The organism is Pseudochrobactrum saccharolyticum (genome assembly GCF_008801715.1).
GTDB lineage: Bacteria > Pseudomonadota > Alphaproteobacteria > Rhizobiales > Rhizobiaceae > Pseudochrobactrum > Pseudochrobactrum saccharolyticum.
Window position 1 is genome coordinate 920,462 of record NZ_VZPG01000001.1, and the last position, 57,671, is coordinate 978,132.

Genomic DNA, 57,671 nt, shown 5'->3' on the forward strand with positions numbered 1-57,671 from the left:
GTCGCTCGATGATTTCCGTGGCCGCGCAACCCCGCAGGTTACCGACTGGCAATATCTCAACCTCAATTACACCACCAAAGCGCGGATTGATCAGGATGCCTGCATCAAATGCGGCCGCTGTCACATTGCCTGCGAGGATACCTCCCATCAGGCAATTACTTCCATGATGGACGGCGTGCGCCATTTCGAGGTGATTGATGAGGAATGTGTCGGCTGTAATCTCTGCGTGAGCGTCTGTCCTGTGCAGGATTGTATCACCATGGAGCAGGTTTCCGGCATTGATCCGCGCAACAAAGAACCGATCAGCCCTGATTATGCCAACTGGACAACCCATCCGAACAATCCGATGGCAAAACACAAACAGGCGGCAGAATAGGAGCGGTAAACGGTGACAGGACAGGCAGTCATCACAACCCGTAAAACAGAGAGCGGCAGAGAATTTTCTGCCGTGTCTCTTCCCTGCTTAACGGGGCCGGATACCATTAAGCAGAATGGCGCTGACCGCCTGTACCGTTTTCTCACAGCAATCCGGCGCATCAAATTTTTCACCGAGCACTGCGCGCAACTGCGTTTCAAAATCGGAATAATGCTGGGTCGTCGCCCAGATCGTGAAAATCAGATGATGCGGGTCGGTCTTTGCCAGCCTGCCCTCTTCCATCCATTGCCCGATCATGGCCGCTTTTTCATCCACCAGTTCGCGCATATCCTCTTGCAGGAAAGTGCCGATTGCCGGTGCACCATGCATAATCTCATTGGCGAACAGGCGCGAAGCCGCAGGATTGCGGAACGCCATTTCAATCTTATTGCGGATGTAAGAGCCAAGCTCTTCCAGCGGTTCGCCCTGCGGATCAATAGACTGCAGCGAGGCCAGCCATTCTTCCATCGTCTGCTGCAAAACGGTGTTGTAAATATCTTCCTTACGGCGGAAATAATACAGAAGATTAGGCTTCGACATACCGGATTTCAGTGCGATCTGGTCGATGGTGGAACCACGAAAACCATAGGTCGAGAACACATCCAGCGCGGCTTCGAGAATGAGCTTGCGGTTCATTTCCTGAATACGCGACAGGCTTTCAGGTTGTTCCTGCTGCATCACGGAAATGTCTTTAGCCGATTTAGATTTCCGTACCATGCTGCTCTTCCCCGCATTTTCATACTGCCTGCAAATATAATGCGTTACAGGCAAATTCGGCCACCGATATTCTCTTGTCCTGAACGGATTTTAGTGGATGATACAGCAGCCGGTTTCCAGCAACGGAAGCAAGCCGGTTTCATAAAATACTCCGCAACAGAACGGAGCAGTAATCAACGTGTTTTTGGGGAAACAATCAAGGCTCTTTTTATGCGGCCTCTGACAAGGCTGCGCATATTACGCCAAAACGCATCATCTTTCACGATGCGCTGAATGAGGAGGAAATCCACATGCCGTCTCCCCGCGCCTTTATGAACTTATCATGATTAATACAGACCGCATACGGAAACAGACATGAACACGCATCTGAACAGCAATCTCAAAACCAATGCTGACCGCCTCTGGGACAGCCTGATGGATATGGCCAAAATCGGCCCTGGCATTTCAACGGGGAATAACCGTCAGACCCTGACCGATGAAGACCGCGAAGGCCGGCTGCTTTTTCAGAAATGGTGCGAAGATGCCGGTATGACCATGGGCGTCGATACAATGGGCAATATGTTCGCCCGCCGCGAAGGCAGTGATCCGTCGCTGCCACCGGTGATGCTCGGCAGCCATCTCGACACCCAGCCGACCGGTGGTAAATTCGACGGCGTGCTCGGTGTGCTCGGCGGACTGGAAGTGGTGCGCACCCTCAATGATCTCGGCATCAAAACCCGTCATCCGATTGAAGTGGTCAACTGGACCAATGAAGAAGGCGCCCGTTTTGCTCCCGCCATGCTGGCTTCCGGTGTTTTCGCCGGTCTCTTTGATGAAGCATGGGCGAAATCCCGCACGGATGCGGACGGTAAAACCGTTGGCGACGAGCTGAAACGCATCGGCTTTGAAGGTTCAATCCCGACCGCCAAGCGCCCGATCAAAGCCTATTACGAGCTGCATATTGAACAAGGGCCTATTCTGGAAGATGAAGGTCTGGATATCGGTATTGTCACCCATGGTCAGGGGCTGAAATGGTTGCAGATCACCCTCACCGGCAAAGAAGCCCATACCGGTTCAACACCGATGCGCAAACGCGTGAATGCAGGGCTTGGTATGGCACGTATCACCGAGCGGGTGGATGAGATTGCATGGGAGCACGCACCGAATGGCGTGGGTGCCGTGGGCTATGCCCATATCAGCCCGAATTCCCGCAATATCATTCCGGGTACTGCTGTTTTTGTCGCCGACTTCCGTCATCCGGATAAAGCAGAACTCGCCAAAATGGTGCAGAAACTGGAGAAATCCGTAGCGGAAATCTGTGAGAAAATCGGCCTGACCTATCAGATTGAAGAAGTCGGCGCGTTTGATCCGGTTTCCTTTGACGAGACCTGCCTCTCGACCATCCGTCAGGCAACCGAGCGTCTCGGTCTGTCACACCGCAATATTATATCCGGTGCCGGCCATGATGCCTGCTGGATCAATCAGGTTGCACCGTCAGCCATGATTATGTGCCCTTGCGTTGATGGTCTGAGCCATAATGAGGCCGAGGACATCACCAAAGAATGGGCTGGCAACGGCGCTGATGTGCTGTTGCATGCAGCATTGGAGACCGCTGAAATCGTATAAATACCTGCTCCGGCATGAGATATTTGTGCCGGAGCTCTTAACCTTTTCGATCAATCAGCATCTGTTCGCAAAAAACCATAAGGGGAAACGAACAATGTCATATTCCGGATCGCATACCAAGTCACAGGCAGATAGTAAAACAACACTGATTAAAGGCGGTAAAATCGTTACCGCAGACCGCTCTTACGATGCGGATATTCTGATTGCAGACGGCAAAATTGCCGCTATCGGCCATGATTTGCAGGGCGATACCACAATTGATGCGCATGGCTGCCTGATTATGCCGGGGGGCATTGATCCCCACACCCATCTGGAAATGCCGTTTATGGGCACCCACAGTTCCGATGATTTTGACAGCGGCACCGCTGCGGCACTGGCAGGCGGAACCACAATGGTGGTCGATTTTGTGCTACCCTCACCGGAAGGCAATTTGCTGGAAGCCTTGCAGGACTGGTTTCAGAAAGCAGGCAAAGCGCGCACCGACTATTCCTTCCACATGGCTGTCACCGGCTGGAGCGAGCGCTGCTATAATGAAATGCCGGAAGTGGTGGCACGCGGCGTCAATACATTCAAACATTTCATGGCCTATAAAGGCGCATTGATGGTCAATGATGACGAGATGTTTGCCTCTTTCCGCCGCTGTGCTGAAATCGGCGCCATGCCGCTGGTGCATGCCGAAAACGGCGATATTGTCGCGCAATTACAGCAAAATCTGCTGGCAGCAGGCAATACAGGGCCAGAAGCGCACAGCTATTCCCGCCCGCCGGAAGTGGAAGGCGAAGCCACCAACCGCGCCATCATGATTGCCGATCAGGCAGGCGTGCCGCTCTATGTCGTGCATGTTTCCTGCGAACAGGCGCATGAAGCCATCCGCCGTGCGCGCCAGAAAGGCATGCGCGTTTATGGCGAACCGCTGATCCAGCATCTGACACTGGATGAGAGCGAGTATCAGAATAAAAACTGGGACTATGCGGCACGGCGGGTGATGTCACCGCCATTTCGCGACAAGATCAATCAGGACAGTCTATGGGCGGGTTTAAGCGCAGGTAGCCTGCAATGTGTAGCCACTGACCATTGCGCTTTCACCACCGAACAAAAGCGCCACGGCGTTGGTAATTTCACCAAAATCCCGAACGGTACCGCAGGGCTGGAAGAACGTCTGCCGGTGCTATGGACAACAGGTGTGCGCACCGGTCGTCTGACCGAGAATGAATTTGTCGCTGTTACCTCAACCAATGCAGCGAAAATTCTCAATATCTATCCGCGCAAAGGTGCGGTGCTGGAAGGATCAGATGCAGATCTCATCATCTGGGATCCGAATGCAACCAAGACAATCTCGGCGAAGCATCAGCATTCGGCGATTGATTACAATGTGTTTGAAGGCATGAAAGTGACCGGCCTGCCACGCATGACTATCAGCGGCGGGCGTGTTGCCTATGCGCAGGGTAAAATTCTGGCAGAGCCCGGTGACGGACGCTTTATTGAGCGTGCGCCGAATACACCGCAACAGCAGGCTTTGTCGGTTTGGAAAGAAGTCGTCGCACCACGCAAAGTAGAACGTGATCCGGCTCTGATGCCGATTGGTGTGTGAAATAAAGTATCCATCAACTAAAAAACGGCGGGAGCACCCGCCGTTTTTTTATATCCAGATGAGGTTCTGACCGGCTTTATTCCGGTTTCATCTCCAGCGTGGCCGCATGAGCCAGCTCGCGATCCAGACGTTTTTCTTCATCGCTTTTCGGCTTGGTGAAACGGCCAAGCAGCAGATAGGCAACCGGTGTCACATAGAGCGTGGCAATGGTTGCCAGTCCAAGACCGCCGACGATAATCCAGCCCAGCGCAATACGGGCTTCCGCACCGGCACCGGAAGCGATGACCAGCGGAATACCGCCAAGCACCGCACAGATCATCGTCATACAAACCGGACGCAGGCGGATATTCGATGCTTCTTCCACCGCCTCCCGCAAAGACAGGCCACGGTCGCGCAACTGATCGGCAAACTCCACGATCAGAATACCGTTCTTCGCCATAATCCCGACCAGCAGCACCAGCCCGATCTGGCTATACACATTAAGACTCGTGCCGGTGAGGATCAGCGCCACAATAGCACAGCCGAGCCCCAGCGGCACGGTCGCCATTACGATCAGCGCACTGACAAAGCTCTCAAATTGTGCGGCCAGAACCAGCAGAATGATCACCACCGCAAAGCCAAATACCAGAAACAGACCGGTCGAGGTTTCGCCCAGCGTTGCCGCTTCTGCCAGCGGCACCATTTGCACACCGGCAGGCAGCAATGGCGCGGCCAGTTCCTGTACGGTTTTATAAGCATCGCCCAGAGCAAAATCACTGCTCAGACCTGAAGTAATCGCAATGGAGCGCAGGCGCTGTTCACGCGCCAGCTGCGGCGGCACTGCAATTTCCCGCACCGTGGCAATGGTTGCCATCGAGACATAACGACCGTCACCGGTACGCATGAAGACATTTTCCAGATCCGTCGGATCATTGATCGGATTGGACGTCGCCATCATCTTCACATCATAAGAACGGTCACCGATATAGACAGCGCCGATCCTGCGGCCATCGAGCACCGACTGCACCGCATTGGCGAGACCGGTAATATCGATACCGAGATCCGATGCCCGCTCGCGGTCAATCTGTACCGAGAGCTGCGGCTGCGTTGCGTCCACCGACAGGCGTGGCTGCTGGAAGCGCGGATCTTTCTCCATCTCAGCCAGCAAAGCACGGGTGACCGGCTGGATCGTTGCATAATCATTGCCAACCAGCGTGAATTGCAGACCATTGCCGGCACCGCGAATACCGAGACTGTTTGGCTGCAGAGTAAATGCACGCACGCCGGTAATCGGACGCAGACGCTTGTTAATATCGGCAACAATATCCTGCTGCTTACGGTCGCGCTCTGCCCAGTCGGCCAGTGTCAGCACCATAAAACCGTTATTGGACGCACCACCGGAACCGGCAATAGCATAGGAGTTTACAATCTCGCCATTATCGCGCAGCGGTTTGAGCGCCACGTCAATCTGCTCAAGCTGTGAGCGCAGGAAATCAATACTGATGCCCTGCGGGCCGGAAATACGCAGCATAACCGCAGAACGATCCTCATTCGGTGTCAGTTCCTGACGCAAAGTCGTATAGGCACTTAATGAGAAGAAGGCGAAAACCAGAGCTGCGGCAACCACAATCCACGGCGCATTAAGGCACCAATGCAGACTGCGGCGATAGAATTGTGCCAGACCGGTACTGACACGATAGACAAGCCCGCGCGGCTTATCTGCACCGGTTTCATGGGCGATGCTTTCGGCGGTCAGAAACCGCGAAGCCAGCATCGGACACAGTGTGAGCGCCACCACGGAGGACAGCAGAACAGCAATTGCCAGCACAAAACCGAATTCGCGGAACAAGCCGCCGGCCTGTCCGGGCAAGAAGGAAATCGGCACGAACACCGCAACCAGTGTCAGTGTTGTGGCGATAACCGCGAAGAACACTTCTTTCGTGCCAAGCACCGCAGCCGCACGCGGCCCCAGCCCCATCGACCGGCGCCGGACAATATTTTCCAGCACCACAATCGCGTCATCCACCACCAGACCGGTTGCCAGAACCAGCGCCAGAAGGGTCAGAATATTGATCGAAAATCCTGCCAGATAAATCGCCGCCACAGTACCGACCAGCGCCACCGGAATGGAAACAGTCGGGATCAGTGTCGCGCGGATATCGCGCAGGAACATATAGATGACAGCAATAACAATGAGGATCGCTGCAGTCAGCGCGATTTCCACCTCATGCATCGCACCACGGATGAAGTTCGCATCATCACTGGTCACCCGCATTGTCATGCCTTCCGGCAATGTCTTATTCAGGCGCTCGACTTCCGCACGAATACCGTCCGAAATATCCAAAGTGTTGGACTGAGCCTGACGGATAATGCCAAGGCCGATACTGTTACGGCCATTATTGAGCACTGCCGAGCTTTCAATATCCGGCCCCAGCGTGACATTGGCGACATCGCGGATACGGGTCTGCCCTTTGATAATGATATTCTCGAAATCCTGCGGCGAGGAAACCGATGCTGTGGCGCGCACCACAATCGCCTGAGAAGCACTGCGCAGCGATCCGGCAGGTTGATCCAAAGCCATAGAAGCCAGTGCTGAACTGACATCAGCAAAAGTCAGGCCATAACTGGCCAGACGTTTATGGTCGATATCAATACGGAAAATCTTGTCACGGTCACCATAGGTTTCCACATCGGCCACACCGGGCACGGCGGAAAGCACATCGACAATCTGATCCTCGACAATCACCGTCATATCATCAACGCTGAGCGTTTCAGACGCAATTGCCAGACGCATGACCGCATCAGCATTGGAATCCGCCTTGATGATACGCGATGCATCGGCTTCTTCCGGCATCTGGTTGGCCACGCGCGAGATCGAGTCACGCATATCAGCGGCGGCGACATTGATGTCCACGCCGTCATTGAATTCAACCGTCACACGGCTGCGGCCGAATGATGAGGTTGAAGAAATATTCTTCACACCGGAAACACGGGCAACTTCATTTTCCAGAACCTGCGTGACCTCACGGTCAACCGTTTCTGCAGATGCACCGTCAAAAGTTGTACTGATCGAAATAACCGGACGGTCAACATCCGGCAATTCGCGGATATCCACGCCACTCAGAGCCGCAAGGCCTGCCACAACAATCAGCACATTGAGCACGAAAGCAAAAACCGGACGGCGAATAAACAATGCCGTAAAACCGCCGGTCTGCGGATTATGCCCGCCGCCTTTTTCTTCAGCGCCGGTTACATCCTCAGTTATTGTGTTTGTTTCAGCGGATGATTTGTCAGAATTCATCATCATCCTGCCTGTTTACTGTTTGCCTGCGCTGTGGCCGGTTCTTTCGGGCTGGCGGTGTTGCCCGCGCCCTTAATCGTCACATTGCCGCCTTCACGCACATTCTGCACGCCTTCGGTGACAATCGTATCACCCTCAGCCAGTGCACCATCAACCAGCACTGCATTGGCATTGCGCTGGATAATCCGTGCAGCAACACGCTCGGCCTTGCCATCTTTGGTAATGCGCCAGACATAAGAACCATCGCCGTCCCACTGCACAGACAGCGGGTCAACCGCCAGATATTGATCGCCGGGGAAAAGGATAGTCACGGTAAAAGACATACCGGCACGCAGCACATCGCTCGGATTGGTAATTTCCGCACGCACCCGCAAAGTCCGGCTGGCCGCGTCAATCATATTATCCATAGCACTGACCTGCCCCTGAAAGCTTTTGCCTGGCAGAGCCGTCGGCATTGCTGTCACGGCCTGCCCCAACCGCAATTGCGGTGCAAACCGCTCCGGTACCCAGATATCAATCAGCAGCTTTGAGCGGTCATCAATCGTAGCAATCGTGGTGGAGGATGTGACATAATTCCCTGCGTCCACCGGCAGAATACCGACAATACCGGCAATCGGTGCTGTAACCGAACGGCGGCTGAGCGCCAGTTCCGCATCCTTCACAGCCAGTTTTGCATTGGCCAGAGCAAGCTCTGCCGCAACAACCTGTACCTGTGTCGCCGTGTTGGAAGCCCGCAAAGTTGCCATACGCTGTTGTGTGATTTCCGCGTCTTTCAGCAGCACCTGTGCTTTCTCAACGGCAATCTGTTCTGTTTCCGCATCCAGTTCGGCAATGACCTGATCTTTATGGACGGTGGTGCCTGCACTCACCAGAAACCGGCGAATAGTTCCGCTTGAATAAGGCGAAACCGCAACCGTATTGAGCGCAACACCGCTGCCGATAGCACTCAGCTTGTCATTGACGACCTGTTTCTGGGCTGGCTTTACAACCACCAAAGGCGCGTTGCGCGCGCCACTCTGCCCTGCTGCCGGTGCGCCGCCGGTGGCCTGTGTCGCGGAACGTTCAGTATTATACCAGCTCCAGCCCCCGAAGGCGGCGGCAGCCACGACCAAACAAACCGTAATTTGTTTCCAGTTTTTCATTATCTTCCGATCTTGCCGCAACCTGAGTTAATTGCCTGCACAGACAGGCTCGCTGCATTCTGCTCTTAAAATGCGTAATCTGCGGTCTCAGGTCTAATTAAATTTCTGTAATCCTGTTGCGGCAAAGTGCCGGAAAGCCCGTAAAACCGGTATCCGGCCCTGTTTAAACCACGTCTCATGCCCTGAGATGAGCCGATATGATTAATAAGACCTTACCATGAGATGGGTCTGACAAAACAAAACGGGCGGAAACACGCTGTTTCCGCCCGCTGAACTCAATAGGATACTGTCTTTTATACGATGGCTTTATAAGCAACGGCCATACGGGCTGCCAGTTTGGCATTGTTCAGCACCAGCGCAATATTGGCTTTCAGGCTGCGGCCTTCCGACAATTCATTGATGCGCGCCAGCAGGAACGGTGTCACATCTTTACCGCCAACGCCCTGATCAGCAGCTTCCTTAACAGCGGCTTCAATCGTGCCGTTAATGAATTCCGGTGTCAGTGCATCTTCTTCAGGGATCGGATTGGCAATCAGAATACCGGTGCCGGAACCAAGCGCATGATGCAGAGCCATCGCTTTCGCAATTTCTTCCGCGCTGTTCAGACGGTGGTCGGCTTTACAACCGCTTGAACGGGTGAAGAATGCCGGAAAATCATCGCTGCCATGCGCAATAATCGGCACGCGCTGGGTTTCCAGATATTCAAGCGTTTTCGGAATATCGAGAATGGATTTCACACCCGCGCAAACCACAGTGGTGTTGGTCATGCCCAGTTCGTTCAGGTCGGCGGAAATATCGAAACTGTCTTCCGCACCGCGATGCACGCCGCCAACACCGCCGGTGGCGAAAATTTCAATACCGGCCAGCGCAGCAATACGCATGGTTGCCGAAACAGTAGTACCGGCAGTCAGTCCCTGCACCATATCTGCGGCCAGATCACGGCTCGATGTTTTCACCGCATCGGTGGTCTGTGCAAGCTGTTCCAGCTGGGCATCACCGAGGCCGACATGGATTTCACCTTTGAGCACAGCAATAGTTGCCGGTGTCGCACCGTTTTCACGGATAACAGCTTCAACCTTACGCGCCATTTCCAAATTCTGCGGGAAAGGCATGCCATGGGTGATGATCGTGGATTCAAGAGCAACAACAGGCGCGCCTTTATCGAGAGCGGCGCGGACTTCATCGCTGAAATGCATAGTCAAACGGGTCATAGCTGGAGCAGTCTTTCTGAGGGAGTTTAATGGAGATAAATCAGTCGCGAATACGATGAAGGTTCGCTTCGAGAAAATGTGCAGACAAGTCCGGATGGACACTTGCGTCGCTTTCGGTTGTCAGCGTGGCCAGCAAAGTACCGGTGCGCACTGCATCGGGCAGTTCCTTCCGGTCAAGCAGACAATAAAGCGTACCGGAAATCAGCGCATCGCCCGCGCCGGTAATATCCACCGGCTGCGCAGGCACACTGGCAATATGCCGGATGCCGCTTTCATCGCCGATATGAACACCGCCAGCACCCATGGTCATGACGATTTTGGCAACGCCACGCGCATGTAAGGCATTGATGGCCTGCTCTGCTGTCAGGCGCGGTGTGCCCGCAGGGTGACGCAACAGGCTATGCGCCTCATCCAGATTGAGGAACAGCAGATCAACACCACTAAGATCCTGAGGCAAACGCAGTGCTTTCGGTGCGGAAACCGTATCAACAGCCAAACGGAAACGGCTGCCGGTTTTCTTCGCCAGCAAGGTTTCCAATGTTGCCTGCGGCAGATTGCAATCGGCAAAAACCCAGTCAGCCGAAGCCAGATGCGGCCACACGGTTTCCAGCGTTTCAGGCTTGAACAGGTCGAAAATGCCCATATCGGCAATGCCGAGTGCCAGCTCATTATCCGGCCCCAGAATGGCAGCATATTCAGCAGTCGGCGCTTCATTGGTCACAATCGCACGGCTGACATCGACACCAAGCAAGCGCAGATGATCAAGAATAGCGCGCCCGGTTTCATCATCGCCAAGAATAGAAACAAAGCCGATATTCACGCCGAGCCGCGCCAGATTTTCCGTGACATTACGGGCAACACCGCCATGGCTGCGATAACCGCTGACCGGATTGGAGGTCTCGCTGATAAGAGGAGCATGGGCATGATATTTACGATCAAAGACCGCGCCGCCAATACAGACGATGCGCTTGTTCTCCGGCAGATAATAGCCACGCCCGAGAACAAAACCCTTCTGGGTCAGCTGCACAATATGAGCAGCAACAGTAGAACGCGCCAGTTTCAGCGCATCAGCAATCTGCTGCTGACCGACAAACGGATTAGCGACAATCATCTCCAGAACAGCACGTTCCTGCGCGGAGAGATCCTGCAGATTTTGCGCACCGGCTTTTGCTGACTGGTTCACATCCTGATCGCCCTGCACCATTGCCATTCTCCGTTTCAATCGTCCTGATGGGAGCCATATAGCAGAGCAATTTCAGATAATCAAACAAATGTTAAAATAAAAACTTTTGTTTTAAATTTTTCTAAGGCAAAACTCCTCATCACCGCACGATAAATAAACAGCACACGAAAATTTGAAATTTTGGCTTAAAGCGCCTATATTACAAACTTGCAGGATTTTAGCCTTGGTGGGGACAGGCTTGCGGTCAGGCATATTTATGCAACTGTACAATCCGTGACCCGGGCGATCGCCTGTTTTGGTCCGTGGGTGGAGACGGGGGACAGGAACAACCTGTCAGCCTGACGGATGGGTGAAATGACCTTTATGAAAAGCAAGGATTTTCAAAGGCCTGCTGACAAAGCCTCTGCAGAATCAGAAAAGAAGCGCGCCGAGGAATTACAGGCGCGCAGCCGTGAGCAAGCTGATCTGACTGAGGAAGGTAACGACGCGACATCTGGCGCCCAAACATCCCTCTCCGCGATTGCCGCCAATGCACCTTTAAGTACAAGTATCCCGCCGGTCTTCACCAATACCGGATCGGATTTTACTGCGAATGATCCCGATGACCTGCATATTCCGCTGCGTCACCGCCTTTCCAGTAAATTGCTTTTGATGACAATTCTGGCCGTGCTGATTGCCGAAGTTATCATTCTTGCGCCGTCACTGGCGAATATGCGCAATCAATGGCTGAATGCCAAACATACCATGATTGCCACTTCCAGCCTGTTATTGCTCGATGCGAATCCGGACACGACGCTGGAATTGCAGATTCAGGATCAGTTACTGCGCTCCACAGGCGCACAATCCATTACAGTCACCCGTAATGGCAGCAGCCGCGTTCTGGCTGCCTCACCGGAGGCCGTACAGGTCGATGAATATATTGATCTGACAACAGCAACACCGCTGAGTGATTTCTGGGGAGCCCTGCTCACTCTGACCAGCGGCGGCAATAAGACAATGCAGGTGTCAGGCCCGCCCGATTACAGCGGCACCACGGTTGAATTTGTGATGAGCGATAATGCCCTGCATAACAGGCTGATCAAAAACTCCCGTATTATTGCTGCGATATCGCTGCTGATTTCGCTGATCGCGGCCGCGCTGATTTATTTCATCATTCACCGTCTGCTGCTGCGCCCTGTCGGCCATATGTATGAGAATATGTTTGCTTTCGGCCAGAAACCGGATGATCCAACGCTGATTATTGACGGCTCCTGCCGTAAAGACGAACTTGGTTATGCCCAGAACAGACTGGCGCAGATGCAGACACATCTGCAGCATTTGTTTCAGGAACGTAAACATCTGGCCGATCTCGGTCTGGCCGTCTCCAAGATCAATCACGACATGCGTAATATTCTGGCCTCAGCACAGCTGATGTCGGACAGTCTTGCCGATACCAATGATCCGGTTGTGCAACGCTTCTCACCGAAACTCATCCGGACGCTGAACCGCGCCATCACCTATTCCGAGACTGTGATCGCTTACGGCCGCACACAGGAAGCTGTGCCGGTTCGCCAGCAACGCCTGCTGCGTCCGCTGATCCATGAAGTGGAAGACATGTTAGTGCTTCCATCGGATGTGCAGATTGCTTTCCGCAATATGGTTCCCGTCGATTTTGAAGCCTATATCGACAAAGAACAAATGCTGCGGGTGCTGAATAATCTCTGCCGCAATGCGGTACAGGCAATGGGCACCTATCACCGGCAGCCGGAAACTGAAAAATGCCTGACCATCAGCGCATGGCGCATAGGCAATACCTGTTATATTGCCGTGGCGGATACCGGCCCCGGCCTGCCCAAGAAAGCGCGGGACAATCTGTTCACCGCTTTTCGCGGGTCAACACGCAGTGACGGCACCGGATTGGGGCTGGTTATTGCTCAGGAACTGGTTCGCGCCCATGGCGGCACCATAGAATTACGTGACGATTACAAAGACGGTGCATTATTTGAGATTCGTATCCCTGATATGCCTGTCTATCCGCCACCGTTTCAGCGCTCACAACGCAATATGGTGTAATTATTTCAACGCTCTGCGCGAAAAGCGCCTTCAGGAAAGCCACGCAATCGCGTGGTTTTCTTATATTTATCCCCAGCCTTCAAAAAAAATACAAATTTCTGAAAGTTTTTCATCATAAGCCCTTGCAATGCCAAACAGAACCCTTTAGAGAGCGCTTACCGCACCGAAACGGAGCGGTTCTAGGGCAAGCACCCGTAGCTCAGCTGGATAGAGCACCAGACTACGAATCTGGGGGTCAGAGGTTCGAATCCTTTCGGGTGCGCCACTCCTTCTCAAAATTGAGAAGTTGACTTTCTGAAGATCAGAAAAACTCCTGTCACATTTGATAGTTTCATGCGTTATATACTGTGCTTATTACAAGCGCATAGAGTTCAGATACGCATCTCCGGACAACTCACTCGAATCACCTTGACGCATGTTGTTTCCTCTGTTGAATATCAAAAATATTTCTCCGCCCTGCTCGCATTCGCAACAATAAATATTCGTTACAATGTGATTCTCAGGAGATGCGTTTTTGTTTATTTTGAAAAATACGAAATCAGCGATCTCAAATCATAAATATGTGGCTGCAGGTCTGCTCTTCGCTTTTTCAGCGACAATCGCCCTGCAAAATGCATCGGCAGCCACTGCCGGCACTTCACCGGACTGCAAGCCGATGCAAGCACTGCAAAAACAGCAGTTTCAGGCAGCAGACACGTCGGCATCTGAGAATAACACCATCTGGATGGTTGACGGAGTAAAAGGCGGCGCGCCCGCAATCGGAACCATAACAAATTCCGGCCTATATACCGCTCCTGCCAATATGGACGAATCTGTCAATGTCACCATTTCCGCCGTCTCCGTGGCAGATGAAACGGAAATTGCTAATTTCCGGATCTGTAATGCTGCCTATAGCCGTACCGGAACAATTCATTATGTTGCGACCACAGGCGCTGACAGCAATTCAGGCAGCTATTCTGCCCCATGGCGCAGCATTCAGCATGCTGTCGATCAGGCACAGGCCGGTGATACAATCACGGTCCGCGGCGGTATCTATAATGAGACAGTGACATTCAACAAATCAGGTTCTGCGGAGAGTGGTTTTATCACACTCACCCGATATGCCGGTGAAAAGCCAATTATCGACGGCAGCGGGTTGATCACAGAGCCCTATGGCATGCGCGGCCTCATCAGCCTCAACAGCGCCAGCTATATACGCATCAAAGGGTTTGAAATCCGCAACTACAAATCCGGCACGGAATTCATTGCCATTGGCGTTCTTGCTCAGGGCACCGGAAAATATATTGAGATCAGAGACAATGTTATTCACGGCATTGAGGCGAATAATCTGCCTACAAACGGCAATGCAAATGCTTTGGGCATAGCTATTTACGGACAACAGCCAGTACCGATACAGAATGTCATCGTGGACGGTAATGAGTTGTATAATCTGAAAACCGGAACCAGTGAATCCCTGACCATTGGCGGCAATGTCGACGGCTGGCAGGTCACCAATAATCTGGTACACGACAATAATTTTATAGGCATTGATGCGACCGGCTATTACGGCAACAACCGTGCGGACTATAACCGTGCCAGAAACGGCTGGATTGCACAGAACAAAGTTACCAATCTGTCAGTTCAAGGCAATCAGGCTTTGACATTTATGGCTTCTGCGATTGGCATCTATGTTGATGGCGGGCAGAATATTACCGTTGAACGCAATGTCACCGATGCGAATGACGGCGGAATATGGTTGCTCAGCGAAAATCCGGGCAAACTGACTGACTATGTGACGGTACGCAATAATCTTATCCGCTTTAACCGAAATGCCGGAATTCTTGCTGGCGGCTATGATGCAACCCAATCGGGCGGTGCCGCTCACATCTCGATCACTAACAATACTCTGTATCAGAATAATAACCGTGACATTGCCGGCATCAATTCCGGTGAGTTTCAGCTCGGTCACAATGTCAGCAATATAAATTTCAGCAATAATATTCTCTTTGCCGGAGCAAAGGGTTATGCGATCACCAGCTTTATTCCTTCAGTGCCGGACACAGTGAAGCTTGCCAGTAATTTATATTACACAACATCCGGCAGCAGCTATACACGCTGGTTCTGGAACAATACAAATTACTATAATGACAGCACATCTCCCAATAATTTCAACACATTCACAGCCATCAGCGGTGATACAGGCAGCATTATAGGTAATCCTGCCTTCATCAATGCCAGTGCTTCAGATTTCCGCCTCGCTGCAGGTTCTCCGGGCAGAAACAATGGCCAATTTACTGCGACAACAGGATTTCCTGCCACAGGCATCAAGGATTTTGCGATGAACCCGCGCATCACCGGCACATTGATTGACAGAGGTGCCTATGAGCATGTTGAATAAAACAACGCAAAAAACATAGTCCGGCTAATAATCCTTATCCCCGTCATCGGCAGCAACATAGCGCCAGCGTACCGATGTCACCAATGGCTCAAGACTCAACCGCCCGATAATCTGCTCCAGCAGCGGATCCTGATTATTATCGGCACGAAACAACGCATTGACCTCAACGCGATTGCTGTCTTCAATATTGGTGCTTTCCAGATCCTGAATATGTAAAACAGTACCTAGATCACGCAGCAACAGCCCCCGCACATGCGCTTCAGCATCGCCCATACAGACAATACTGACAGCATAGCGGGTGCCGAACTCACCACCGCTGGCGGGTTGCCGGTCAATCAGATGCACCAGCGGCCGCAAAAATAAATTGACGCTGATGATAAATAAGGCGGCAATCGCTGCATGGAGATAAAAACCCGCGCCGCACATAACACCGACTGCCGCCGAGCACCATAAAGTCGCGGCGGTATTCAGCCCGCGAACATTAAAACCTTCTTTGAAAATGATACCTGCGCCCAGAAAGCCGATACCGGAAACGATCTGTGCCGCCACACGCGTCGGGCTGGTATCACCGTCAACCAGCGAGGCAAAAAGCACGAAAGCAGCGGCGCCAAGCGCCACAAGTGTATTGGTGCGCAGCCCTGCAAGCCTTTGCCGCCATTGCCGCTCAAAACCAATCATACCGCCGAGTATAAACGCGGCCGTGAGACTGGCGAATGTATGCAGAAGGCTTTCAACAGAACTCATAATCTCTCTCGTTTTTCCTTCTGATAACAGCGGCGTATCTCAGCTATATGAAGGGAATATTCCAGATATAAACGAGATAAAATGACAGTTGCTCATAATAAAAACAAAGCCCGGCATCTGGACAAAAAAGCACCGAACCACATTTGTTGATCCGGTGCTTTAAACCAACACAAAATGAATTATAAATTCTTCATACCAATCTTCAGATATTTATTTGAGCCATCCATCAAATCCTGAAAATACAAAACATCTCTCAAATACTGCTCAGTTGTCACGCCATCAACGCTCAACAAACCATATGAAAGAAGCAGATTCAATCCGGCTCCGCTATCTAACCCGTAAAATTTGTAATACCCGTCTACCAGTCCGGGTGATGTACTGAAAGAAAAGAGTTTCTGTGGATATGACGCTGCAATACTACCCGTAAAAGTAAATGCTTTTTTGCTTGTGCCCTCCAGACTGATAACACCCTTATCAGTCAAAGTGAAACGACCACCATCATTAACTACAAGATTATCTGTTTTTATAGTGAGGTAAGAATCACGATGCGCATAAACTTTAGCGTGATTTAGCTTGAAGTTTGCGGACTGAATGTGAGCTTTTGCATTTTTAAGAAGTTTAATTCCACGCGTGCCCTCGCTATCGTAATTAGTAAACTCTATCGATCCGTTCAAAGATTTTATAAACAAGCTACGATCAGAATTACTTGATGCAATAAAATGATAGTTATGAACGAATACACTTGTTTTTGCTTCAGCAACAAAGCTGGCATCATCGTCAATAAAAGCGGCAGCATTTATATCATATATATCTTCTGATCCGCGAATGGATATATATTCACTATTAATAAACTTAAGTATTCCACTATTTCTTACATGCGCGTTAACACCTTCAAGAACATTATTATTATAAGAGATGAAATATAAACTTCCGTCAACATTTAATGATAAGCAATTATTTGAGAGACCATTTAATAATAAATTTGCAGTACCAGTAACATTACTTTCCTGCGGTGTCCCCAAACATGTTAGCGTACCTTTAACAACATTAATAGCCTTACCATAAACTTCGGAAGACCAATTAATATGATTTGGAATTTCTGGAATATTAGGATCAACAGCCAGAGTTACATTTGTATTATCATCCACTACCAATGTAAAATCGGAATCTTTCTTATAAAAACCATTGACTGGAAACAATCCGTTATTCGTATTTTCAGTAGTCAATGTATTATTGGTAAAATCAGCATCATACGTCTGATCAAGCGTTGGATTCCACTCAAATATATTCGTCAATTTTAATCTCCTAAACAAATTTAAATATATTAATTATTATTCATAGAAATTTTTAAACCACTATTAGCATCCTCAAAATTCAGAACACTTCTTAAATAAGTTTCATCAGTATTTCCGTTCACACTTATCAACTCGTACATAAAAAGATCACTAAGTTCTTTTCCAGTCGTCCAACCGTCAAAAGTAAAGAAGCCATTAATCGCACCGTTTGGTGCATTAAACGAGAACAATCCCTTAGGATAAGATGAGAGATCAGAACCAGAAAACCCTAGCGAATTATTCACCAGACCACTCGCATTCATTTGCCCATTAGAGCTAATTGTGAAGCGCCCTCCACTTGTCACAACAAGATTGTCTGTACTAAACCTCAAAATTGCATTGTCATTTATATAAATTTTTGCATCGTTCAGAGAAATTCGAGGCGAGTAAATATTACCGTAAGAAATATTATTTAATTTAATTCCACGATTTCCGTCTTTATCGTATGAAAAAAATTCTATTATACTCGCATTTAGTTCAAATCCAATATGAGAATCACCTTTAATATTTATATTAAAATTTACATTTTCAATGTGTATTCTATTACTATAGTTTATCTGATATGAAAAATTATCATAAATATTTATATCTCCACCATCACCTGAAAACACAACATTATTATTACCGGTTATTAGTAGAGAACCACTAGAATTGGCATTCATATAAACATTTTGAAATAAAATATTATTATAATTACGCATTAAAAATATAGAACTAATATTAAAAGAAAGGTAATTAGGCCTATAACTTTCTATAACAGCATTATATTTTTTTCCACCATAAGACCCATTGCACCATAACCTTCCAGTTATAATATTTATTACCTTTCCATATACATTAGAACTCCAATAAATATGATTTTTAACATTAACTGCGTCTTTATTCACATTCAAATTTAACGTTGTATTACCAAGAGCACTCATCGAGAAATTAGAATTTACTTTATTAAAAGTATAAATTGAATAATCATCAACTCTATCTTCTGTTGTTAGAGTTTGATCATTATACTCACCATCAAAAATTTGATCATGGACCGGATTCCAAGAAAAATACTTCGTCATAAAACACCTCAATAAAAAACTACAATATAGAATAAACTATACATTAAATTACATTAATTAAAACAAAAAACATTACTATAAAAATCATTAAAAGCACAAAACAATTCGATATATATTGAAACAAAAAAGCGGAGAGGTTTCCCTCTCCGCTTTTTATTTCTCGCCCGTTACATCAGCCTGCCAGCGTATAGGCGGTTTTGACGGTGGTATAGAATTCCGCCGCGTAGCGTCCCTGCTCACGCGAACCATAGCTGGAGCCTTTGCGACCACCGAAAGGCACGTGGAAATCCACGCCTGCAGTTGGCAGATTGACCATCACCATGCCTGCATCGGAATTGCGTTTGAAATGCGTGGCATATTTCAGGCTGGTTGTTGCAATACCGCAAGACAGGCCGAAAGCTGTGTCATTGGCGGTTGCAAGCGCTTCTTCATAGGATTTAACGCGGATGACGCTGGCCACAGGGCCGAAGATTTCCTCGCGGGAAATACGCATCTGGTTTGTCGCTTCTGTGAACAAGGCCGGACGCAGATAGAAACCCGGTGTGCTGCGCTCCAGCTGCTCACCGCCAAAGGCCAGCTTGGCCCCTTCCTGCGCACCCAGTGCAATATAATCCAAGTCTTGCTTCAGCTGACTGTCGTCTACCACAGGACCAATATGCGTGCCGGATTTCAGCGCATCATCAATCACCAGCGTCTTCATGCGGGCAACCAGTGCATCCACGAAGCGGTCGTGAATACCTTCCTGCACGATCAGGCGGGACGATGCTGTGCAACGCTGACCGGTTGAGAAGAAAGAGGAATTGAGCGCGGCATCCACGGCCACATCCAGATCGGCATCATCCAGAATAACAAACGGATTTTTACCGCCCATTTCCAGCTGGAACTTACGGTTATGAACGATCGAAGCCGCTGCAACACGCTGGCCGGTGCCGGTGGAGCCTGTGAATGTCAGGGCATGCACATCCGCGCTGTCAAGAATGGCCTGACCAACAACCGAACCCTTGCCCATCACCAGATTGAGAACGCCTTTTGGCAGACCTGCGCGGTGCAGAATATCAACAATCGCATGGGCACAGCCCGGTACAAGATCAGCCGGTTTAAACACCACGGTATTCCCGTAGCAAAGGGCCGGTGCAATCTTCCATGCCGGAATAGCAATCGGGAAATTCCATGGTGTGATAATACCGACCACACCAACCGGTTCACGGGTGATTTCCACGCCGATATTCGGGCGCACGGATGGCAGGACTTCACCGGCAAGGCGCAGCGCTTCATTGGCAAAAAAGTCGAAAATCTGTGCGGCACGCATGGTTTCGCCAATAGCTTCCGGCAGGGTTTTACCCTCTTCGCGTGCCAGCAAGCGGCCGAGCTCTTCTTTGCGCGCCAGAATTTCATCCGAGGTTTTGCGCAGGATTGCATGGCGCTCCATAATGCCGGAACGAGACCAGGCCGGAAATGCGGCTTTGGCCGCGGCAATCGCATTCAGCGCATCAGCCTGTGAAGCGCGGGCATATTCCCCCACCACATCATTGGTATCGGACGGGCTGATATTCGGAATCGCCTCGCCGCCAACCCATTCGCCGTCAATCAAATTCTTATGCAATGTCATATTCTGCAAACTCCCCTTTGCGAATAGCCGGTCACTCGTTCCGCCAGCACCATGTCATATATGATGCATCAAACTAATATCATTTAAAGCATTGTGACTATGGTTCAGGCCTCATAAAGCGATGCTCATTCGGAATGATCCTGATATATCAGTATCTACAGGAAAAACGTGCACCTGTCATCACCTAATATTTTTATCTCCGCACAGCATCTTTGATAAAGCTCTGCGCACCCTATATAAATGGCAAGACAAGAAACGGAGCGGAGCAGTCATGATTATCGGCGAAGCAGAAAAAGCATCCGGCATTTCAGCCAAGATGATCCGCTATTATGAATCCATCGGCCTGATTGATGCGGCTGACCGCACGGCCTCCGGCTATCGTGTCTATTCCGACCGTGATGTGCAAAATCTGCGCTTCATCCGCCAGTGCCGCGATCTCGGTCTGTCGCTGGAACGGATTAAATTATTGCTCAATCTCTGGCGAAACGATCAACGCGCATCTTCCGAAGTGAAGCAGATTGCGCTGGCGCATGTGGCTGAACTGGAAACCAAAATCGCTGATATGCGCTCTATGGCCGATACATTGCAGAAGCTGGCTGACCGCTGCCATGGCGATAATGATCCGGATTGCGCAATCATCAATGCTTTGTCGCTGCAAAATCAGATGACGCTCAATAAGAAAACCGGCAGTTCAAAAAGCAGCGCCAAGAAACAGCACCCGCATTGATCTTTTCCTGACCATTCTGCGCTTTTGTTTTATGCGCTCTTTTCTGAAGGCATATCAGGCAATGGCAGTTCAATAACAAAAACAAGGCCGTTTTTATCCCATATTTCCTTAAACGAGCCGCGCATCTGCACATCAATACTGAGCTGTTTGAGACGGGAGCCAAAACCACGCTGTGACGGCTCCTGCATAATTTGCGGCCCGCCGGTCTCCCGCCACTCAATCCGCATAAAATCCTCATATGCGGATAGTTCGATGCGAACATGTCCCTGCGGCACTGACAGCGCTCCGTGTTTGACAGAATTCGTCATCAATTCGTGAAATACCAGACTCATCGGCGTGACATGGGCAACGGGGCATAAAAGTGCATCGCCTTCTATGGAAATGCGCTCCAAATCGGAAAAGACATAAGGCTGCGTAAGGCGGGTCAGCAATTCATTCAGTGAGATCGTGCTATGCTGCCCCGTAACAGCGGGTGTTTTCTGATAGGTCAGCTCAAATGCACCGGCCAGCGCTGTCATGCGCTCCCGCATCTGGCCGACATAATCCTGTACATCCGTTTTGCCCCGTGCGGACAAGCTCATCAGGCTGATAATCACCGCGAACATATTTTTCAGCCGGTGGTTCAGCTCCTGCGCCACCACTTCCCGCTGCTCCAGCGCCAGCTGTTCAGCGGTCACATTCACAATCAACCCGAGAACCGAAGGTTTTCCGATATCCGTATAGATACGCCTGCCGATACCCGTCACCCAGACCGGATGCGGTTGTTCTGTATCACGGATACGAAAAGTCTCACGGACAATATCGCCTGATGTCAACGCGTTGCTCAAAGCAGTTTCGACGCGCAGCTTATCTTCTTCATGGACGAGAGGCATAAAATCCGTAACAAAATTGATTTTACGCCTGTCCTTAAATGCCAGCATGTGGCTGGCACGGCCATCAAGGCTGACTTCGGCATCTTCTGGGTTATACTCCCAGACACCGATATTACCGGCATCCAGCGCCATTTGCAGGCGCAATTGCGCTTCCAGAAGTTTCAGCTCTTTCGCACGGTTGCGCTTATCAGCCTGTATCAATGCCTCACTGACAACGTCCAGCTCGCGAATACCCGAGCCCAGCGGCTTAATCGCCTGCACATCTCCCACAGCCATAGCCTGTGCGGCCAATTTTCTGACCGGCTTCGAAATCCGGCGTCCGAAGAACCCTGCCAGTAAGGCACTCAGTAATAATGTGCCCAGTAACAGGATGATAAAATAGGCAAAAGCCACCCAAACCGGCCAGTTCAGCTCCGAGCGGTTAACACCGATCGCAATGCGCCAGTCGCTCAGCGGCGAACGGATATAATAACCGGCCACCTGATTGCCATCGAGAATCTGCCCGCGCCAGCGCCCCTGCTTATCCGTGGCTTCCGTGCGCAATTTATCCGGTATCAGCTGTCCCGTATAATCATTGCTGTTATTATTACGCGCCAGAACCTGATCGTTCTGATCCACCACAACCGCAATCCAGTTTTTGGATATACCGCTCAAATTCAAAAGATCAGTAATGCGCTGTGCTTCCATGCTCAGCGCCAGAAAATAATTGATTTTCCCGTCAACAAAAACCGGACGAACCACCGTAAAACAAAAAGGTGTATTCTCATGAGCACGCCGCACACCGGTGACATAGGGTTTGCCTGCAGCTTTGGCAGCCGCAAGATCTGTTTTTGTCAGCAGCGGCAGATCACCGACCCGTGCAGGATCCGAAGCAACCAGCAATTTCGCCTCAGGATCATAGACCGTAATATTGATGTTTAATTCCTGCGCCATATCATGCAGGGTCGTTTGGAGAATATCAAAACGGCCATTCTTCAGAATATTGGAATAGCTGATAATTTCAGCGGCGCGCTGAAGGCCGTAGACCTCACGGTCAATTGTAACGGCGAGGGATTGGGTAACATCAAAAGCCTGATTTTCAATATGGCTTCTTTCCTGCAAAACCAGAAGCCATAGAAAAAATCCGACCAATATAATCAGAGGAAGCAACAGAGCGAGCGCAAATAGCGTGAGATGTCGCTTCAAATCTGCCTCTCCCTGATCGGTTCAGTGCAGATGCCGGTCATTTTACGGGACAACCCGTTCTGATGACGGTCAAACAAAGAACGATAGTCGCAATCTTTGACCAAACATAAAAAAATTATTTCATCATAGCAAGTCAGTAAAAAAGCAGGCGCTCAATCCGCTAATATTGCGATGTAACCTGTTTTTTATTGTCCTCACCGGTCGTGGCATAAATACCGGCACTGATAAAGGGAAACATCTTTTCTTTGGAATAGCTGTTTCCGAACATCATATCATACTGAACCTGACGGTAATCCTGCAAAATCTGCGGCATTACCGGTTGCTGCATCCATCCGGCATGGGGCGTGTAATCTTTATCCAGCAGCAGATGGCCATCAATCACGCTATATTCCTGATGCACTTTGCCCAGAAAACCGGTGTAATAAGGATGCTGGAGACCGGCCATTTCCAGAACATAAAGCGGCAGGAAAGACGGGCTGATTGTGCCGACACCGCGCAAACTGTCTGTACGGCTTGACCACAATACCAGCGGGGTTTCATGCTGCGCCAGCATATGATCGGCCGTATCCACGCGGCTGGCCGTACGGTTCTTCATATAACCGCTCTCAACATAGACATCGCCGAGCGGCGGCAGATGATCGCCGAAGAAAACAATAATTGTTTCCCGCTCGCGCTTCTTCGCCCAGGCCATCAATCGTCCGAGATTGATATCCGCATCCTGCGCGCCCTGCGCAAAAGACCGCACAGACCCTTTGGATGCCTCACTCACAGCGCTGTCAGCATTGGTAACAACTTTGATCTGACTGTCCGGATAGCGGCTTGGCGCATAAGGACCATGCCCCTGCAGAGATACACCGAACAGGAAGAGCGGCTTTTCCGCCTCTTCAGCCGAGCGGATAATCTCGCTGGTGAATTCTTCATCGGAAGCCAGATGGCCTTTTTTCATCAGCTCCGGCAGATTTTCTTCGGACAGGAATTTATCAAAGCCGAAATTTTCATAGACAGAGCCACGGTTCCAGAACCACTGGCGATAGGGATGCAGCGCACGGGTTTCATAACCCTGCTCGCTGAAGAATGAGGCCAGCGAAGGCACAGGTCTGCGCACATATTGCTGATAGGGAATGCTGCCATAAGGCAAAAAGGCATTCGAAAAACCGGTCAGCGCTTCAAATTCAACATTTGCGGTCATACCGCCGAATTCCGGCGAAAACACATGGCCAGACTGGTTGGCACGCACATTTTTGATCGGATCTTCATCAAAGGCCACACCCGGAAGACGGGATGGATCCCAGAAAGATTCGCTCATAATCACAATAACATCCGGTTTTTCATCATTGCGTGCAGCAACCGGAACAATGGTATTGCCGTGGGCAGAAGATGAGCCGCCCAGCAGACCGCTGTCATCATCCGCAGGGAATAAATATTCCGCAATGCTTGCAATCCGCTCCTGCGAATAGCCGTTCGGCGCAGAGACATTGGCCATGGGAATATTGAAAATAAACGCCACAACCAAACCGTTATGGGCGTAATTTTCCTTCTGATCCCACATCATCGGCACGATGCCCATGCGGTCGCGGATATAGGAGAAGCTGGAATAATCGGAAATACTGCCGAACCAGATCAAAGCCGGCATGGCCACAGCAAGACGCGCTGCACGCGCAGTCCAGTTCAGACGCGGCACAGAGCGACGGAAAAAGCGCCAGCAAAAATACAAAGCCGCAAGAGCCGCCATCGAGGCGAGCACGATCAGCACCGCATCCAGTGGCCTGTCACGCACCAGCAATGGCATCAGATCAACAACCTGACGGGTATAAAGCAGATCGCTCGGATAGAGCGGATCGCCGAGATACATGCCCTTTTGCCGGCTGAACCATGCAAGACCGAGCAAAACCGGCGCAACAATTAAAATACCCTGCCACAAGCGCCCCAGCAGGCTGTCCAGCAAAAACAGTGTGAGGAAAACAAGACCCAATGTTGTCCAGAGCGGGCGGTGTGTCAGCGTAAAATACTGTTTCCATGATGCAGCGGAACCGCGCATCAGCCACTCGGTCAGCATCACGACAGACAGGGTGAAGAACAGCGTTCCGGCTGTGGCAATCAATGCACGCCAGAACCAGTGCCTGCGGGCAAAATATGCACAGAACCGGCCATCGCGCCGCACCGCCTTCCGCTTATCCCCGTGATTCAGCGCGCTGTCAGAATAAGGGACAGTATGCGGTGCATTATGAGGGACCGGCGTTGCAAGATTGCTCAATGGGCAGCTTCCAAAATAACAGGAACTTTCCGGTTCCTGCAGCGTTACACGATGCGTCTGCCTGTTTGTCTCTGCCGGTAATTTTACCGGTCATTGCTGATAAAAAAGCAGTCACAAAGACTTCACAAAAACTTCACACAGGCGTTAGCTTTTAGGTAAACAGGCAGTCCGAAGCAAGAGATGACAAAGAGCAAAGACGACAAATTCCACCGCCGGATATGCTCCGGCACTGTTCTGCATTCAAAAAAACAAAATTGTAAAAAAACGTCACAAATAATGAAACATCGCCAGAACGATAATTCTCTATATTTTTCAAATAGATGTGATTTTATTCACTATTTTTCCTCAGAAATATCTGGAAAAAAATTATCGCAGGCTTGTAATGTAGTTTTAAGATTTGTGATGTGTCGTGTAGGCTTATCATGCGGTGTAAACAGCCGCACGGCACTGCCGGGCATGATGTTTGCCAACTAAAAGACACGGAGCCTTTATGACAACTGCCCCGCTGAACAGTCAGATCGACTCCCCGCTGTATTTTCAGCCTGCTTTATCAGAGAATGATTTTCGTTTGCTCTTCACACAGCACCCTATTCCGATGTGGCTGTATGATCCGATTTCGCTCAAATTTTTATTGCTGAATGACGCTGCTTTTGAATTTTACGGCTATACGCCGGAGCAGATGAGCCGGATGACTGTGCTGGATATCCGCCCTGAATCCGAGCACGAACGCATGATCGCTGCTATCCACGCAGAAACTGACTTCGGGAAGCCGCAAATCTGGAAACATCTGAAAGCCAATGGCGAGACAATTGAAGTCATCACCTATGGGCGACGCACAAATTTCAATGATCAGCCTGCTATTCTCGCGATCATTCAGGATCAGACCGAAATCCGCAAAGCGCGCAATGAAATCAGCCAGACCCGCTCATTGCTCGACAGTCTGATCAAAAACCTGCCGATCGGGGTTTTCATTAAAGATATGCAGGATAGCGGGCGCTATGTTCTGTTTAATGAAACAGCCAGCGCCATTACCGGCAAAGAATCTGCGCATGTCATCGGCAAAGCCGATCATCAGGTTTTCAGTGAAGAAGATGCCCGCAATTTTATCACGCAGGATCAATATGTGATGGAGAGTGACAGTGTTTTTACTGTCGAAAATGAAATTCCGTTGCGCAGTCACAGCCGCCATGTACGGGTAATGAAACGCACAATTCCGTCGCAAAACGGAGAAAAGCCGCGTTATCTGATCGGCCTGATGGAAGATATCACGGAAGAACAGGCTCTGCAGGCGCATCTGACCTATACGGCCATGCATGACTCGCTGACAAATCTGCCGAACCGTGTCTATTTTTCGCGCCATACGACGGATTTATTTTCCATAAAGGAAGCAATCCAGAGCCATGCCCTGCTGTTTCTTGATGTCGATCACTTCAAACATATCAATGACAGTATCGGCCATGCGGCAGGCGATGCCCTGCTCTGTCAGGTTGCGCGCCGTCTCAGCGCCTTTCTGAAACCGCAGGATTTTATTGCCCGTCTTGGTGGCGATGAATTTGCGATAATCCATCCTTTTGATCCGGAAAACCCTGATCACCGGCAGGAAATCGGTCATTTTGCAGAGGAAATCACCAATCTGTTCAGCAAGCCGTTTCATCTGGACGGCAGTCCTGAATATGTCGGCTGTACCATCGGTGTTGTCATTGCCCCCGAAGATGGTGAGGATATTGATACGCTGTTGCGCAATGCTGATCTGGCGCTTTATGCTGCCAAGGCAGACCGGCGTGGTGTCTACCGTTTTTATGAAAGATCCATGCGTGAGGCCGTCGAAAAACGCCACCGCACGGCTTTGGAATTGCATACCGCTCTGCAAAACAACGAATTTGTGCTGTTTTATCAGCCGATTTTCTCGCTGACGACAGATCTGATTACCGGTTGTGAAGCTTTGTTGCGCTGGCAGCATCCGACACGCGGACTGGTCGCACCGGATGATTTCATTCCGATTGCCGAAGATACCGGCATCATTTCTGCAATCGGTGCCTGGGTTCTGCGGCAGGCCTGTCAGGATGCCATTTCATGGCCGGAGAAAATCAAAGTTTCTGTCAATCTGTCGCCGGTACAGTTTAACAGCCGCAACATGCTGGACATGGTAAAATCCGCGCTTGAAGAAAGCGGCTTGCAGGCCAACCGTCTGGAACTGGAAATCACCGAAACAGTGCTGCTGTCCAATACCGAGCATAATACCGAATTGTTATTCGAATTGCGCAATCTGGGCGTGAGTATTGCCATGGATGATTTTGGCACCGGCTATTCGTCCCTCAATTATTTGCGCACTTTCCCTTTTGACAAAATCAAGATTGATCGCAGTTTTGTGTCCAATATTGATAATGACAAACGCAATCTGGCGATCATTCAGGCTGTGGTTTCTCTGGGCAGCGCGTTCAATATTGTGACGACGGCAGAAGGCGTGGAAACACAGGAACAGCTCACGCGCCTGAAAGACGAACAATTCGGTGAGGTACAGGGATTTTTTACCGGAAAACCGATGTCACAGCGCGATGTTTGTGACTTCATCGCAGGATATGACGGATAAAGATACATAAAATCAAATAGTTAATCTAAATACATTTCTTTCGGAAAAAGCTCTTGACCTTCCCATCATGGGAAGCCCTATCTTCTTGTCAACATCAACAAAAGCGCTGACATGCGCCTGAAACTGACAAGAAAGGCAGGGCTTCCGCAAGCGGGACTTTCCGCATAATCAGCCCTGAAGATCATCATGACACAATCCGTTTCCTCCACTGTTCTGCTCTCTGTTGACGGTATGGGCTGCGGTTCCTGCGTGGCAAAAATTGAGAAAACCGCCAATGCCGTTGAAGGTGTCAGCACCGTCAGCGTTGATCTGGCGAAAAAACAAGCCAGCATCGGTTTTTCGGCTCCGGCAGATGCCGCAGCAATTGCCAAAGCCATTGATGCGGCAGGTTACGAAACAAAAATCCTCGGCTAAAGGCAGGAGTTTCTGTCATGACCAAACATAGTCACCCTGAGCAGACACGCTCGGGTCAGCCTGTTGTTACGCTTGATATTGACGGCATGACCTGCGCCTCCTGCGTCGGCCGTGTGGAAAAAGCCTTGCTCGCTTTACCGGGCGTCAACAGTGCGACAGTCAATCTGGCGACACAACAAGCAACCGTGCGTTTTGCAGATAAGCCGGATGCAGGCCTTGCTGCCGAAGCTATCAAGAAAGCCGGTTACACCGCGCATATTCCGCAACCACCGGCACAAGTGGTGCTGGAAGTAGATGGCATGACCTGTGCATCCTGTGTCGGACGCGTGGAAAAGACCCTGCAATCCTCTGCCGGCGTTGCTGCAGCCTCCGTTAATCTGGTGACCAAACGCGCCAATATCACGCTCAGTGATCCGTCAGTCACGCCGCAAATGCTGGCAGATATTGTCACCAAAAGCGGTTATCCGGCACAGCCTATGGCAGCGGCCGCTCCTGCAAGCGGTGCGGAACGCCGTGCAGAGAAAAATGATGCCGAGATTAAAACCCTCAAGCGCGATGTACTGATTGCCGGTGCTTTGGCGCTGCCGGTTTTCATCACGGAAATGGGTTCGCATCTGTTCCCGCCGCTGCATCATTTTATTGCCGGCACAATCGGCACGCAGAACAGCTGGTATCTCCAGTTCATTCTCACAACACTCGTATTGTTTGGTCCGGGTTTGCGTTTCTTCCGTATCGGTATTCCGGCGCTGTTGCGCGGCGGGCCGGATATGAACTCGCTCGTGGCTGTCGGCACATTGGCAGCATGGGGCTTCTCGGTTGTTGCAACCTTCATGCCCTCTGTCCTGCCAGCGCAAACCGTCAATGTCTATTATGAGGCAGCAGCGGTTATCGTTACGCTGATCCTGATCGGCCGCTGGATGGAAGCCCGCGCCAAAGGCCGCACATCCCATGCCATCGCCCATCTGCTCGGACTTCAGGCCAAAACCGCGCGTGTGGTGCGTGACGGTGTGGCACAGGATATTCCGCTGGAGGATGTGCGTGCAGGTGATCTGGTTCTGGTGCGTCCGGGTGAGAAAGTGCCGGTCGACGGCGAGATCACTGAGGGTACGTCTTATATTGATGAATCCATGATTACCGGTGAGCCAATTCCCGCCACGAAAAATGTCGGTGATACGGTTGTCGGTGGTACGGTCAACAAGACCGGCGCCTTCACCTATCGCGCCACCAAGGTTGGTGCGGATATGGTGATCTCGCAGATCATCCGCATGGTGGAAGATGCACAGGCCGACAAGCTGCCGATACAGAACCTGATTGATAAGGTCACGACATGGTTTGTGCCTGCGGTTATGCTCGCAGCCTTTGTTACCTTCCTGATCTGGTTTATCTTCGGCCCTGAACCGGCCTTCACCTTCGCGCTGGCTAATGCCATTGCCGTGCTGATTATCGCCTGTCCTTGTGCCATGGGTCTGGCAACGCCGACCTCGATCATGGTCGGTACCGGTCGCGGTGCGGAAATGGGTGTGCTGTTCCGCCGTGGTGATGCTCTGCAAAGCCTGCGCGATGCCGATATTATCGCTTTCGACAAAACCGGCACGCTGACCATCGGCAAACCTGTGCTGGCGCAGTTCCATACATTCGGCAATCAGAGTGCTGATGACATGCTGGCTTTGGCAGCCGCGTTGGAATCCCGCTCAGAACATCCGATTGCGACTGCTGTGGTGCAGGCTGCAGAAGACAAAGGTCTGAAACAGCCGGAAGTCAAAGAGTTTGAAGCTGTACCGGGCTTTGGTGTCAGCGGTATGGTTGACGGTCAGCCCGTGCATGTCGGTGCAGAACGTTTCATGAAAAAGCTCGGCATTGATGTCAGCACCGGTGCAGAGGCCGCAGCAGCAATGACTGCCAAAGCGCAATCCGTGCTCTATATGGCACGGGATGGTGCACTTGTCGCCGCCTTCTCCGTGGCCGATGAGCTGAAACCGACAACCAAAGCCACAATTGATGCCCTGCATAAGCTTGGCCTGAAAGTGGCGATGATTACCGGAGACAGCAAAGTCGTGGCCAATGCCATTGCCAAAGAACTCGGCATTGATGAGGTGTCAGCGGAAGTTCTGCCGGATGGTAAAGTGGAAGCACTGAAGCGTCTTGCAGGCTCTGACCGCAAGATCATCTTTGTCGGCGATGGCATCAATGATGCACCGGCACTGGCTGCGGCTGACGTGGGTGTGGCTGTGGGCACCGGCACGGATATCGCTATTGAAAGCGCCGATGTGGTGCTGATGAGCGGCGATCTGACTGCTGTTGTGGATGCGATTGCCCTGTCCAAAGCGACAATCCGCAATATTCGTCAGAACCTGTTCTGGGCGTTTTCCTACAATACCGCACTCATTCCGGTTGCAGCAGGCCTGCTCTACCCGTTTTACGGCATCCTGCTCTCGCCGGTACTGGCTGCGGCAGCCATGGCATTGTCGAGCATCTTCGTGCTGACCAATGCGCTGCGCCTGCGCAGTTTCACCAGCACACGTTTATAAAAGCACCACCCTCCCAAGGCTAATGCTTTTAAACAAAACGCCGCCCGTAACAGGGCGGCGTTTTCATTGATTAGAGAATTGATTTACTTATTGTTTTACAGAATTTCCTGCGCTTTTTCCTGTCAGAATTAACTGTATCTGCGCCGATTCATTTGTTCTATTTTCAAATAAATGTTTCGAAGCACTTCCCGCTGTGCTTTACTGATCTATATTCTTCCCCATTCAATAAATAAGGGGTAGCATTGTGTTAGTTTCATTAACAGCCATCCTCTTTGCGTTCATAGGCATCGCGCTTGGTTATGGTGGCATAAAACTCGCCCTGCTGGGCGGCAGCCTTTATTACATTATTACAGCGGCCGGTTTCTTACTGACCGCCATACTGCTTTTCACCCGCCGTGCTGCGGCACTCTGGGTCTATGCCCTGATCATTCTTGGCACACTCGGCTGGGCATTTTATGAAGTCGGCTTTGACTGGTGGCCGCTCGGCTCACGCGGCGGCATTATTGTGCTGCTGGGTCTGTGGCTGTTGCTGCCACCGATCCGCAAAGCGCTCAGCCCTGCCAGCAGAGAAGTGGCACCAACGATTGAACAGGCTCGCGCAGGCAGTGCCAGTCCTCTGCCGCTGCTGGGAGCAATCGCGGCCGCACTGATTGTTGCCGGTATCTCAATCACCAAAGACCCGCATAATCTCGATGGTTCCCTACCCACAGAAGCGGTCGCGGCAACACCGGATATGGGCAATACGGTACCGGATGGCGAATGGCATCAATATGGCCGCACGCAATATGGTCAGCGTTATTCACCGCTCACACAAATCACACCGGAAAATGTGGCTAGCCTGCAGCTTGCATGGCAATACCAAACCGGCGATGTGCGCCAGCCGCAGGATGTGACGGAAACCACTTATCAGGTGACACCGCTCAAGATTGAAGACACGCTTTATCTCTGCACGCCGCATAATATTGCCATTGCGCTGGATGCGGATACGGGCAAGGAAAAATGGCGTTATAACCCTGAGGTCAGCGCCAATACCCAGCGCCAGCACCAGACTTGCCGTGGTGTAACCTATTGGAAAGACCAGAGCGTTGCCGCAGATCAGGCCTGTTATGAGCGGGTTTATCTGCCGACATCGGATGCGCATCTGATTGCACTGGATGCCAAGACCGGCCAGATTTGCGAGAGTTTTGCTGATAAAGGCGTGCTCGATCTGACCCGTGGCATGAAATATAATCCGTCCGGCTATTATTACTCCACCTCCCCGCCAACTGCGATGGACGGAAAAATCATCGTCGGCGGCGCGGTGAATGATAATTTCTCGACGCAGGAACAGTCGGGCGTTATCCGCGCCTTTGATATTCTCACCGGCCAGCTGTTGTGGAACTGGGATTCCGGTAATCCTGATGTCACCACACCGATTGCGGACGGTGAGCATTACACCACCAATTCCCCGAATAGCTGGTCGGTATTCAGCGCTGATGAAAATCTCGGCCTCATCTATATACCTCTCGGTAATCAGGTGCCGGATCAGCTCGGCATGGGGCGCAGTGAGGCGGTAGAGAAATATTCTTCCTCCATCACAGCGCTGGATGTAAAAACCGGTCAGGTTCGCTGGGTACGCCAGACGGTGCATCATGATCTCTGGGATATGGACGTGCCTGCTCAGCCCGTGCTGCTCGACATTACCAATAAGAGCGGACAAGTTGTGCCCGCACTGGTAGGTCCAACCAAGCAGGGCGATATTTATGTGCTCGACCGGCGTACCGGTGAAGCGATTATTCCGGTTACCGAAGTTGCAGCCCCAACAGGTGCAATACCGGAAGATTTCTCCGCACCGACACAGCCGCTTTCCGGTCTCAGCTTCAATCCTCCGCCGCTGACGGAAGCCAATATGTGGGGGGCAACGATGTTCGATCAGCTTGCCTGCCGCATCCAGTTCCGCTCGCTGCGCTATGAAGGTCGTTACACCCCGCCTTCCCTACAGGGTACAATTGTCTATCCCGGCAATTTCGGCGTCTTTAACTGGGGCAGTGTGGCGGTAGATCCGAAACGTCAGGTGATGTTCGGTATGCCGACCTATCTGGCCTTCACCTCTCGCCTTGTGCCTGCGGATCAGATTCCGCCGAAAGGTGAGGATGAAAAAGCCAGTGAACAAGGGTTGAACCGTAATGACGGCGCGCCTTACGGCGTATTTATGGGGCCGCTCCTGTCACCGCTTGGCATTCCGTGCCAGTCGCCGCCATGGGGCTATGTGGCCGGTGTTGACCTGCGCACAGGCAAGATCGCCTATAAACATAAAAACGGCACGGTAGAAGACATGGCACCGGTGCCAATTCCGCTGAAACTTGGCGTGCCGGGTATCGGCGGGCCGATGATTACCGCAGGCGGGGTTGCCTTCCTCGGTGCAGCGGTTGACGATTATCTGCGCGCCTATGATCTCACAACCGGTAAGCAACTCTGGCAGACACGTCTGCCTGCGGGTGGCCAGTCCACACCGATGAGCTATACCGGCAAAGACGGCAAACAATATGTGCTGATCGTTGCCGGTGGCCATGGTTCAGTCGGCACTAAAGCCGGTGATTATGTGATGTCTTACAAGCTGCCATAAGCCACACAGACACATAAAAAAGGGCGGAATTTCCGCCCTTTTTTACGTCACGCCTTGGGAGCAATTAAATCGTACAAATGGTCGATCGGGTCAGAAAACGCACTTCACGGCCATTATCGAGCGAGAACATACCGCCCCGCCCCGGCACCACATCAATAATCAAATCGGTATGTTTCCATGCTTCATATTGCGAGTGGCTGATATAAAACGGCGCACCGCCAATCTCACCCAATTGCACATCCTGATCGCCGATCAGAAAATCACCTTGTGCATAGCACATCGGCGATGAACCATCACAGCAACCGCCGGACTGATGAAACATCACAGGGCCGTATTCTGCCTGCAATTCGGCAATCAGTTTGAGGGCGTCAGGCGTCGCAGTCACTTTGTTCAGCGGTGCTGTATTCGTGTTCATTTCTGCTTCAGTCATGACACCCTCCTGTTCGTAAGTTACTTCGTCATATCCATCACGATACGGCCTTCGATTTCACCTTTGCGCATCTTGTCGAAAATCGCGTTGATATTCTCCAGCCGGTCAGTGCTGATCGTCGCCTTCACTTTACCATCTGCAGCAAAATCAAGCGACTCCTGTAAATCCAGCCTTGTGCCGACAATGGAACCGCGCAATGTCACGCCATTCAGCACCATGTTGAAAATCGACACCGGAAACTCACCGGCAGGCAGACCGTTGAAAGCAATCGTACCGCCACGCGACATCATCCCCAGCGCCTGCTGAAACGCTTTTGGCGAAACCGCTGTCACCAGTGCGCCCTGCGCACCGCCATCGGTCAGCTTTTTCACTTCGGCTGCCGGATCATTACTGGTTTTGGCATTGACGGTTGCAACTGCACCCAGCCGTCGCGCCAGATCAAGTTTGGCGTCATCAATATCGACAGCCACAACATTGAGCCCCATGGCCTTGGCATATTGCACCGCCATATGGCCAAGCCCGCCGATACCGGAAATCACCATCCAGTCACCGGGTTTGGTATCCGTGACTTTCAGCCCTTTATAAACGGTCACACCAGCGCAGAGTACCGGCGCGATTTCGTTAAACTCGATATTCTTCGGTAAATGACCGACAAAATTCGGATCAGCCACCACATAATCGGCAAAGCCGCCATTCACAGAATAGCCGGTATTTTCCTGAGATTCACACAAGGTCTCCCAACCGCCGAGACAATGGTTGCAATAGCCGCAAGCCGTATAAAGCCACGGAATACCAACGCGATCACCTTCCTTGACATGTTTGACACCGGCACCAACGCCGGAAACATAGCCCACACCTTCATGTCCCGGAATAAATGGCGGATTTGGTTTCACCGGCCAGTCGCCTTCAGCCGCATGAAGATCGGTGTGACAGACACCGGATGCCTGAATAGCAACCTGAATTTGCCCCGGCCCCGGCACAGGGATCGGCACTTCATCAATTGTCAGGGGTTTTCCGAATTCACGTACAACAGCGGCTTTCATAGTTTTTGCCATAACAATCTCCTTTGGCAGAAAGAGAGGCACTCCTTCTGCTCCATTCATGACACCAACATTACGGAAAGTCGGCGAGCCGGATTGACCGGATCACCGTGGCTGAAGCATTTCACAATCAGGCCGGATCAGCCTGACAGCCGTGGAATGCAACCACATTCAGAGCGTTTGCAACGCATCCTACTCACTGCGTTCGCTCTCATTTTTTGTTATGCATATCTCCCCCGAAACCGGTCATGACTTCGGGGGAGATCATTTCGTCAGATCAGAAGAAGCCCAATTTTTTAGGGCTGTAGCTTACCAGCATATTTTTGGTCTGCTGGTAATGATCGAGCATTTTCAGGTGATTTTCGCGCCCTATTCCGGATTGTTTGTAACCACCGAAAGCCGCGTGTGCCGGATAAGCATGGTAGCAATTTGTCCAGACGCGCCCTGCCTGAATACCACGGCCAAAGCGGTAAGCACGGTTGCCGTTACGCGTCCACACACCGGAACCAAGGCCATAAAGCGTGTCATTGGCAATCGACAGCGCTTCCTCATCCGTTTTAAAGGTCGTGACAGAAACCACAGGACCGAAGATTTCTTCCTGAAAAATCCGCATCTTATTGTGGCCTTTGAAGACCGTCGGCTTCACATAGAAACCGCCGGCCAGATCACCACCAAGCTGGTTACGTTCGCCACCGGTCAGCACTTCCGCACCTTCCTGACGACCAATATCCATATAGCTGAGGATTTTTTCCAGCTGTTCCTGCGAGGCCTGCGCGCCGATCATGGTTGCCGGATTGAGCGGGTCGCCCTGCACAATCGCTTCTACCCGTTTCAGGGCTTTTTCCATGAATTTATCGTAGATTTTTTCATGGATCAGCGCACGGCTCGGGCAGGTACAGACCTCACCCTGATTGAGCGCAAACATCACAAAGCCTTCAATGGCTTTGTCGAGATAATCATCATCTTCTGCGGTCACATCTTCAAAGAAGATATTGGGTGATTTACCGCCCAGCTCCAGCGTGACCGGAATGAGGTTCTGACTGGCATATTGCATAATCAGACGGCCGGTGGTGGTTTCACCGGTAAAGGCAATTTTGGCTATGCGCGGGCTGGAAGCCAAAGGTTTACCGGCCTCAAGACCAAAACCATTAACAATATTCAGCACACCGGCAGGCAGCAGATCGCCGATCAGTTCAGCCAGCACCAGAATAGAAGCCGGTGTCTGCTCAGCCGGTTTCAGCACCACACAGTTACCTGCAGCCAGTGCCGGTGCCAGTTTCCACACCGCCATCAGGATCGGGAAGTTCCACGGAATGATCTGCCCGACCACACCCAAAGGTTCATGGAAGTGATAGGCGACTGTATCGTGATCGATTTCAGAAATGCCGCCTTCCTGCGCACGGATAGCACCGGCAAAATAGCGGAAATGGTCAATCGCCAGCGGCATATCGGCATTGGTGGTTTCACGGATCGGCTTGCCGTTGTCCCAGGTTTCAGCCTCGGCCAGCAGTGCCAGATTATCCTGCATCCGGTCAGCGATTTTATTGAGGATCAGCGCACGTTCTGCGGCACTGGTGCGCCCCCATGCTTCTTTCGCGGCGTGGGCGGCATCGAGCGCCAGCTCCACATCTGCCGCATCGGAACGGGCAATCTCGCAGAGAACCTGCCCGTTGACCGGTGAAATATTCTCAAAATAACGTCCGGATTTCGGTTCGACCCATTTGCCGCCGATGAAATTGCCATAGCGTTTGGCAAATTTAGGATGAACTGTCCGGTTTACTTCAACCTTGTTCATTGTCTCTCTCCCTGTTTTTCGCTCATTATCAGCACGCTATCTCTCCTCAGATAGACATGCCTGAACTCACAAATAATGTTGCGGGAAATACGCGGCTTGTCATGAGGCCAGCGGAGCACTCATCACAAACTCTTGCCCGCAATGTCGCAAGAATGAGACAGTTTGAGAGATGGCTTTAAATTCGTGCATCCCGTCCAAAAAACATTTCACATTTTCCGGAATGCCGCGCGGCTCAGCCGTTTCGTCTGATCTGTAAACGGTTGAGCTTACGATGCAGGGTTGCACGGCTCATGCCAAGAATTTTGGCTGCCGAGGAAATTTTCCCCTCAGCCCGTGCAAGGGCGCGGATAATGACACCGCGTTCAGCTTCGGCCATATCCATATCCTGCTCAGCCAGCGTTCCGAAGAAATCGGCCGCAGGAACCGGATCTTTCAACCCGTCTTCGCCCAACCCCAGTGCCAGACGTGCGGTACGGCTGGCACCAATCACCATATCATCACGATCAATTGCCAGCAGTGCGCCGCTATTATGCTCAGTGACAGGTGCCAGAACAATGCGGGCTTTCTGGAAATGATAGCGGAAATAATCTGTCTCAATCTTGCGTGCCGCGTCATTCACCGCAGCAAAAATCAACCCTGCATAGGCCTCAGTCAGGTCAGACCGGCAGGAGGATACATCAAGCACCGCAACAAGTTGCCCTGTATGGTCGTGGATCGGGGCAACAGAGCAGGAAAGACCAGCATTTCTTGCATGAAAATGCTGGTCACGGTGAATTGTCACTGCGCGTTGCTCGACAATACAGGTGCCAATGCCATTGGTGCCCTCACAGGCTTCACTCCAGACGGCACCCGTCCATAGACCCCATTTATGAAATATCTTATCGTCCGCAACAGCCCCGCGCCGCTCCACCGGCACACCAGTACCGTCAGCCAGCAATACACAACAACCGATACCGCCAACCGACAGAAACAGACGATCCAGCACCGGTTGTGCCAGATGGGTCAGCGGCTCGACATATTCCTGCACTTCGCGCAATTTTTGAGCGGTGATAGTTTGGGGTTTGCCGGGATCCTGCGGTTTCAACCCGTGCAGACGGGCAGACCGCTGCCATGAGGCAACGAGAGCCGAGCGTGCTGCACCGCTGCCACGAATGGCAGAGTGAACCCGCTCCGCATGAGCGCTGAAGACTGACTGACCTGCCGCGGCGGATATTTCGCCTGACTGAATGCTCATTGCTGGCTCTCCTCCAGAGCTTCACTCAGTGTCTGCACAGAGAATGGTAGTCCAGATTTATGCTGCTGTGAAGAGCATGAGGATGAGACCCAAAGGAGGAGAAACTATGGCTGTAAAAACAAACACCGCAGCTTGATAAATCAGGCTGCGGTGTAAACTTAAACCAAAGCAAGAAGACCAGTCTTACGCCGCTTCCTCATGATAACCGGTTTCGGTTTTCATAAACTGATCCAGCGCCGCGATCTCGTTTGCTGTCATGACCAACCCGCGTTTGCTGCGTCGCCAGACAATATCTTCTGCGGTCAGTGCCCATTCCTGCACCATCATATAACGCACTTCAACTTCATAAAGATCGGCACCAAAATGCTGACCGAGATCTTTATAATCCGCTGCATTGCCCAAAATCCACTGCGCGCGCGTACCATACATGCGGAACAGTCGTGCCGCATGAGACGGTGCCAGAAAAGGATAATGCGCAGCAAATTTCGCGCTCATCCGGCCAAAATCCTGCACCGGAAAATCACCACCCGGCAATGGTGCCTTATGTGTCCATGGCGCACCTTTTTTACCGAGAAAATGCTCGATTTTCTGCATCATATGCTCGGATAAACGGCGATAGGTTGTGATTTTGCCGCCGAAAATATTAATCAGCGGCGCTTTATTCTCACCGGCATCATCCTTCAGCACATAATCGCGCGTGGCTTCCTGCGCCTTATCGGCTCCGTCATCATAGAGCGGGCGGACACCGGAATAAGCCCAGACAATATCTTCGCGCTTTACCGGCTCGCGGAAATATTCACTGGCGGCAGAGCACAGATAATCGCTCTCGGCATCAGTGATTTCCACTTTCGCCGGATCACCGTGATAGTCCTGATCTGTGGTGCCGATCAGCGTAAAATCATTTTCATAAGGAATAGCAAAAATGATGCGCCCGTCATTATTCTGGAAGAAATAAGAACGATCGCCGTCGAATTTCTTACGCACCACAATATGGCTGCCCTGCACAAGACGCACATTATGCACCTCAGCCAGACCTTCCACACCGGCAAGCACACGGTCAACCCACGGGCCTGCAGCATTCACCACGAGCTTTGATGTCACCTCACTGGTTTTGCCCGAGCGCAAATCCAGCAATGTCAGATGCCAGATATCAGCTGTGCGCCGCGCAGCAATAACTTTGGTGCGCGTACGGATTGTTGCGCCGCGTTCCTTGGCATCCATCGCATTGAGTGCCACAAAACGTGCATCATCAACCCATGCATCGGAATATTCAAAAGCCTTGGTGAACAGGTCTTTCAGCGGTGCCGCAGCCTTATCAGTTTTCATATTCAGGGTGCGGGTTGCAGGCAGCAATTTGCGCCCGCCAATATGGTCGTACAGGAACAATCCCAGACGCAACAGCCATGCCGGACGCACACCGCCGCGATGATAAGGCAGAATGAAGCGCATCGGCTTGACCACATGTGGGGCATTAGCCCAGATCACTTCGCGCTCCATCAGGGCTTCACGCACCAGCCGGAATTCATAATGTTCCAGATAGCGCAACCCGCCATGAATAAGTTTGGTTGCACGGGAGGATGTACCGCTTGCCAGATCTTTCATTTCGGCCAGACCGGTGCGGAAACCACGCCCTGCAGCATCGCGGGCAATGCCGCAGCCATTAATACCGCCGCCAATAATGAAAATATCGTAGTCCGTATTTGCAACCACGTCGCAAGCTCCGCCGAAAATCATGTCAATTCAATACGTAACTGCTTGAAGCACGGTAAATTGACACGGCTGTGACACATGAAAAACGGCGCACCGGAATCGTCTTCAATCCGGCATCATCCGCAATATGAAAGCAATATAGTAAAAAACGAAACTAAATCGAGCGAAAAAACGAAACTTCACAAAAATAAGAAGGCGCAAAAAACTTATGCAGTCGCGAGATAAAACCTGTCAGGCCTTAAAGTTTCAAAGCTTCAATCAACTGTACATCATGATCGGCGCAAATCTGACGCAAAGACGGTTCAATGCACTGATCGGTGATGAAAGTATCAATCTGCGATAAATGCCCCATCCGCACCGGCGCGCTGCGCTCCATCTTGGTGGAATCTGCTACCAGAATAATATGACGGGCATTGGCGATAATCGCCTGCGCAACCTTCACCTCACGATAGTCAAAGTCGAGCAATGCACCATCGGCATCAATCGCTGAAACGCCGATAATTGCATAATCCACTTTGAACTGACGGATGAAATCAACTGCCGCCTCACCGACAATACCACCGTCACTGGCGCGCACAACACCACCGGCAATGATAACTTCCAGCCCTGAATAGACGCGTAAGCGACTGGCGACATTGATATTATTGGTAATCACCATCAACTGGCTATGCGACAGTAAATGCTGGCTCACTGCCTCAGTAGTCGTGCCGATATTGATGAAAAGCGATGCGCCTTCCGGTATCAATGCAGCTGCGGCCTGACCGATTGCCTGTTTTTCCGAGGCTGCGATTTGCCTGCGCGCTTCATATTCCAGATTCTCCACGCCGGAGGGAAACAGTGCTCCGCCATGGGTACGGGTCAGCAATTGCGCACGGCACAAATCATTGAGATCTTTACGGATTGTCTGCGGGCTGACCTGAAATTGTTCAGCCAGATCATCAACCAGCACCTGACCTTTCAGCTTAGCCTGTTCCAGAATGGCACGATGACGCGGAGAGTGCTGCATAAAAATCTGCCTGATTTTACCCATTAAACGGACAAAACGTGCCTGATGCGGATTTATCCTCCGCGACCGCTCTGATTGTTTTTGAACGCGGCTTCAGGAAATCCGGCTTTCGCTTCTCCTGAAACAGCTTTGCATGTCAGGATAACTAATCAGTGGCTGAACACAAGCAGATCAACCTCATATTCAAATAAGTTTGTTTTGTATCAGCATAATTCCACAGACAATTCCTTTCAGACTGACATAGCTATCCTCTCAGATATGCCTGACTTACCCGCCACAGGTGTGTCAGCTGCTTTTGCTGTGACTTGCAAATATAAAGTCAGTGCACTGACCAGATGGTAGAGGATTGAAGCCGGTACATGAGCGGAACAATGACTTCCGTTCTTATCAACGCGGTCAATCCACAAACCGCGTTTTGCCGGATGCAGATGCCAACGAAACAAAGTGGCGATGCGCGCTTCAATTTCCGGCCTCATATCCTGACCATTATAGCCATCGAGCATGATTGCGGTTTTGATCGCCTCACATTGCTGCCAGCTGCGGCTGCCGCTATCCACCGGCCTGCCCTCACGCGACACCACATTATAAGCCAGACCTGTCGCCCGGTTTATCCCGCTGGAAATGGCATTGCTATACAAACGGTGCGCCATCCGCTGTGTGTTTTGGCAACCAGTGCGCTTGGCATAATCACTGAGCAACGCTGCCCATTCAAAAGCATGACCAGGCTCTGTGTGAGTGCCACGTTTATCCTCTATCCGCTGCCAGTTCGCAGTGAAATATTCTCCCAGACACCAATAATCACGGTCAAAAAAATAATAGTCACACAGAGCTACAATCTCGGCTGCGCGACGGAGAAACACAAGATCTCCGCTCACCTCATGCCATGCCAGACAGGCTTCGAGATAATGCATATGCGCATTGCTGCTGAGTATAGCCTGCGGATTAGCGTGGTCAGCAAATGTTTCGTAGAAACCGCCTTTGGGATGCGCCAATCTGGCATCCAGAAATGCAAAAGTCTCCTGCGCTAATTGCAGAGCCTGATTATGTCCCGTCTGATGAGCATAGCTCAGTGCAAGCAGCATACAGGTCTGATCGTAGAGATTTTCCTGACTTTCCGCCACACTGCCATCAGCATGAAATGACTGCACCCAGCCGCCATTGCGACTGCGCCCTTTTGCCTGCATGAAGATCAAACCATGAGCAATCAGACCAGCAGCCTCCCCGCTCCATCCCGCCTGAGAACTTTTCGCAAAAGCATAAATCTGCCGTGCCATTGTCCGTGAACGGCGAAGGCCTGCAACCGGCAACCCCTGCATAGAAAGGCTTTCATAGAAACCGCCATGGTGATGATCGGTACCACGTACAGACCAGAGAGGCAGTGCCTGTTCAAATAACCAGTCCTGCACCTTTTGCCGGTGCGTGCCCGGTAGAGAAATGGGTGCTTCATAATATAATTCTGCACGATTTTGCTGTGTCAGCTGTCTGACAATGGCCTGCACATGCTGGCTCTGTGCCAGCGGAGCCACAAAGGTTGCATCCTTAGTGGCAATAACAGCCATATCATCCAGGCCGGACACTGCGAGTAATCCGCTGTCGCTGCGAATATAACTGTTGTTGCAATCATGTGCGATCACATTACCGCTCAGCACATTGCCGCAACTATCCTGTGGTTGATGCTGGAGCAAAGAGTGCCATGAGCCGAGATCACTCCAGCGGAATGAAGCCGGTATCAGCACACGTCTGCCTGCTTTTTCCATAATCGCATGGTCGAAGGAAATCGCCGACACAGACTGATACAGATATTCCGGTAATCTTATCGCATAATCATCACGCTTTGCCTTATCGAGTGCAGCCTGCACAGCCAGCCAGATATCCGGTGCATATTGCAGAAAGGCGTCTCGCACAGTGCTTGCCCGAAATAGGAATATGCCGGAGTTCCAGAAGTAATTTCCCTGCCGGATAAAAGACAAGGCACTGTCATAATCCGGTTTCTCAGTAAATCGACTGATAATGTAGCCTGCGCCATGCGGTTCACCGGCCTGAATATAACCATAGCCGGTTTCCGGCCGTTCCGGCAAAAGCCCGAATGTAACAATCGCTCCTTGCGCAGCAGCAGGAACTCCCTGCGCTACGCTCTGCCAAAACTGCTCTGTAGTCGATATTTCATGATCTGCCGGACAAAGCAGGATCAAAGCATCATCACAGCCCGATAATGCAGACAGTGAGGCCAGTGCTGCAACCGCAGCGGTATTACGCGCCACTGGCTCTAAGATTGTCCTGATATCCCCCACATCAGACATAGCAGAAATTATTTCTGCAATTTGCTCGGAATGTGCCTGTGCACCGATCACAGAAATTCTGTTCTCGGGAGCAAATTGCAGGCGCTTTAAAGTCGCGAGCAACAGGCTCTCATCGCCGGACAGGTGATGAAATTGTTTAGGCTTATCAATTCTGGAGAGCGGCCATAAACGTGAGCCACTGCCGCCGCACATCACAAAACTCAACAACGGCAAATTCGTATGATTAATTCCGTTGAACTTTCCGTTTTCCCGATCAAAAGCCATAGCCAACGCCCCCGCCCAAGCTATTCAAAAAACTTAAAACCCGCCCTCAAAATCGGGCAATTCCCCTGCTCCGAATTGTCTCAGAACATCATTGATTGCGCGCAGCATATCATTGCGCCTCTCAAGCGAGACCGGACTCTCGGCAACCACCACCAGATCCGGCTTGTTTGATGATGCACGGATCAATCCCCATGTACCGTCAGCCACTGTGACACGCGCGCCATTGATCGTCAGAAGCTCCGTAATCTTCTGCCCTGCGAATAAACCACCCGCCTCAAACAAATTGGCAAAATAATCCTGTATCCGGCTAACCAGCCCGTATTTTTCAGTATCACAGCAAGGAATATTGAGCGTCGGCGTTGCATAGCTGGCCGGCAATTGCCGGTGGAGCGCGGCCAAGCTCTGATCCGGATGGGCAGCCAGCATTTCGCAAACCGCGATGGCGGTTGCCAGACCATCATCATAACCCAGTCCCAAAGGCTGGTTCAAAAACACATGGCCGGATTTTTCAAACGCCGCCAATGCGCGGCACTCCCCCATGCGGCGCTTGATATAGGAATGGCCGGTTTTCCAATATTCGACCGTTGCCTGATAAGCCTGCAATACCGGATCACTGCGAAACAATCCGCTCGATTTCACATCGACAATAAAATGCGAGGCTTTGTGCTTTTCTGAGAATTGCCGCGCCAATAGCAAGCCAATACGGTCAGCATAAATAATATTGCCCTCATGATCCGCCACACCGCAACGGTCACCATCACCATCAAAGCCGAAAGCCAGATCAGCTCCATAGGTTCTCACGGCCTCCGCCATTGCTTTTTGCATGGGAGCGGCTTCCGGATCAGGATTATAATGCGGAAAATTCCAGTCCGGCGCGCAGTCAACTTCCACAACATCACAACCAATCCGGCGCAGAATTTGCGGAGCGAACAGTCCCGCAGTGCCATTTCCGCAAGCAACAACAACTTTCAGATGGCGTTTAAAAAAACGGCCTTTTGTTAAAGCTGCGGAATAAAGCTTTTCGATATTATTGACGGAATTATAGCTTCCGCCTTTAGCCGGCTCAGCCTGATGCTCCAGAATAATTGATTTCAGCTCAGCCATTTCTGCCGGTCCGAATGTGTAAGGGCGTTCACAGCCCATTTTCACCCCTGTCCATCCATTTTCATTATGTGAGGCGGTCACCATCGCAACAGAGGGTACATTCAGTGCAAATTGCGCGTAATAAGCCATAGGTGACAGCGCAAGCCCGATATCAAAGACCTGCATCCCGCCGGATATCAGGCCTTTGATAAGCGCTGTCTTAATCTCAAACGAATAGCTGCGCAGATCATGGCCGACCACAATTGCCGGTTCGATACCGCGCTGCCGTACCATATGCGCCAAACCTGCTCCGACAGCTGTTATACCTGCCAGATTAATTTCAGCGGGTTGTTCAGCACCCGCAAAGCCATACCACCAACGCGCGTCATATTCGCGAAAACCTTCCGGACAGATCAAGATTGCCTCATCCGCCGGAGACTCACTCGTAAAATATTGAATGGACTGCTCTGTATTGATCGCGGTTGATTGCATTATTTGCCCCTGAAAAGAATCAAAGAACATGCATGACCTGAACGGATGTCATTCCGGACGGCTAAAACTCACTCAAAACTGTTTTGTATTCCTTCTTTGACCATAGGATCGGAAAATCATTTTTGCCAAGCGATATTTTGCAAAAACCGGACAAATCCAATAAATTTTAATCTGAAAATTTAGCTATTAAATAATTGATTATATTGATTTATTTATAAATTCATAATCAAGATCAATGCACATATTGCGTTGAAAAACCGGCTGTTTCCGTACAAAAATCAATTCTGACAACAGTGAAAATCAGACGCAAAAAGCTCATAAATTTCAATAATAAACAGTTGTTTTGATTTTTTTGCATAATTCGCTTGCAGGGAGCAAAATGCGGCGCTATAAGCCGCCTCACGGTCAACGGAGCGTAGCGCAGCCTGGTAGCGCACCTGATTTGGGATCAGGGGGTCGGAGGTTCGAATCCTCTCGCTCCGACCATCACACCTCAAGCGGTGTTTATAAATTTCCCTATAGATTTCAGTATTTTGAACGTGGATGATTTAATCATCGCACGTTATTTTTATATTTTAGCACCGGTACCGGCGGCTACGTTTTTAACCCAAGGTTAACTACGCCAGCAAACATAGTCATTCAAAACCTGTTTGCACCACATTTTGCCGAAGTTTTTCACGTTATGATTTTCAGCATTATCACTTTGCTGTTTTGCGGATCGTCTTTTTCGCAAGACGGAATGTTTCATTTCGCCCCAGAGATTGCCTGCCTGAAAGATCGCCTAAATGAAAAAATTCCTTCTTATTTTTGCCGTTTTTCTGGCTGGTTGCGCCTCTGCACCCAAATCAGTCAATAATGCCTGTGCGATTTTCGATCAGCGCGATGGCTGGGTGAATAACTGGCATAAAGATGCCAAAAAAGCCGAGCGCGATTTTGGCGTGCCGATCCCGATCATGATGGCGACGATTTACACAGAATCAAGCTTCCAGCCCTATGCGCGCCCGCCACGTACCAAGCTGCTCGGTTTCATTCCGTGGAAGCGACAGTCTTCCGCCTATGGCTATTCACAGGCACTGGACGGCACATGGGCACGTTATACGCGTGAAACCGGCCGTTATGGTGCGAGCCGCACCAATTTCGGCGATGCGATCCATTTTGTCGGCTGGTATCACAAGCAGAGCAATATCAGTAACGGTATCTCTCTGAGCGATCCGTATAATCTGTATCTGGCTTATTATTCCGGTCATGGCGGCTATGCAAAAGGCAGCTGGCGCGGCAATGCCATGGTGCAGCGCGCCGCCAAAAAAGCCACCAATATTTCGCAGCGTTATGCAGCCCAGCTTCGCAATTGCGGACGTATGTAACTAGAGTGCATCCAAGATAAACTGGAAATACTCTGACATTTAAGCCGGTTCAAACCGGCCCGGCACCGCCATAAGCAATAAAGAACGGATTGGCATAATCACTGTCTGACGGCTGGTTGCGCTTGCCATAGGTCAGCGGCTGATCATCCAATGTCAGGGTCTTACCGCCTGCCGCACGCAATACCGCATCACCTGCTGCTGTATCCCATTCCATTGTCCGGCTGAAACGCGGATAGACATCAGCCTGACCGGCGGCCAGCAGACAGAATTTCAAAGATGAACCGACGCTCACACAGGATGCGATTGCCTGTTCCTGCAAATAAGCATCTGTTTCCGGTGTATTATGGGAGCGACTTGCGACAGCCGTTTTCTGCTCGCCGCATTCACGCACCTGCAGACGTATTGCACCAGTCAGAGCATGTGGCTGCACATCATATTGCCATGCACCGGACGCCGACCCGCAATAGAGCCTGCGGCTGACCGGTGCATAGACCACACCGCTCACAGGTATCCCGTTTTCGATCAGCGCAATATTGACTGTGAAATCACCATTGCGCAGCACAAATTCTTTTGTGCCATCCAGCGGATCAACGAGGAAAAAACGATTACGAATCTCGAGAGGCCCGTCACCGGCAGCCATTTCTTCTTCAGCAACCACAGGCACATCAGGCAGATAAGCGCGCAAGGCTTTGAGAATAACCTCTTCGGCAACGTGATCGGCTTCGCTCACAGGAGATGCATCCGGTTTCAGACTGATCTCACAACCAGTCTCATAAAACCGCATAATCTCGTGACCGGCCTCAAGCGCTGCCTGCTGCATCACCGCCATGAGATCATCATTAGCCAGTGACGTCTTTTCAATGCTCATGCTAAATTCCTCACGCCCGTTCAGGGCGATATATAACATTTTCCCCATCGAAGAAACATGGATCTCTGAGCGTTAAATCGACCAGCCTTCATCGACCAGACTATGCATGAGACCACGCTGATTGAGATATTTCTCGATCTCATCAGCCAGATCATCCACACTGCCTGTCTGCCCGCGCAGGTGCAGTTCCGGCGCTTCCGGTCGTTCATAAGGTGCATCAATGCCGGTAAAGTCACGAATTTCACCGGCACGGGCTTTGGCATAAAGCCCTTTCACATCTCTGGCCTCACAGAGTTCCAGCGGCGTATCGACAAAGATTTCGACAAAATCATGCTCACCGGCAAGGTGGCGCCCCAAAGCACGATCCTGCGCCAGCGGTGCAATCACCGACACCAGCACAATCAGCCCTGCATCCAGCATCAGACGCGATGTTTCAGCAATGCGCCGGATATTCTCACTACGCTCCTCCGCTGAAAAGCCGAGATCGCTATTGAGGCCATGACGCAGATTATCGCCATCGAGAATGAATGTATGTTTGCCCGCCAGATGCAGACGTTGTTCCAGCACTGTTGCCAGCGCTGATTTGCCGGAGCCGGACAGACCCGTGAACCACAACAGCGTCGGCTTTTGATATTTCTGTTCCGCCCGCTCTGCCGGTGTAACCTTTGCCGCCTGTACATGAATATGCGAAGCCTTGCGCAGTGAATGATCGATCAAGCCAGCGGCAACGGTAGCATTGGTCAGCCGGTCAATCAGAATGAAAGAACCGGTCGCGCGGTTTTGCCCGTAAGGATCAAAGGCCAGCGGCGCGGAAAGCTGCAACGCAACCTGTCCGATTTCATTCATCTGCAACTGATCGGCAGGTTCCTGTGCGAATTGTTTTTCCGTGTTTTCAATATCAATCCGGTAATTCAGCGTATTGACGGTCACACTGACCTGATCGGTCTGACTGCGCAGCCAATATTGCCGCCCTGCCCGCAATGGTTCCGGTGCAAACCAGACCAGCTTCGCCGCCAGACGATCACTCACCTGCGGTCGCGATTGCGGATGCGTCAGCATATCGCCGCGGGAAATATCGCGCTCGTCTTCCAGCACCAATGTCACTGCCTGTCCGGCATGAGCAGTTTCAAGCTCACCATCTGCCGTCACAATATAACGGATTGCTGAACTCACACCGGAACGGGCAACGGTAATTTCATCGCCGACACTGACCTGCCCCGAGGCAATTGTACCTGCAAATCCGCGAAAATCCGCATGGGGGCGGCTGACATATTGCACCGGAAAACGAAAATCCTGTTCGGTATCCGCTTTACTGTCCATTGCCACAGTCTCCAGCCATTCCAGCAGGGAAGGCCCCTGATACCAAGGCATATTCTCTGAAAATGTGCGAATATTATCGCCAAAGCGTGCTGATACCGGAATGGCCTGAACAGTGCTGAAGCCCAACCCTTGCGCAAAGACCTGATAATCCTGCACAATCCGGTTGAACACAGTCTCATCATAACCGGTCAGATCAATCTTGTTTACCGCCAGCACAATATGACGGATGCCTAGCAGCGAGGCAATAAAACTGTGACGGCGTGTCTGCTCCAGCAGTCCTTTGCGGGCATCGACCAGCACAATTGCAAGGTCGGCGGTGGAAGCCCCCGTCACCATATTACGTGTATATTGCAGATGCCCCGGCGTATCGGCAACGATAAAACGCCGCTTCGGCGTAGCGAAAAACCGGTAGGCCACATCGATGGTGATACCCTGCTCACGCTCCGCCTCAAGCCCGTCCACCAGCAATGCAAAATCAATATCATCGCCTGCCGTGCCATGATTGCGGCTGTCCTGATGCAGTTGCGATATCTGATCTTCAAACAGGGTTTTGGCATCATAGAGCAGCCGCCCGATCAGGGTGGATTTACCGTCATCAACAGAGCCACAGGTCAGAAACCTCAAATGCGATTTGTGCTCCTGCGCCTCCAGATAATCCGTAATCACTGCATCTGAATGATCTGCACGGGTGATACTATCCGTCATCAGAAATATCCTTCCCGCTTTTTCTTTTCCATAGAACCGGCCTCATCGCGGTCGATCAGCCGCCCCTGCCGCTCCGATGTGCGCGTCAGCAGCATTTCTTCCAAAATTTGCGGCAGTGTTTGCGCCTGCGATTCAATCGCGGCAGTCAGCGGATAGCAGCCCAATGTGCGAAACCGCACCATACGGGTTTCAATCTTTTCACCGGCGCGTAATTGCAACCGGTCATCATCGGCGAGAATGAGCATATTATCGCGCTCGACAACCGGACGGGGTGCCGCAAAATACAGCGGCACAATCGGGATATTTTCCTGATAAATATAATGCCAGATATCGGCTTCCGTCCAGTTGGACAGCGGAAACACGCGGATCGACTCGCCTGTCTGGATGCGTGTATTGTAAATATTCCACATTTCAGGACGCTGATTTTTCGGGTCCCAGCTATGGGTCGCATTGCGGAATGAAAATACCCGTTCCTTGGCTCGGGACTTTTCCTCATCGCGCCGCGCACCGCCAAAGGCAGCATCAAATCCATATTTATCCAGCGCCTGACGCAGGGCTTGTGTCTTCATCACATCCGTATGGACATTGGATCCGTGAACAAACGGATTGATACCGGCTTCCACGCCCTGCGCATTAATATGCACCAGAAGATCAAGCCTGTGCGCCTTGGCCTGCGCATCACGAAAGGCAATCATCTCTTTGAATTTCCATGTCGTATCAACATGGAGAAACGGAAATGGCGGCGGCGCCGGATAAAAAGCCTTGCGTGCCAGATGCAACATTACGGATGAATCTTTGCCGACAGAATAAAGCATCACCGGCTTTGTAAAATTTGCCGCGACTTCGCGGAAAATATGGATAGCCTCGGCCTCCAGTCTTTGCAGATGGGTCAGCGGCGCGACAGACCGGCCGGACTGTCGACCAATCTGACGATCCGAAGTAAGCGGTACAAGATCCGCTACATGCAGTGCAAGGCTCATACTCAATTCCGTATTTTGTCCGGCCTTCATTTCACTCAGAGAAACGCTGTTCCGGCGATGAAACATGCGCATCATCATGCCGAAAGACCGCACAAGTGAGAAAGGATGATATCTTTAAGTTTGCCGGCGAATGTCATTTTCATTGCGCGGGAGAAGCCAGACATGGAATGCCTTTCTCCGATGACCGCAAACGTGATTTTCCGCAGCTTTCGCCGAGCTTTTGTCTTGCGTACCATCTGCCGCTCGGCATAACCTGCCCGCCGGAGAGCAGACGGGGATGATTTATGGAAAAGACAGCTTGTGTGATTGCAGGAGCCGGTGTGGTTGGTCTGGCCATTGCCCGCAAAATGGCAATGCGCGGTTTTGAAACACTGGTGCTTGAAGCCGAACATATGATCGGCACGCAAACCTCGTCGCGTAATTCCGAAGTCATCCATGCAGGCATTTATTACGAACCGGATAGTCTGAAAGCCCGCTTTTGCGTTGAAGGTAAAGAACGGCTCTATGCCTATGTGCAAGCACAGGGCATTCCGCATAAACGCTGCGGCAAGCTGATTGTCGCCACGTCTGAAGCCCAACATAGCGCGCTGGACAAAATCGTAGCGCGTGCAGAAGCCTGCGGCGTGCATGATCTGCAAAGACTAAGCGCGGCAGAAGCACAGGCGCTGGAATCCTCCATCCGCTGTACTGCCGCTTTATTCTCCCCCTCCACCGGCATTATCGACAGTCATGCTCTGATGCTGAGCCTGCAGGGCGATGCAGAAAATCATGGAGCAACTATTGCCTTCAACACCGAAATCCTGCGTGTTGAGCAGATTGACGGCGGCTTTTCGATTACCACCCGCGACCGCGAGAGCGGTGAAGAATTCACGCTGGAAGCCGAGCGTTTTATTAATGCTGCCGGTCTTGGTGCGCAGGCTATTGCCGCAAGTATTGACGGGCTGGCGCCGGAACATATTCCGGCATTGCATCTTGCCAAAGGCAATTATTTCTCAGCATCCGGCAAAAATCCGTTCTCGCATTTGATTTATCCGGTGCCGGTAGACGGGGGCTTAGGTGTGCATCTGACACTAGATCTCAACGGGCAAATGCGCTTCGGCCCTGATGTGGAATGGCTGGAGCAGGTCGCCCCGCAGACAGGTCTTGATTATTCGGTTGATCCGCAACGCGGTGACAGTTTCTATGCTGCGATCCGCCAATATTGGCCGGAACTGCCGGACGGTGTTTTACAGGCGACCTATAGCGGCATCCGCCCGAAACTGAGCGGCAGCGGCGAAACGGCAGCGGATTTCCGCATTTCCGGCAGTGACGACCACGGTATAACAGGACTTATCAACCTGTTCGGCATTGAAAGTCCGGGGCTGACCTCCAGCCTTGCCATTGCCGCTCATATCAGCACATTGGTAAAATAAAAGGCACAAATACCGGAACGATATTTGTGCCTGAAGTCGCAATTTTCAGCGTGAATATTACTCAGGAATATAATTCAATATCGGCCCGAGCCAGCGTTCCACATCCGCAACCGGCATATTTTTACGATTTGCGTAATCTTCCACCTGATCGCGTTCAACCTTGGCTACACCGAAATAATAACTGTCCGGATGCGAGAGATAGAGACCGGAAACCGAAGAACCCGGCCACATCGCATAGCTTTCCGTCAGCTCTACACCCGTGGTTGCCGTGGCATCGAGCAAGCGGAACAGAGTGGTCTTTTCCGTGTGATCCGGCTGTGCCGGATAGCCCGGAGCCGGACGGATACCCGCATAAGGCTCACCCACCAGCTGATCCGGTGTAAAAGTCTCATCCTTCGCATAGCCCCAGAATTCTTTACGCACCCGCTCATGCATGGCTTCCGCAAAGGCTTCTGCAAATCGGTCGGCCAATGCTTTAACGAGAATGGAGGAGTAATCATCATTGGCGCGTTCAAAACGCTCGGCGATTGCCACTTCCTCAATACCGGCAGTAACGACGAAACCGCCAATATAATCCGCCTTGCCGCTATCCTTTGGTGCCATGAAATCGGACAGTGCCACATTCGGTCGGCCATCGCGCTTCGATAGCTGCTGACGCAGCGTGTAGAATGTATCCATATGCTCGTGACGACTGTCATCCTTATAAAGATGAATATCATCGCCCACCACATTGGCCGGCCAGAAGCCGATCACGGCTCGCGGTGCAAACCATTTCTCGTCGATGATCTTCTTCAGCATAGCCTGCGCATCTTCATAAAGCTGACGTGCGGCAGGGCCTTGTTTTTCATCATCAAGAATTGCGGGGAAGCGGCCTTTCAGCTCCCATGTCTGGAAAAACGGCGTCCAGTCAATATAGCGTGCCAGCTCAGCAAGATCATAGGTTTCAAAGACTTTGGTGCCGAGGAAAGACGGCTTCGGCGGGGTATAGTTTTCCCAACCCAGCTTTTCGCTATTCTCACGGGCGCGCGCCAGCGGCAGGCGCTTCTTCTCCGCTTCACTACGCTCATGAGCGGCAGTGACCTTGGCATATTCCGCGCGGATGTCAGCGACATAGCCGCCTTTCTGCTCCGGCGACAAAAGCTGAGACACAACACCGACAGCACGGCTGGCATCCAGCACATAAACGGTCTGGCCGCGCTGATATTTCGGGTGGATTTTCACCGCCGTATGCACACGGCTGGTCGTCGCGCCACCAATCAGCAATGGCAGGTCAAAGCCCTCGCGCTCCATCTCCGCTGCCACATGCACCATTTCATCCAGCGACGGCGTAATGAGACCGGACAGGCCGATAATGTCCACCTTCTCGTCTTTTGCCACCTGCAGGATTTTCGCGGCTGGCACCATCACACCGAGATCGATGATTTCATAATTGTTACAGGCCAGCACAACGCCGACAATATTTTTGCCAATATCATGCACGTCGCCCTTCACAGTGGCCATCAGGATTTTACCGGCACTCTGGCGCTCGTCGCCACCGTTCTGTGCCTTTTCTTCTTCCATATAAGGCAGCAGAACCGCCACGGCCTGTTTCATCACACGGGCGGATTTCACCACCTGCGGCAGGAACATTTTGCCTGAGCCGAACAGATCACCCACCACATTCATACCGGCCATCAACGGGCCTTCAATCACATGCAGCGGCCGCTCGGCGCTCTGGCGAGCTTCTTCCGTATCAGCCTCAATATATTCGGTAATACCGTTGACCAGCGCATGTTCAATACGCTTCTCAACGCTCCATTCGCGCCAGCTTAAGTCTTTCTCTTTGGCTTCTTTGCCCGCGGCACCACGGAAGCGCTCGGCAATTTCCAGCAAGCGCTCGGTCGCGTCCTCACGACGGTTCAGCACCACATCTTCGCAGGCCTCACGCAGTTCCGGATCAATAGATTCATAAACCGCCAGCTGACCGGCATTAACGATCCCCATATCCATGCCGACCTGAATGGCATGATAGAGAAACACCGCATGCATCGCTTCACGCACCGGCTCATTGCCGCGAAACGAAAAGGACAGGTTGGAAACACCGCCGGAAATATGCACATGCGGCAGGGTTTCGATGATTTCCTTGGTCGCATCAATGAAATCATTACCGTAATTATTATGCTCTTCGATCCCTGTCGCCACGGCAAACACGTTCGGATCGAAGATGATATCTTCCGGCGGGAAACCGACCTCTTCGGTCAGAATTTTATAGGCGCGGGTACAAATCTCGACCTTACGCTGCTTAGTATCCGCCTGACCGGTCTCGTCAAAAGCCATCACCACCACGGCGGCACCATAGGCACGCACCAGTTTAGCGTGATGGATAAAGGCTTCTTCACCTTCTTTCAGGGAGATCGAATTGACCAGCGGTTTGCCCTGAACGCATTTCAGACCGGCCTCGATGACGTCCCATTTGGAACTGTCAATCATTACCGGTACACGGGCAATATCCGGCTCGGCAGCAACCAGATTGAGATAGTCGACCATCACCTTCTGGCTGTCGATCAGGCCTTCATCCATATTGATGTCGATGATCTGCGCACCATTATTCACCTGATCGCGGGCAACATCGAGCGCCGTCGTATAATCACCGGCGGTAATCAGTTTTTTGAAACGCGCAGAACCCGTGACATTGGTACGCTCGCCGACATTCACAAACGGAATATCCTTGGTCAGTGTAAACGGCTCAAGGCCGCTCAGACGCATCAGTGGTGCCAGTTTCACCGGCTTGCGCGGTTCGTATTTGCCTGTGGCTTCAGCAATCGCGGTAATATGCTCCGGCGTAGAACCGCAACAGCCGCCTACCACATTAACCAGACCTTCACTCGCAAAATCTTCCATCTGCGCGGCCATCACTTCCGGTGTCTCATCATAACGGCCGAACTCATTCGGCAGACCGGCATTCGGATAGGCGCAAACAAAAGTATCGGCCACACCTGAAAGCTCTGCCAAGTGCGCACGCATCGCATTGGCACCCAGCGCACAGTTCAGACCGATTGTGAACGGACGCGCATGGCGCAGCGAATACCAGAAAGCTGTCGGCGTCTGGCCGGACAATGTGCGGCCGGAAAGATCGGTAATTGTACCGGAAATCATCAGCGGCAAGCGGATGCCTTTTTCGGCAAAAACCTGCTCACAGGCAAAGACCGCAGCCTTAGCATTAAGCGTATCAAAAATGGTTTCGATCAGAATGATGTCCGAACCACCATCGACCAGACCATTGATCTGCTCGGCATAGGCAATGCGCAAATCATCAAATGTCACAGCGCGGAAGCCCGGATTATTCACATCCGGCGACAGGGAAGCCGTACGGTTTGTCGGCCCCAAAGCGCCGGCGACAAAACGGCGACGGCCATCCTTGGCTTGCGCACGCAGAGCGGCACGGCGGGCAAGTCGTGCACCATCGCGGTTCAGATCATAAACCGCCTCTTCCATGCTGTAATCAGCCTGTGCGATAGAGGTGGAAGAGAATGTATTAGTTTCGAGAATATCCGCACCGGCCATCGCATAGGCATAATGAATTTCTTCAATTGCCTGTGGCTGGGTCAGTGTCAGCAGGTCGTTATTACCCTGCAAATGGCACTCACAACCGGCGAAGCGCTCACCACGGAAATGCTCTTCATGGAAACCCAGCCCCTGAATCTGTGTGCCCATCGCGCCATCAAGAATGAGGATGCGTTCACGGGCAGCTTTCTGTAAAGCGGCAAGCACTTCCGAACCATCCGGCTTTGCAGCGACGGGGCCAAACAGATCATCCAGTGAAGTGCTCATTATATTTCCTGCCTGTTACTCAAATAGTTTTGAGTTGATGACATAAACATATCTTTATGTCAAATGCGCAATCCCTCCATTCCTGCTTCCTCCCGCTCACCGAACGCGCCATTGCCGTTATGATTTGTGAAATCACCGGCATAAATTCGCCGCAGTTTTTCCGTGGCTTCAGCGTATATTGGAAAAAGCAAATTCCGGTTTGTATCGCGGGAATAATTACAGTCATGCAGCGTTCATCTCTCAGAGAGTACCATGCCCGATGCGCCGGATAAGCATATGTCATGAAACGCTGACAGAAGATTATTGAGTGCGCCTTCATTGAGGAGAAACAGAAATGAGAAAACTGCTTTCTTATTTTACTGCGGCGCTGACAGCGCTGACTATGAGTATTTTGTCTTTCGGCACCGTAGCGCAAGCGCAGCCGGTTGCTGCCGCTCATAGTGCTGTGTTGCAGGATATGACCGCAGCAAAACAAGGCCTGAGCCGGAATGTTCAATATTATCCGGAACGCCGCGAATATCGTGAAAGACGGCATTATGACCGCCGTTACGACCGTCGCTATGATCGTCGTTACGATCGCCGCTATGACCGGCCGCGCCACTGGAACCATCCGCACTACCGGCCGTATTACAGACCTTATTATCAGCCGCAGTTCCGTTATTACCGTCCGGCACCACCACGCTATTACCGTCCGGCACCGGTTTACCGCTCCGGCCGTAATGCCCACATCAACTGGTGCTATAACCGCTACCGGTCTTACCGTGCGTCCGACAATACATTCCAGCCGAATTACGGTCCGCGCCGTCAGTGCTACTCACCTTATATCTGAGTAAGCCCCGCTGACAGAAACAAAAACGCCGCCTGAAACAGGCGGCGTTTTATTAAAGTCAAACTTTATCAGCTGATCAGGTAACATAAGAGCCGATTGAAGCAGCAACCAGACCGATCGCCACAGCAATCAACGCACCGTAAACACGCGGCTTATCCAGCAAAACAGCGAATGCTGAAAACCATGCGACGATTGCCGCACCAAGTGCAAACAAGAAGCCGGGCTTGTCATAAACCACAAGATTTACGGTTATCAGGGCACCAATAATCAGCGCGCCGAAAACGATCATCATGCCCATGGCATATTTTTCATAATCGTCCATATGCATTTCCTATGTACCAGCCCGTGCGGGCTTAAAGCAGTTTTAAACACAGCCTGCAGTGCAATAACCGCCAGCTTGTCATCATTTCAAAGCCAGACAATCACTTTTAACGTGAATCTTCAACTGCAGATCATCATGAATATCAGCAATCGCACTGCTTTTCAGGGGATTATTTCAGGCAATGGTTGATGTGAAATCAGCCGAATAGCGCATTTCGCGCAACGGGCGCACAGCCTGAGTCGTCGCATCATAGGTCGGATGCGCCTTGAAAGCCGCCAAGGCTGCTTCGTCACGGAACTCGCCATAAACAACCAGATCAATCCTGTCACACATCGGATCAACTTTGCTGTTCGCGACAACTTCAAAACATTCGGAATGGGGAATCGTCGCCAGAGCCCGTAAACGGCGACATACATCCTCCACGTCCTGATCTTTTTTGACGCTGAAAAATACAATATGCCGTATCACGAGTGTTTCCTAACCAGCCGGTTGATATGAAGAATGGTTATCTATCATATGGGCGCCGGAAAAGTCATCTTCAATTCAATGTGAAAATTGAGCGTTAAGCCGCTTCACGGTCTGCTTCCGTGCCCGGAGCCAGCCGGACTTCAAGACCGTTCAGATCCTGCGTCATAATAATCTGGCAGGAAAGCCGCGAATTATCCTCGACATGGAAGGTCTGGTCGAGCTGATCCAGCTCTTCATCCTGCGGATCATAGAGTTTATCCGCCCATTCCGGCGTTACATAAACATGACAAGTGCCGCAGGCACAGGCACCGCCGCATTCCGCTTTAATATTCAGGCCCCAGTCACGGATCACTTCCATAACGCGAAAGCCTTCGAGAGCCTCAAGCGTATGCCGCTCGCCCTTTTGATCGGTTACATGAATGAAAAGTGTATCAGAACTCAAAACGATGCCTTTTGAACAGCGCAGACTTGGGAGATATAATGGTAGATAATGTTTTCAGCACATAAAACAAGCTTTATTCCTGCCTCCCTGTCCCTAAACCGTGAATTGACCATAGTGAAAACTATTCAGGCTGTATTGAAAACAGCTGATCTTACAGACCCTGTCGCCGCCGCCAGCTATATCCGGCCAGTCCCTGCTCGGCACCATGAATGCCACCGGCAACCGGCTGATAATAGAGGCCGCTATCGTGCAGTTCTCCGGTAAGCAGACGTTGCAAAGTCCGTGCATCTTTAACCTGCAG

Annotated in this window: 40 protein-coding genes and 2 tRNA genes (2 of these 42 running past the window's edge); 15 read left to right on the plus strand and 27 right to left on the minus strand. The window is 51.3% G+C overall.

What is annotated here, in order from left to right; genetic code table 11:
* A protein-coding gene (preA, locus tag F7P81_RS04155; RefSeq protein WP_151158659.1) for an NAD-dependent dihydropyrimidine dehydrogenase subunit PreA crosses the window boundary here: on the plus strand, positions 1 to 376 show its final stretch. Its footprint begins 938 nt before the window's first position; the window shows 376 of its 1,314 coding nt (coding positions 939-1,314); the start codon falls outside the window, past its left edge; its stop codon occupies positions 374 to 376.
* Between the two features lie 87 nt (positions 377 to 463).
* On the opposite strand, the gene F7P81_RS04160 is transcribed toward preA, so the two are convergent.
* Positions 464 to 1,132 (minus strand): TetR family transcriptional regulator C-terminal domain-containing protein, encoded by a 669-nt coding sequence (locus tag F7P81_RS04160; protein ID WP_374828046.1) that lies wholly within the window; start codon positions 1,130 to 1,132, stop codon positions 464 to 466.
* 354 nt (positions 1,133 to 1,486) lie between these two features.
* On the opposite strand from F7P81_RS04160, the gene F7P81_RS04165 reads away from it, so the two are divergent.
* Positions 1,487 to 2,737, plus strand: a complete 1,251-nt coding sequence (locus F7P81_RS04165) for a Zn-dependent hydrolase (RefSeq protein ID WP_151158660.1) — start codon at positions 1,487 to 1,489, stop codon at positions 2,735 to 2,737.
* Positions 2,738 to 2,831: 94 nt separating this feature from the next.
* Positions 2,832 to 4,328, plus strand: coding sequence for a dihydropyrimidinase (gene hydA, locus F7P81_RS04170; RefSeq protein WP_151158661.1), 1,497 nt, complete (start codon positions 2,832 to 2,834; stop codon positions 4,326 to 4,328).
* Positions 4,329 to 4,404: 76 nt separating this feature from the next.
* Here the strand turns inward: hydA and F7P81_RS04175 are convergent, their stop codons facing one another.
* From F7P81_RS04175 to F7P81_RS04190, 4 genes are all read right to left on the minus strand, one after another.
* Positions 4,405 to 7,614 (minus strand): efflux RND transporter permease subunit, encoded by a 3,210-nt coding sequence (locus tag F7P81_RS04175; protein ID WP_246176027.1) that lies wholly within the window; start codon positions 7,612 to 7,614, stop codon positions 4,405 to 4,407.
* Positions 7,611 to 8,750: an efflux RND transporter periplasmic adaptor subunit gene (locus tag F7P81_RS04180; protein WP_151158662.1), complete on the minus strand. Its 1,140-nt coding sequence runs from the start codon at positions 8,748 to 8,750 to the stop codon at positions 7,611 to 7,613. Before F7P81_RS04180 ends, F7P81_RS04175 begins: the two co-directional genes overlap by 4 nt.
* A 293-nt stretch (positions 8,751 to 9,043) precedes the next feature.
* On the minus strand, positions 9,044 to 9,961 hold the full coding sequence (locus tag F7P81_RS04185) for a pseudouridine-5'-phosphate glycosidase (protein ID WP_022710762.1): 918 nt from the start codon (positions 9,959 to 9,961) through the stop codon (positions 9,044 to 9,046).
* A gap of 40 nt (positions 9,962 to 10,001) precedes the next feature.
* On the minus strand, positions 10,002 to 11,165 hold the full coding sequence (locus F7P81_RS04190) for a PfkB family carbohydrate kinase (RefSeq protein ID WP_225686081.1): 1,164 nt from the start codon (positions 11,163 to 11,165) through the stop codon (positions 10,002 to 10,004).
* A 333-nt stretch (positions 11,166 to 11,498) separates the two neighbouring features.
* On the opposite strand from F7P81_RS04190, the gene F7P81_RS04195 reads away from it, so the two are divergent.
* From F7P81_RS04195 to F7P81_RS04205, 3 genes are all read left to right on the plus strand, one after another.
* Positions 11,499 to 13,196 (plus strand): sensor histidine kinase, encoded by a 1,698-nt coding sequence (locus tag F7P81_RS04195; RefSeq protein ID WP_170265207.1) that lies wholly within the window; start codon positions 11,499 to 11,501, stop codon positions 13,194 to 13,196.
* Positions 13,197 to 13,384: 188 nt separating this feature from the next.
* Positions 13,385 to 13,461: transfer RNA gene (locus tag F7P81_RS04200), tRNA-Arg, on the plus strand.
* A 249-nt stretch (positions 13,462 to 13,710) separates the two neighbouring features.
* On the plus strand, positions 13,711 to 15,573 hold the full coding sequence (locus F7P81_RS04205) for a DUF1565 domain-containing protein (RefSeq protein WP_151158664.1): 1,863 nt from the start codon (positions 13,711 to 13,713) through the stop codon (positions 15,571 to 15,573).
* A gap of 24 nt (positions 15,574 to 15,597) precedes the next feature.
* Here the strand turns inward: F7P81_RS04205 and F7P81_RS04210 are convergent, their stop codons facing one another.
* The 4 genes from F7P81_RS04210 to F7P81_RS04225 form a co-directional block, all read right to left on the minus strand.
* Positions 15,598 to 16,317, minus strand: a complete 720-nt coding sequence (locus F7P81_RS04210) for an MgtC/SapB family protein (RefSeq protein WP_151158665.1) — start codon at positions 16,315 to 16,317, stop codon at positions 15,598 to 15,600.
* 179 nt (positions 16,318 to 16,496) lie between these two features.
* Positions 16,497 to 17,612 (minus strand): hypothetical protein, encoded by a 1,116-nt coding sequence (locus F7P81_RS04215; RefSeq protein ID WP_151158666.1) that lies wholly within the window; start codon positions 17,610 to 17,612, stop codon positions 16,497 to 16,499.
* Positions 17,613 to 17,641: 29 nt separating this feature from the next.
* The gene (locus F7P81_RS04220) at positions 17,642 to 18,712 is read right to left on the minus strand and encodes a hypothetical protein (protein ID WP_151158667.1); all 1,071 of its coding nucleotides are present in this window, start codon (positions 18,710 to 18,712) and stop codon (positions 17,642 to 17,644) included.
* Positions 18,713 to 18,884: 172 nt separating this feature from the next.
* Entirely contained in the window at positions 18,885 to 20,321 is a 1,437-nt protein-coding gene (locus F7P81_RS04225) for an aldehyde dehydrogenase family protein (protein WP_151158668.1), read from the minus strand.
* A 271-nt stretch (positions 20,322 to 20,592) separates the two neighbouring features.
* Here F7P81_RS04225 and cueR point away from each other — a divergent pair, with 271 nt between their 5' ends.
* Positions 20,593 to 21,048 carry a Cu(I)-responsive transcriptional regulator gene (gene cueR / locus F7P81_RS04230; RefSeq protein WP_022710755.1) on the plus strand — a complete coding sequence of 152 codons (456 nt, stop codon included), beginning with the start codon at positions 20,593 to 20,595 and terminating at the stop codon, positions 21,046 to 21,048.
* A 29-nt stretch (positions 21,049 to 21,077) separates the two neighbouring features.
* Here the strand turns inward: cueR and F7P81_RS04235 are convergent, their stop codons facing one another.
* Complete coding sequence (locus F7P81_RS04235) at positions 21,078 to 23,105, minus strand: sensor histidine kinase (protein WP_151158669.1); 2,028 nt, start codon at positions 23,103 to 23,105, stop codon at positions 21,078 to 21,080.
* 160 nt (positions 23,106 to 23,265) lie between these two features.
* The gene (locus tag F7P81_RS04240) at positions 23,266 to 25,359 is read right to left on the minus strand and encodes an LTA synthase family protein (RefSeq protein WP_246176028.1); all 2,094 of its coding nucleotides are present in this window, start codon (positions 25,357 to 25,359) and stop codon (positions 23,266 to 23,268) included.
* A gap of 490 nt (positions 25,360 to 25,849) precedes the next feature.
* Here F7P81_RS04240 and F7P81_RS04245 point away from each other — a divergent pair, with 490 nt between their 5' ends.
* The 4 genes from F7P81_RS04245 to F7P81_RS04260 all read left to right on the plus strand — a co-directional run bounded on the left by F7P81_RS04245 (position 25,850) and on the right by F7P81_RS04260 (position 33,496).
* Positions 25,850 to 27,949: a putative bifunctional diguanylate cyclase/phosphodiesterase gene (locus F7P81_RS04245; RefSeq protein WP_151158670.1), complete on the plus strand. Its 2,100-nt coding sequence runs from the start codon at positions 25,850 to 25,852 to the stop codon at positions 27,947 to 27,949.
* A 186-nt stretch (positions 27,950 to 28,135) separates the two neighbouring features.
* Complete coding sequence (locus tag F7P81_RS04250; RefSeq protein WP_151158671.1) at positions 28,136 to 28,363, plus strand: heavy-metal-associated domain-containing protein; 228 nt, start codon at positions 28,136 to 28,138, stop codon at positions 28,361 to 28,363.
* 17 nt (positions 28,364 to 28,380) lie between these two features.
* Positions 28,381 to 30,891, plus strand: coding sequence for a heavy metal translocating P-type ATPase (locus F7P81_RS04255; protein ID WP_151158672.1), 2,511 nt, complete (start codon positions 28,381 to 28,383; stop codon positions 30,889 to 30,891).
* A gap of 244 nt (positions 30,892 to 31,135) precedes the next feature.
* The gene (locus F7P81_RS04260) at positions 31,136 to 33,496 is read left to right on the plus strand and encodes a glucose/quinate/shikimate family membrane-bound PQQ-dependent dehydrogenase (protein WP_151158673.1); all 2,361 of its coding nucleotides are present in this window, start codon (positions 31,136 to 31,138) and stop codon (positions 33,494 to 33,496) included.
* Between the two features lie 64 nt (positions 33,497 to 33,560).
* Here the strand turns inward: F7P81_RS04260 and F7P81_RS04265 are convergent, their stop codons facing one another.
* The 8 genes from F7P81_RS04265 to F7P81_RS04300 all read right to left on the minus strand — a co-directional run bounded on the left by F7P81_RS04265 (position 33,561) and on the right by F7P81_RS04300 (position 44,850).
* Positions 33,561 to 33,926, minus strand: a complete 366-nt coding sequence (locus tag F7P81_RS04265) for a DUF779 domain-containing protein (protein ID WP_246176029.1) — start codon at positions 33,924 to 33,926, stop codon at positions 33,561 to 33,563.
* Positions 33,927 to 33,946: 20 nt separating this feature from the next.
* Positions 33,947 to 34,981 (minus strand): zinc-dependent alcohol dehydrogenase, encoded by a 1,035-nt coding sequence (locus tag F7P81_RS04270; RefSeq protein WP_028233590.1) that lies wholly within the window; start codon positions 34,979 to 34,981, stop codon positions 33,947 to 33,949.
* Positions 34,982 to 35,243: 262 nt separating this feature from the next.
* Entirely contained in the window at positions 35,244 to 36,761 is a 1,518-nt protein-coding gene (gene adh / locus F7P81_RS04275; protein WP_075654112.1) for an aldehyde dehydrogenase, read from the minus strand.
* A gap of 232 nt (positions 36,762 to 36,993) precedes the next feature.
* Complete coding sequence (locus tag F7P81_RS04280; protein WP_151158674.1) at positions 36,994 to 37,995, minus strand: helix-turn-helix domain-containing protein; 1,002 nt, start codon at positions 37,993 to 37,995, stop codon at positions 36,994 to 36,996.
* 183 nt (positions 37,996 to 38,178) lie between these two features.
* Entirely contained in the window at positions 38,179 to 39,705 is a 1,527-nt protein-coding gene (gene glpD / locus F7P81_RS04285) for a glycerol-3-phosphate dehydrogenase (protein ID WP_022710743.1), read from the minus strand.
* 238 nt (positions 39,706 to 39,943) lie between these two features.
* Complete coding sequence (locus F7P81_RS04290; RefSeq protein ID WP_028233589.1) at positions 39,944 to 40,711, minus strand: DeoR/GlpR family DNA-binding transcription regulator; 768 nt, start codon at positions 40,709 to 40,711, stop codon at positions 39,944 to 39,946.
* 230 nt (positions 40,712 to 40,941) lie between these two features.
* Positions 40,942 to 43,275: an AGE family epimerase/isomerase gene (locus tag F7P81_RS04295; protein ID WP_246176030.1), complete on the minus strand. Its 2,334-nt coding sequence runs from the start codon at positions 43,273 to 43,275 to the stop codon at positions 40,942 to 40,944.
* Positions 43,276 to 43,308: 33 nt separating this feature from the next.
* Entirely contained in the window at positions 43,309 to 44,850 is a 1,542-nt protein-coding gene (locus tag F7P81_RS04300; RefSeq protein ID WP_151158675.1) for a phosphomannomutase/phosphoglucomutase, read from the minus strand.
* 409 nt (positions 44,851 to 45,259) lie between these two features.
* Between F7P81_RS04300 and F7P81_RS04305 the strand changes: the two genes are divergently transcribed.
* Positions 45,260 to 45,336, plus strand: a tRNA-Pro gene (locus F7P81_RS04305).
* 299 nt (positions 45,337 to 45,635) lie between these two features.
* The gene (locus F7P81_RS04310) at positions 45,636 to 46,214 is read left to right on the plus strand and encodes a transglycosylase SLT domain-containing protein (protein WP_022710739.1); all 579 of its coding nucleotides are present in this window, start codon (positions 45,636 to 45,638) and stop codon (positions 46,212 to 46,214) included.
* A gap of 49 nt (positions 46,215 to 46,263) precedes the next feature.
* Here the strand turns inward: F7P81_RS04310 and cysQ are convergent, their stop codons facing one another.
* The 3 genes from cysQ to cysD form a co-directional block, all read right to left on the minus strand.
* A complete protein-coding gene (gene cysQ, locus F7P81_RS04315; RefSeq protein WP_151158676.1) occupies positions 46,264 to 47,082 on the minus strand; it encodes a 3'(2'),5'-bisphosphate nucleotidase CysQ in 819 nt (272 codons plus the stop codon).
* A gap of 72 nt (positions 47,083 to 47,154) precedes the next feature.
* Positions 47,155 to 49,107: a sulfate adenylyltransferase subunit CysN gene (gene cysN / locus F7P81_RS04320; protein WP_151158677.1), complete on the minus strand. Its 1,953-nt coding sequence runs from the start codon at positions 49,105 to 49,107 to the stop codon at positions 47,155 to 47,157.
* Positions 49,107 to 50,087 carry a sulfate adenylyltransferase subunit CysD gene (gene cysD / locus F7P81_RS04325; protein WP_151158678.1) on the minus strand — a complete coding sequence of 327 codons (981 nt, stop codon included), beginning with the start codon at positions 50,085 to 50,087 and terminating at the stop codon, positions 49,107 to 49,109. Before cysD ends, cysN begins: the two co-directional genes overlap by 1 nt.
* A 284-nt stretch (positions 50,088 to 50,371) precedes the next feature.
* Between cysD and F7P81_RS04330 the strand changes: the two genes are divergently transcribed.
* Entirely contained in the window at positions 50,372 to 51,499 is a 1,128-nt protein-coding gene (locus F7P81_RS04330) for an NAD(P)/FAD-dependent oxidoreductase (RefSeq protein WP_151158679.1), read from the plus strand.
* 57 nt (positions 51,500 to 51,556) lie between these two features.
* Here F7P81_RS04330 and metH read toward each other — a convergent pair whose 3' ends face one another.
* On the minus strand, positions 51,557 to 55,309 hold the full coding sequence (gene metH / locus F7P81_RS04335; RefSeq protein ID WP_151158680.1) for a methionine synthase: 3,753 nt from the start codon (positions 55,307 to 55,309) through the stop codon (positions 51,557 to 51,559).
* A 334-nt stretch (positions 55,310 to 55,643) separates the two neighbouring features.
* On the opposite strand from metH, the gene F7P81_RS04340 reads away from it, so the two are divergent.
* A complete protein-coding gene (locus tag F7P81_RS04340) occupies positions 55,644 to 56,138 on the plus strand; it encodes a BA14K family protein (protein ID WP_343031680.1) in 495 nt (164 codons plus the stop codon).
* A gap of 76 nt (positions 56,139 to 56,214) precedes the next feature.
* Here F7P81_RS04340 and F7P81_RS04345 read toward each other — a convergent pair whose 3' ends face one another.
* The 4 genes from F7P81_RS04345 to F7P81_RS04360 form a co-directional block, all read right to left on the minus strand.
* Positions 56,215 to 56,460: a hypothetical protein gene (locus F7P81_RS04345; protein WP_022710731.1), complete on the minus strand. Its 246-nt coding sequence runs from the start codon at positions 56,458 to 56,460 to the stop codon at positions 56,215 to 56,217.
* A 174-nt stretch (positions 56,461 to 56,634) separates the two neighbouring features.
* A complete protein-coding gene (locus tag F7P81_RS04350; RefSeq protein ID WP_022710730.1) occupies positions 56,635 to 56,928 on the minus strand; it encodes a Dabb family protein in 294 nt (97 codons plus the stop codon).
* Between the two features lie 94 nt (positions 56,929 to 57,022).
* Entirely contained in the window at positions 57,023 to 57,370 is a 348-nt protein-coding gene (locus tag F7P81_RS04355; RefSeq protein WP_022710729.1) for a 2Fe-2S iron-sulfur cluster-binding protein, read from the minus strand.
* Between the two features lie 151 nt (positions 57,371 to 57,521).
* Positions 57,522 to 57,671 carry the 3' end of a DUF934 domain-containing protein gene (locus tag F7P81_RS04360; RefSeq protein ID WP_151158681.1) on the minus strand. It continues 390 nt past the right edge of the window, so only the last 150 of its 540 coding nucleotides appear in the window; its start codon lies off the right edge, out of view; the stop codon is at positions 57,522 to 57,524.

Bases quoted from the DNA above. Each gene is read 5' to 3' on its own strand.
- F7P81_RS04310 (WP_022710739.1), top strand. From the start codon at position 45,636: ATGAAAAAATTCCTTCTTATTTTTGCCGTTTTTCTGGCTGGTTGCGCC.
- F7P81_RS04295 (WP_246176030.1), bottom strand. From the start codon at position 43,275: ATGGCTTTTGATCGGGAAAACGGAAAGTTCAACGGAATTAATCATACG.
- F7P81_RS04250 (WP_151158671.1), top strand. From the start codon at position 28,136: ATGACACAATCCGTTTCCTCCACTGTTCTGCTCTCTGTTGACGGTATG.
- cysQ (WP_151158676.1), bottom strand. From the start codon at position 47,082: ATGAGCATTGAAAAGACGTCACTGGCTAATGATGATCTCATGGCGGTG.
- F7P81_RS04265 (WP_246176029.1), bottom strand. From the start codon at position 33,926: ATGACTGAAGCAGAAATGAACACGAATACAGCACCGCTGAACAAAGTG.
- cueR (WP_022710755.1), top strand. From the start codon at position 20,593: ATGATTATCGGCGAAGCAGAAAAAGCATCCGGCATTTCAGCCAAGATG.
- cysN (WP_151158677.1), bottom strand. From the start codon at position 49,107: ATGACGGATAGTATCACCCGTGCAGATCATTCAGATGCAGTGATTACG.
- F7P81_RS04195 (WP_170265207.1), top strand. From the start codon at position 11,499: ATGACCTTTATGAAAAGCAAGGATTTTCAAAGGCCTGCTGACAAAGCC.
- hydA (WP_151158661.1), top strand. From the start codon at position 2,832: ATGTCATATTCCGGATCGCATACCAAGTCACAGGCAGATAGTAAAACA.
- F7P81_RS04185 (WP_022710762.1), bottom strand. From the start codon at position 9,961: ATGACCCGTTTGACTATGCATTTCAGCGATGAAGTCCGCGCCGCTCTC.
- F7P81_RS04160 (WP_374828046.1), bottom strand. From the start codon at position 1,132: ATGGTACGGAAATCTAAATCGGCTAAAGACATTTCCGTGATGCAGCAG.
- F7P81_RS04220 (WP_151158667.1), bottom strand. From the start codon at position 18,712: ATGACGAAGTATTTTTCTTGGAATCCGGTCCATGATCAAATTTTTGAT.
- cysD (WP_151158678.1), bottom strand. From the start codon at position 50,087: ATGAGCCTTGCACTGCATGTAGCGGATCTTGTACCGCTTACTTCGGAT.
- F7P81_RS04280 (WP_151158674.1), bottom strand. From the start codon at position 37,995: ATGAGCATTCAGTCAGGCGAAATATCCGCCGCGGCAGGTCAGTCAGTC.
- F7P81_RS04345 (WP_022710731.1), bottom strand. From the start codon at position 56,460: ATGGACGATTATGAAAAATATGCCATGGGCATGATGATCGTTTTCGGC.
- F7P81_RS04175 (WP_246176027.1), bottom strand. From the start codon at position 7,614: ATGATGATGAATTCTGACAAATCATCCGCTGAAACAAACACAATAACT.
- F7P81_RS04245 (WP_151158670.1), top strand. From the start codon at position 25,850: ATGACAACTGCCCCGCTGAACAGTCAGATCGACTCCCCGCTGTATTTT.
- F7P81_RS04255 (WP_151158672.1), top strand. From the start codon at position 28,381: ATGACCAAACATAGTCACCCTGAGCAGACACGCTCGGGTCAGCCTGTT.
- F7P81_RS04290 (WP_028233589.1), bottom strand. From the start codon at position 40,711: ATGCAGCACTCTCCGCGTCATCGTGCCATTCTGGAACAGGCTAAGCTG.
- metH (WP_151158680.1), bottom strand. From the start codon at position 55,309: ATGAGCACTTCACTGGATGATCTGTTTGGCCCCGTCGCTGCAAAGCCG.
- F7P81_RS04270 (WP_028233590.1), bottom strand. From the start codon at position 34,981: ATGGCAAAAACTATGAAAGCCGCTGTTGTACGTGAATTCGGAAAACCC.
- F7P81_RS04210 (WP_151158665.1), bottom strand. From the start codon at position 16,317: ATGAGTTCTGTTGAAAGCCTTCTGCATACATTCGCCAGTCTCACGGCC.
- F7P81_RS04165 (WP_151158660.1), top strand. From the start codon at position 1,487: ATGAACACGCATCTGAACAGCAATCTCAAAACCAATGCTGACCGCCTC.
- adh (WP_075654112.1), bottom strand. From the start codon at position 36,761: ATGAACAAGGTTGAAGTAAACCGGACAGTTCATCCTAAATTTGCCAAA.
- F7P81_RS04300 (WP_151158675.1), bottom strand. From the start codon at position 44,850: ATGCAATCAACCGCGATCAATACAGAGCAGTCCATTCAATATTTTACG.
- F7P81_RS04225 (WP_151158668.1), bottom strand. From the start codon at position 20,321: ATGACATTGCATAAGAATTTGATTGACGGCGAATGGGTTGGCGGCGAG.
- F7P81_RS04330 (WP_151158679.1), top strand. From the start codon at position 50,372: ATGGAAAAGACAGCTTGTGTGATTGCAGGAGCCGGTGTGGTTGGTCTG.
- F7P81_RS04180 (WP_151158662.1), bottom strand. From the start codon at position 8,750: ATGAAAAACTGGAAACAAATTACGGTTTGTTTGGTCGTGGCTGCCGCC.
- F7P81_RS04190 (WP_225686081.1), bottom strand. From the start codon at position 11,165: ATGGTGCAGGGCGATCAGGATGTGAACCAGTCAGCAAAAGCCGGTGCG.
- F7P81_RS04340 (WP_343031680.1), top strand. From the start codon at position 55,644: ATGAGAAAACTGCTTTCTTATTTTACTGCGGCGCTGACAGCGCTGACT.